This window comes from Xanthobacteraceae bacterium (assembly GCA_019454205.1).
GTDB lineage: Bacteria > Pseudomonadota > Alphaproteobacteria > Rhizobiales > Xanthobacteraceae.
Genome location: CP075369.1, coordinates 2541678 through 2599348, shown reverse-complemented (window position 1 = coordinate 2599348; position 57671 = coordinate 2541678). Strand labels below are relative to the sequence as shown.

51 protein-coding genes and 1 pseudogene (2 of these 52 cut by a window edge) are annotated in these 57671 nt (G+C 62.6%); 34 read left to right on the top strand and 18 right to left on the bottom strand.

Features of this window, described 5'->3' with window-relative positions; all coding sequences use genetic code 11:
- The 3 genes in view from KF794_13115 to KF794_13105 are tightly spaced (each overlapping or abutting the next) and all read left to right on the top strand, a layout consistent with a single transcriptional unit that may run on beyond the window.
- Window positions 1-191, top strand: partial view of a dihydroxy-acid dehydratase family protein gene (locus KF794_13115; protein ID QYK44690.1) — the 3' portion only. Its footprint begins 1615 nt before the window's first position; only the last 191 of its 1806 coding nucleotides appear in the window; the start codon falls outside the window, past its left edge; its stop codon occupies window positions 189-191.
- Window positions 188-1033 carry an isocitrate lyase/phosphoenolpyruvate mutase family protein gene (locus KF794_13110; GenBank protein QYK44689.1) on the top strand — a complete coding sequence of 282 codons (846 nt, stop codon included), beginning with the start codon at window positions 188-190 and terminating at the stop codon, window positions 1031-1033. The genes KF794_13115 and KF794_13110 overlap by 4 nt, the downstream gene beginning before the upstream one ends.
- Window positions 1033-1704 (top strand): GNAT family N-acetyltransferase, encoded by a 672-nt coding sequence (locus KF794_13105; GenBank protein ID QYK46707.1) that lies wholly within the window; start codon window positions 1033-1035, stop codon window positions 1702-1704. Before KF794_13110 ends, KF794_13105 begins: the two co-directional genes overlap by 1 nt.
- Window position 1705: 1 nt before the next feature.
- Here the strand turns inward: KF794_13105 and KF794_13100 are convergent, their stop codons facing one another.
- The gene (locus KF794_13100; protein QYK44688.1) at window positions 1706-2824 is read right to left on the bottom strand and encodes a DSD1 family PLP-dependent enzyme; all 1119 of its coding nucleotides are present in this window, start codon (window positions 2822-2824) and stop codon (window positions 1706-1708) included.
- A 112-nt stretch (window positions 2825-2936) separates the two neighbouring features.
- On the opposite strand from KF794_13100, the gene KF794_13095 reads away from it, so the two are divergent.
- From KF794_13095 to radC, 4 genes are read left to right on the top strand one after another with little or no spacing between them, the layout of a single operon-like run.
- Window positions 2937-3914 (top strand): SDR family oxidoreductase, encoded by a 978-nt coding sequence (locus KF794_13095; GenBank protein QYK46706.1) that lies wholly within the window; start codon window positions 2937-2939, stop codon window positions 3912-3914.
- Between the two features lie 3 nt (window positions 3915-3917).
- Complete coding sequence (gene sfsA / locus KF794_13090) at window positions 3918-4631, top strand: DNA/RNA nuclease SfsA (GenBank protein ID QYK44687.1); 714 nt, start codon at window positions 3918-3920, stop codon at window positions 4629-4631.
- Window positions 4632-4682: 51 nt separating this feature from the next.
- Window positions 4683-5513 (top strand): type I methionyl aminopeptidase, encoded by an 831-nt coding sequence (gene map, locus KF794_13085; protein ID QYK44686.1) that lies wholly within the window; start codon window positions 4683-4685, stop codon window positions 5511-5513.
- Between the two features lie 6 nt (window positions 5514-5519).
- The gene (radC, locus tag KF794_13080) at window positions 5520-6227 is read left to right on the top strand and encodes a DNA repair protein RadC (GenBank protein QYK44685.1); all 708 of its coding nucleotides are present in this window, start codon (window positions 5520-5522) and stop codon (window positions 6225-6227) included.
- 2 nt (window positions 6228-6229) lie between these two features.
- Here radC and KF794_13075 read toward each other — a convergent pair whose 3' ends face one another.
- The 3 genes from KF794_13075 to KF794_13065 are packed head-to-tail and all read right to left on the bottom strand — an operon-like array spanning window position 6230 to window position 8324.
- Window positions 6230-6937, bottom strand: coding sequence for an AprI/Inh family metalloprotease inhibitor (locus KF794_13075; GenBank protein QYK44684.1), 708 nt, complete (start codon window positions 6935-6937; stop codon window positions 6230-6232).
- Window positions 6934-7347 carry an AprI/Inh family metalloprotease inhibitor gene (locus tag KF794_13070; protein ID QYK44683.1) on the bottom strand — a complete coding sequence of 138 codons (414 nt, stop codon included), beginning with the start codon at window positions 7345-7347 and terminating at the stop codon, window positions 6934-6936. Before KF794_13070 ends, KF794_13075 begins: the two co-directional genes overlap by 4 nt.
- 8 nt (window positions 7348-7355) lie before the next feature.
- Window positions 7356-8324, bottom strand: coding sequence for a 2-hydroxyacid dehydrogenase (locus tag KF794_13065; GenBank protein QYK44682.1), 969 nt, complete (start codon window positions 8322-8324; stop codon window positions 7356-7358).
- A gap of 100 nt (window positions 8325-8424) precedes the next feature.
- Between KF794_13065 and KF794_13060 the strand changes: the two genes are divergently transcribed.
- The gene (locus KF794_13060) at window positions 8425-9057 is read left to right on the top strand and encodes an isoprenylcysteine carboxylmethyltransferase family protein (GenBank protein QYK44681.1); all 633 of its coding nucleotides are present in this window, start codon (window positions 8425-8427) and stop codon (window positions 9055-9057) included.
- Here the strand turns inward: KF794_13060 and KF794_13055 are convergent, their stop codons facing one another.
- The 4 genes from KF794_13055 to KF794_13040 all read right to left on the bottom strand — a co-directional run bounded on the left by KF794_13055 (window position 9058) and on the right by KF794_13040 (window position 12663).
- Complete coding sequence (locus KF794_13055; GenBank protein QYK44680.1) at window positions 9058-9996, bottom strand: DMT family transporter; 939 nt, start codon at window positions 9994-9996, stop codon at window positions 9058-9060.
- Between the two features lie 104 nt (window positions 9997-10100).
- The gene (locus KF794_13050) at window positions 10101-10877 is read right to left on the bottom strand and encodes an ABC transporter permease subunit (protein QYK44679.1); all 777 of its coding nucleotides are present in this window, start codon (window positions 10875-10877) and stop codon (window positions 10101-10103) included.
- Window positions 10874-11653 carry an ABC transporter ATP-binding protein gene (locus tag KF794_13045; GenBank protein QYK44678.1) on the bottom strand — a complete coding sequence of 260 codons (780 nt, stop codon included), beginning with the start codon at window positions 11651-11653 and terminating at the stop codon, window positions 10874-10876. The genes KF794_13050 and KF794_13045 overlap by 4 nt, the downstream gene beginning before the upstream one ends.
- Window positions 11650-12663, bottom strand: a complete 1014-nt coding sequence (locus tag KF794_13040; protein QYK44677.1) for an ABC transporter substrate-binding protein — start codon at window positions 12661-12663, stop codon at window positions 11650-11652. Before KF794_13040 ends, KF794_13045 begins: the two co-directional genes overlap by 4 nt.
- 127 nt (window positions 12664-12790) lie before the next feature.
- Here KF794_13040 and KF794_13035 point away from each other — a divergent pair, with 127 nt between their 5' ends.
- Complete coding sequence (locus KF794_13035) at window positions 12791-13597, top strand: creatininase family protein (protein ID QYK44676.1); 807 nt, start codon at window positions 12791-12793, stop codon at window positions 13595-13597.
- Between the two features lie 12 nt (window positions 13598-13609).
- Here KF794_13035 and KF794_13030 read toward each other — a convergent pair whose 3' ends face one another.
- The 3 genes and pseudogenes from KF794_13030 to KF794_13020 form a co-directional block, all read right to left on the bottom strand.
- Window positions 13610-13975, bottom strand: coding sequence for a DUF1850 domain-containing protein (locus KF794_13030; GenBank protein ID QYK44675.1), 366 nt, complete (start codon window positions 13973-13975; stop codon window positions 13610-13612).
- 1166 nt (window positions 13976-15141) lie between these two features.
- Window positions 15142-16626: pseudogene (locus tag KF794_13025) on the bottom strand (TRAP transporter fused permease subunit).
- A 96-nt stretch (window positions 16627-16722) separates the two neighbouring features.
- Window positions 16723-17685, bottom strand: a complete 963-nt coding sequence (locus tag KF794_13020; protein QYK44674.1) for a TAXI family TRAP transporter solute-binding subunit — start codon at window positions 17683-17685, stop codon at window positions 16723-16725.
- A gap of 200 nt (window positions 17686-17885) precedes the next feature.
- On the opposite strand from KF794_13020, the gene KF794_13015 reads away from it, so the two are divergent.
- The 6 genes from KF794_13015 to KF794_12990 are packed head-to-tail and all read left to right on the top strand — an operon-like array spanning window position 17886 to window position 21877.
- Window positions 17886-18035, top strand: a complete 150-nt coding sequence (locus KF794_13015; GenBank protein QYK44673.1) for a hypothetical protein — start codon at window positions 17886-17888, stop codon at window positions 18033-18035.
- Window positions 18036-18047: 12 nt separating this feature from the next.
- Window positions 18048-18788, top strand: coding sequence for an ABC transporter ATP-binding protein (locus KF794_13010; protein ID QYK44672.1), 741 nt, complete (start codon window positions 18048-18050; stop codon window positions 18786-18788).
- Window positions 18789-18806: 18 nt separating this feature from the next.
- Entirely contained in the window at window positions 18807-19673 is an 867-nt protein-coding gene (locus KF794_13005; protein ID QYK44671.1) for a metal ABC transporter permease, read from the top strand.
- Window positions 19674-19719: 46 nt separating this feature from the next.
- Window positions 19720-20682, top strand: a complete 963-nt coding sequence (locus KF794_13000; GenBank protein QYK44670.1) for a GTP-binding protein — start codon at window positions 19720-19722, stop codon at window positions 20680-20682.
- A 37-nt stretch (window positions 20683-20719) separates the two neighbouring features.
- Entirely contained in the window at window positions 20720-20857 is a 138-nt protein-coding gene (locus KF794_12995; GenBank protein QYK44669.1) for a hypothetical protein, read from the top strand.
- A gap of 27 nt (window positions 20858-20884) precedes the next feature.
- Window positions 20885-21877, top strand: a complete 993-nt coding sequence (locus tag KF794_12990; GenBank protein QYK44668.1) for a WD40 repeat domain-containing protein — start codon at window positions 20885-20887, stop codon at window positions 21875-21877.
- A gap of 39 nt (window positions 21878-21916) precedes the next feature.
- On the opposite strand, the gene KF794_12985 is transcribed toward KF794_12990, so the two are convergent.
- The 3 genes from KF794_12985 to KF794_12975 form a co-directional block, all read right to left on the bottom strand.
- A complete protein-coding gene (locus KF794_12985) occupies window positions 21917-23347 on the bottom strand; it encodes a homospermidine synthase (protein ID QYK44667.1) in 1431 nt (476 codons plus the stop codon).
- Between the two features lie 185 nt (window positions 23348-23532).
- Complete coding sequence (locus tag KF794_12980; protein QYK44666.1) at window positions 23533-24663, bottom strand: type III PLP-dependent enzyme; 1131 nt, start codon at window positions 24661-24663, stop codon at window positions 23533-23535.
- A gap of 531 nt (window positions 24664-25194) precedes the next feature.
- Window positions 25195-25446, bottom strand: a complete 252-nt coding sequence (locus KF794_12975; protein ID QYK44665.1) for a hypothetical protein — start codon at window positions 25444-25446, stop codon at window positions 25195-25197.
- Window positions 25447-25593: 147 nt separating this feature from the next.
- On the opposite strand from KF794_12975, the gene KF794_12970 reads away from it, so the two are divergent.
- The 13 genes from KF794_12970 (at window position 25594) to KF794_12910 (ending at window position 42617) form a co-directional block, all read left to right on the top strand.
- The gene (locus tag KF794_12970) at window positions 25594-27183 is read left to right on the top strand and encodes a gamma-glutamyltransferase (GenBank protein ID QYK44664.1); all 1590 of its coding nucleotides are present in this window, start codon (window positions 25594-25596) and stop codon (window positions 27181-27183) included.
- Window positions 27184-27237: 54 nt separating this feature from the next.
- Window positions 27238-27813, top strand: a complete 576-nt coding sequence (locus tag KF794_12965) for a L,D-transpeptidase (GenBank protein ID QYK44663.1) — start codon at window positions 27238-27240, stop codon at window positions 27811-27813.
- Between the two features lie 75 nt (window positions 27814-27888).
- The gene (locus tag KF794_12960) at window positions 27889-28530 is read left to right on the top strand and encodes a DUF1007 family protein (GenBank protein ID QYK44662.1); all 642 of its coding nucleotides are present in this window, start codon (window positions 27889-27891) and stop codon (window positions 28528-28530) included.
- Between the two features lie 64 nt (window positions 28531-28594).
- Window positions 28595-29584, top strand: coding sequence for a nickel transporter (locus KF794_12955; GenBank protein ID QYK46705.1), 990 nt, complete (start codon window positions 28595-28597; stop codon window positions 29582-29584).
- A gap of 196 nt (window positions 29585-29780) precedes the next feature.
- A complete protein-coding gene (locus KF794_12950) occupies window positions 29781-33266 on the top strand; it encodes an indolepyruvate ferredoxin oxidoreductase family protein (protein ID QYK44661.1) in 3486 nt (1161 codons plus the stop codon).
- A 14-nt stretch (window positions 33267-33280) separates the two neighbouring features.
- Complete coding sequence (locus KF794_12945) at window positions 33281-33955, top strand: Crp/Fnr family transcriptional regulator (protein ID QYK44660.1); 675 nt, start codon at window positions 33281-33283, stop codon at window positions 33953-33955.
- A gap of 209 nt (window positions 33956-34164) precedes the next feature.
- Window positions 34165-36138 carry an AMP-binding protein gene (locus tag KF794_12940; protein QYK44659.1) on the top strand — a complete coding sequence of 658 codons (1974 nt, stop codon included), beginning with the start codon at window positions 34165-34167 and terminating at the stop codon, window positions 36136-36138.
- Window positions 36135-36935 (top strand): ABC transporter ATP-binding protein, encoded by an 801-nt coding sequence (locus tag KF794_12935; protein QYK44658.1) that lies wholly within the window; start codon window positions 36135-36137, stop codon window positions 36933-36935. The genes KF794_12940 and KF794_12935 overlap by 4 nt, the downstream gene beginning before the upstream one ends.
- 37 nt (window positions 36936-36972) lie before the next feature.
- A complete protein-coding gene (locus KF794_12930; GenBank protein QYK46704.1) occupies window positions 36973-37923 on the top strand; it encodes a branched-chain amino acid ABC transporter permease in 951 nt (316 codons plus the stop codon).
- Window positions 37924-37932: 9 nt separating this feature from the next.
- Window positions 37933-39009 (top strand): branched-chain amino acid ABC transporter permease, encoded by a 1077-nt coding sequence (locus KF794_12925; GenBank protein QYK44657.1) that lies wholly within the window; start codon window positions 37933-37935, stop codon window positions 39007-39009.
- Between the two features lie 142 nt (window positions 39010-39151).
- On the top strand, window positions 39152-40486 hold the full coding sequence (locus tag KF794_12920) for an ABC transporter substrate-binding protein (protein ID QYK44656.1): 1335 nt from the start codon (window positions 39152-39154) through the stop codon (window positions 40484-40486).
- A gap of 65 nt (window positions 40487-40551) precedes the next feature.
- Window positions 40552-41382, top strand: coding sequence for an ABC transporter ATP-binding protein (locus tag KF794_12915; protein ID QYK44655.1), 831 nt, complete (start codon window positions 40552-40554; stop codon window positions 41380-41382).
- An 8-nt stretch (window positions 41383-41390) separates the two neighbouring features.
- Window positions 41391-42617, top strand: coding sequence for an AMP-binding protein (locus KF794_12910; protein ID QYK44654.1), 1227 nt, complete (start codon window positions 41391-41393; stop codon window positions 42615-42617).
- Here KF794_12910 and KF794_12905 read toward each other — a convergent pair.
- Window positions 42614-44149 carry a bifunctional metallophosphatase/5'-nucleotidase gene (locus tag KF794_12905; protein ID QYK46703.1) on the bottom strand — a complete coding sequence of 512 codons (1536 nt, stop codon included), beginning with the start codon at window positions 44147-44149 and terminating at the stop codon, window positions 42614-42616. The two genes, KF794_12910 and KF794_12905, sit on opposite strands and share 4 nt — an antisense overlap.
- A gap of 79 nt (window positions 44150-44228) precedes the next feature.
- Here KF794_12905 and hemH point away from each other — a divergent pair, with 79 nt between their 5' ends.
- The 3 genes from hemH to KF794_12890 all read left to right on the top strand — a co-directional run bounded on the left by hemH (window position 44229) and on the right by KF794_12890 (window position 46796).
- Window positions 44229-45284: a ferrochelatase gene (hemH, locus tag KF794_12900; protein QYK44653.1), complete on the top strand. Its 1056-nt coding sequence runs from the start codon at window positions 44229-44231 to the stop codon at window positions 45282-45284.
- A gap of 90 nt (window positions 45285-45374) precedes the next feature.
- The gene (locus KF794_12895) at window positions 45375-46343 is read left to right on the top strand and encodes an SPFH/Band 7/PHB domain protein (GenBank protein ID QYK44652.1); all 969 of its coding nucleotides are present in this window, start codon (window positions 45375-45377) and stop codon (window positions 46341-46343) included.
- A gap of 12 nt (window positions 46344-46355) precedes the next feature.
- The gene (locus tag KF794_12890) at window positions 46356-46796 is read left to right on the top strand and encodes an NfeD family protein (GenBank protein ID QYK44651.1); all 441 of its coding nucleotides are present in this window, start codon (window positions 46356-46358) and stop codon (window positions 46794-46796) included.
- 3 nt (window positions 46797-46799) lie between these two features.
- On the opposite strand, the gene KF794_12885 is transcribed toward KF794_12890, so the two are convergent.
- On the bottom strand, window positions 46800-47822 hold the full coding sequence (locus KF794_12885; GenBank protein QYK44650.1) for a KpsF/GutQ family sugar-phosphate isomerase: 1023 nt from the start codon (window positions 47820-47822) through the stop codon (window positions 46800-46802).
- A gap of 168 nt (window positions 47823-47990) precedes the next feature.
- Between KF794_12885 and KF794_12880 the strand changes: the two genes are divergently transcribed.
- The 3 genes from KF794_12880 to KF794_12870 are packed head-to-tail and all read left to right on the top strand — an operon-like array spanning window position 47991 to window position 52077.
- The gene (locus tag KF794_12880; GenBank protein QYK44649.1) at window positions 47991-49526 is read left to right on the top strand and encodes an outer membrane beta-barrel protein; all 1536 of its coding nucleotides are present in this window, start codon (window positions 47991-47993) and stop codon (window positions 49524-49526) included.
- 50 nt (window positions 49527-49576) lie between these two features.
- Entirely contained in the window at window positions 49577-50893 is a 1317-nt protein-coding gene (locus KF794_12875) for a lytic murein transglycosylase (GenBank protein QYK44648.1), read from the top strand.
- 59 nt (window positions 50894-50952) lie between these two features.
- Entirely contained in the window at window positions 50953-52077 is a 1125-nt protein-coding gene (locus KF794_12870) for a DUF459 domain-containing protein (GenBank protein ID QYK44647.1), read from the top strand.
- A gap of 61 nt (window positions 52078-52138) precedes the next feature.
- On the opposite strand, the gene KF794_12865 is transcribed toward KF794_12870, so the two are convergent.
- Both KF794_12865 and gltB read right to left on the bottom strand, forming a co-directional pair.
- Window positions 52139-53557 (bottom strand): glutamate synthase subunit beta, encoded by a 1419-nt coding sequence (locus KF794_12865; GenBank protein QYK44646.1) that lies wholly within the window; start codon window positions 53555-53557, stop codon window positions 52139-52141.
- Window positions 53558-53562: 5 nt separating this feature from the next.
- Window positions 53563-57671, bottom strand: the 3' portion of a protein-coding gene (gltB, locus tag KF794_12860; protein QYK44645.1) for a glutamate synthase large subunit. The gene runs 577 nt beyond the window's last position; 4109 of the gene's 4686 nt are visible here — the last part of the coding sequence; its start codon lies off the right edge, out of view — the gene reads right to left on this strand; the stop codon is at window positions 53563-53565.

Below are 57671 nucleotides of genomic sequence, written 5' to 3'. Positions count from 1 at the left end.
AAGCGGAGCTGAGCGCGCGCCGCGCGAAGCTCGCGGCGGACGGCGGCTACAAATATCCGGCCAGCCAGACGCCGTGGCAGGAAATCCAGCGCCAAATGGTAGACCAGCTATGCGAAGGCATGGTGCTGAAACCCGCGGTTAAGTTCCAGAATGTCGCCGAGACATTCGGAATTCCGCGGGAGAATCATTGATGCCGACGATTGCCGAGAAACGCGCGACTTTTCACGCCCTTCACAAAAGCGGATGCTTCGTCATTCCCAATCCATGGGATGTGCCGAGCGCGCGCTGGCTGCAGGCCATGGGCTTCAAGGCGCTGGCTTCCACCAGCGCGGGGTTTGCCTGGTCGAAGGGCGTCCCCGACAACGGCGTGACGCGCGGGATGCTGCTCGAGCATCTCGCGGAACTCGTGGACGCAACCGACCTTCCGATCAACGCGGATTTCGAGGGAGGCTTCGCCGACGATCCGGCGGGAGTCGCGGAAAGCGTCTCGCTCGCATGCGATACCGGCGTAGCCGGCTTGTCGATCGAGGATACGACCAAGCAGAAAGACAAGCCGGTTTACGACCTCGACCACGCGGTTGCGCGCATGAAGGCCGCGCGTGCGGCAATCGACCGGAAGGGTGGCGACACATTGCTGGTCGGACGTGCCGATGGCCTCAATATCGGTGCAAGCGGATTCGACGACGTAATCGTCCGCCTCAAGGCTTATGCCAGCGCCGGGGCCGATTGCCTGTTTGCGCCGGGCCTTGCAAAGCCGGATCAGATCAAGGCGGCGGTCGAAGCGGTCGCGCCGAAGCCGTTCAACCTCCTGATCGGAACGCCGAACGGGTTGACCGTGAAAGACGTGGAGGCACTCGGTGTTCGCCGTATCAGCGTTGGCGGCGCGCTTGCGCGCGGGGTGTGGGGTGCGTTCCTGCGCATGACGAAGCAGATCATGGAAGAAGGCCGCTTCGATGCGCTGGGTGAAGGCGCGCCGGGTGCGGAGATCAACAAGTTCTTCTCCGGCGATTCGAAGTTGCGGGGCGGCACATGATGCGGCCGGTTGGGCCGGAAACCGATGCAATGCCATCGCCGCGTCCTGCGCCGGTGGCGCTGCAGGGGCGCTATGGCCGCACCGAGAAGCTGGATGCGGAGAAACATGCAAGCCAGCTTTGGGAGGCGGTGAAAGGCCACGATCAGGTCTGGGATTATCTGTTTCACGGTCCCTTCGCCGCGCGGGACGCATTCGACGATTACATTCGGCTGTTCGCCTCGCGGGAAGATCCGTACGCCTATGCGATCATCGACGCGAAAGGACAGGCGGTCGGCTTCGCGACCTTGATGGAGATTCGTCCGCAACATCGCGTTATCGAAGTAGGCAACATTCTCTATTCGCCGCAGTTGCAGCGGACGCCGCTGGCGACCGAAGCGCAGTATCTGCTCGCGCGCTATGCGTTCGAGGATTTGCGCAATCGCCGCTACGAATGGAAGTGCAATGCGCTGAACGAGCCGTCACGCCGCGCGGCGTTGCGCTACGGCTTCACGTTCGAGGGTATTTTTCATCAGCACATGATCGTGAAAGGCCGCAACCGCGACACGGCATGGTACGCGATGATGGATCACGAATGGCCGTCGCGGAAAGCCGCGTTCGAGGCGTGGCTGGCGCCCGCCAATTTCGACGCGCGCGGCAGGCAGAAAAAGAGCCTCGAAGCGTTTCGCAGCTAACTCAGTTGCGACCCGCGACCGGCCATTTCTCGATTTTGCCTGACTCCGTCACCGCATGCATGACGCTGAAGAGGTTCACTGTCGGGTCGCAGTGGGTCACGCTCATCAGGATACGGCTACCGAGTTTCGGCGGCGTGCTTCCTTCGCGAAACGAAAGGATGCCGTGTTCGTCGCCGGCGAACTGGTATGCCGTGCCGTCCGGCGCTCCAAGGATAAGATGGGGGAAGGGGCCGTTGACCGCGAGTGATTTCGTGCCGGCGTCCACCGTGACCTGTCCGGGCCTGTTGGCGGAGGTGACGGTCGTCAGCATGAACAACGAACATTCGAACGGAAGCCTTTCGCCGTTCCGGTCCAGGATGCGCGCGTAGTCCGCATCCATGAAGACATAGGAGCCGGCCTGAATTTCAGTGAAAGGCTGATGCGCAAGGTCGAAGTCATGGGTGCCGGTGCCGCCGCCGCTAACGATGGGGACCTCGAATCCGGCTTGACGCAAACCGGAGATATGTTCTTCCACGAGTTTGGAAACCAGTGCGGCCTCTCGGGCGCGTTCCGCAAATGCGGGAATGTGTTGCACATGCCCGGCGTAAGCCTGAAGTCCACTGAATTTCAACCGCTTGTCTTTTGCAACAAGCGCCGCGAGCGCAACCGTATCGCTGACATCGCAAACGCCGGTTCGCTTCTGGCCGACATCCACGTCGACGACGATGCCAACCGGGGCTGCGTTTGCCGGGAGTTTTGCCGCGAGGGTTTCGATCTGGCTCGGATGATCGACCGCAAGCATGATCGGGGTCTTGCTGGCGACTCCTAGCAAGGCTTCGGTCTTCGCCGGGTCCTGAATGGGCGCGGTCAACAGCAGCCCGCCGATTCCGGCATCCGCCATCGCTTGCAGTTCGGGCAGGGTTGCGCAGCAAATCCCGATCGCGCCTGCTGCGATCTGCTTCCGCGCAATCGCGACCGACTTATGCGTTTTTGCGTGAGGGCGGAGCGAACGGTTTGCGCGCCGCGCGAAGTCCGCCATCGCCGCGATATTGCGCTCGAGTGCCGCCTCGTCGATTGCGAGGGCGGGGGTTGGCACGTCTTCCAGCGCGCGAAACAGACGATCTGCCAGCGGATTGTTCATTGCGATTTCTTCCAGGCTTTTCCTTGGCCAGCCTCTCGTGCAGGATGGCTTTTCTCAATAGCAGGCGGCGAAGTTCCAAAAGAAATAAAAAGAGAAAGACATGAGCGATAATCTGCATGTGCTGGTGACCGGCGCGGCCGGCATGATCGGGCGCAAGCTGGTCGAGCGGCTGGCGCGCGAGCCGCGCATCGGCGGCAAGCCCATTGCGCGCATGACGCTGATCGACGTCGAGGAGCCCGCCGCGCCGAAGAACACGCAGTTCAAGACCACGTTGCGCAAGGGCGATATTTCTCTACCCGGCGAGGCGTCGGCCGCGATTGCCGACAGCCCGGATTATATTTTCCATCTCGCGGGGGTGGTGTCGGGGGAAGCGGAAACCGATTTCGAGAAAGGCTATCGCGTCAACCTCGACGGCACGCGCTTCATGTTCGATGCAATCCGCCTTCGCGAATACAAGCCACGCGTGGTGTTCACGAGTTCGATGGCGGTGTTCGGCGGACCGTTCGACGGGCCGGTGACCGACGACTTCCACCTCACGCCGCACACTTCTTACGGGGTGGCGAAAGCGATCGGCGAGCAGTTGCTGGCCGATTATTCGCGGCGCGGTTTTTTCGACGGTGTCGGCATCCGGTTGCCCGCGATCACGGTGCGGCCGGGAAAACCGAACAAGGCCGCGTCCGGATTTTTCTCCGGCATCATCCGCGAGCCGCTGGCAGGGCATGTCGCGATGCTGCCGGTGCCGGAAGATCTTCTGCATTCCCACGCCAGCCCGCGCGCCGCGGTCGGCTATCTGCTGCACGCGGCGACGCTGGATACGGACCTCCTCGATCTTCGTCCCAACATCACTATGCCGAGTGTCGCCTGCACCATCGCGCAACAGATCGAGTCGCTGCGCAAAGTGGGCGGGGACAAGGCGGTTGCGCGCATCCAGCGCGTGAAGGATACGCTGATCGAGCGCATCGTCGCTGGCTGGCCGCATACGTTCGACGCGAAACGCGCGCTCGACCTCGGCTTCGTGCCGGACAAGGACTTCGATGAGATCGTCGCGATCCATGTCGAGGACGAACTGGGCGGCAAGGTTGCTGCATAAGAAATGAAGTTCGCGGCGCCGCTGATCGAGGCGCGGCTCGTGCGCCGCTACAAGCGTTTCCTTGCCGATGTCATCCTGCCGAATGGCAGCGAGACCACGGTGCATGTCGCCAATCCGGGGGCGATGACCGGACTCGCCACGCCGGGCGCGCGCGTGTTTCTCTCGAAATCATCCGATCCCAAACGCAAGCTCGCTTACTCATGGGAACTGGTGGAGGCGGATTTCGGCGCGGTACCGGAGCTTGTAGGCGTCAACACCGCGCACCCCAATCGTCTGGTCGCGGAGGCGCTGGCGGAGAATAAAATTCCGCAGCTCGCCGGTTACGAAACGATCCGCCGCGAGGTGAAATACGGCCGCCGCTCGCGGATCGATTTCCTGCTGGAAGCGCCTGATCGCCCGGCCTGTTATCTTGAAATCAAGAACGTCCACCTGATGCGCTTGCCGGGGCTGGCGGAGTTTCCGGATTGCGTGACCGCGCGCGGCGCGCGGCATCTCGACGAACTGGCGGACATCCGTGAACAAGGATTCCGGGCGGTCTTGCTCTATCTGGTGCAGATCGGGTCGGCGCGCGAGGTTGCGGTGGCCGGCGATATCGACCCTGCCTATGCCGCGGCCTTCGCGCGGGCGCGGGCGGCAGGCGTCGAGATGCTGGCGCGGGTCTGCCGTTTGACGCATGACGAAATTAGGGTTGACCGCGAAGTGCCGGTGGCGGACTAGTTTCTTGCGCGCCCGCAGCCAATGCCTACATTCGGGCGTGAGAGGCCGGAAATGACCTACATCGACGCCGCCGCCGCACCGCTACGGAAAACCGGGCAGATTCGCCTGCACGGACCGGAGGATTTTGCGGGTATGCGCAAGGCCGGGAAGCTGGTCGCGGAAGCGCTCGATATGCTCGATGGGGAAGTCCACCCCGGCGTCACCACCGAGCGGCTGGACAATCTGGTCTACGAGTTCGCGATGGATCACGGTGCGCTGCCCGCGACGCTGATGTATCGCGGCTACCGCAAGTCTTCCTGCACCTCGATCAATCATGTGGTCTGTCACGGCATCCCGAACGACAAGCCGATGCGCGAGGGCGACATCGTCAATATCGACGTCACGCTCATCCTCGACGGCTGGCATGGCGACTCCAGCCGCATGTACGCGGTCGGTGAAATCCCGCGCCGCGCGGAGCGGCTGATCGACGTTACCTATGAAGCCATGATGCGCGGCATCGCTGCGATCCGTCCCGGTGCGACGACCGGCGACATCGGCGCGGCGATTCAGGCGATGGTGGAGCCGAACCACATGAGCGTGGTACGCGATTTCTGCGGTCACGGCCTCGGCCGCCTGTTCCACGACGAGCCGAACATCGTGCATATCGGCGTGCCCGGCGAAGGCGCCGTGTTGCGGCCCGGCATGTTCTTCACGGTCGAGCCGATGATCAATCTCGGCCGTCCACATGTGAAAGTGCTGTCCGACGGCTGGACCGCGGTGACGCGCGACCGCTCGCTCTCGGCGCAGTTCGAACATTCGGTCGGCGTTACCGAAACCGGCGTCGAGATTTTCACGCTCTCGCCGAAGGGCCTGCACAAGCCGCTGTTTTCTCAGGCTGCGTAATCGACCATGTCGAAGGTGCGCGGTTCCGGTTTCAAGGAAGCGCCGCATTATCACGGTCATCGCGAACGGCTGCGTTCGCGTTTTCGCGAATCCGGCGCGGCTTCGCTAGCGGACTACGAATTGCTCGAACTGGTGCTGTTTCGCGCGGTGCCACAGCGCGACGTGAAGCCGCTCGCGAAGCGACTGATCGAACGCTTCGGTTCCTTCGCGGAAGCCATCGCGGCGCCGCCCGCGCTTCTGAAAGAGATCGAGGGGGTAGGCGACGCCATCGTCACCGAACTGAAGGTGGTCGAGGCGGCGGCGCAGCATCTCGCCAAGGGGAAGCTAAAAAACAAGAAAGTGCTCTCGTCGTGGAGCGCGGTAGTCGATTATTGCCGGACCTCGATGGCCTTCGCGGACAAGGAGCAATTCCGCATCCTGTTCCTAGACAAGCGCAATCAGCTGATCGCCGACGAAGTGCAGCAGAAAGGCACGGTCGATCATACGCCGGTCTATCCGCGCGAGGTGGTGAAACGTGCGCTCGAACTTTCCGCGACCGCGATCATCCTCGTCCATAATCATCCGTCCGGCGACCCGACGCCGTCGCGCGCCGACATCCAGATGACGAAGACCATCATCGAAGTCGCGCGGCCGCTCGGCATCGAGGTGCACGATCACATCATCGTCGGGAAAGACGGCCACGCGAGCCTGAAGGGACTGCGGCTGATCTCCTGAAATCAGGGCCGCGTCATTTGCAGCGGACGGGGCTTCGCCTGGTTGCGGTCGGGCATGCGCATCCACACGCCTTCGTCGTTGCGGCCGAGCCGGATCTGTTCGCCCTTTTCGGAGAACAGCAGCACGTCGCCGTTATTGATCTGCCATGCAACCGGACCGAACGAGGTGATGGCGTTGTCGCATTTTGGCGCGACAGCGAGCTTGAGCCGTTGTTCGGCGGCGGCTTCCAGCGTCAGGGTAATGCGGCACAATACCGGCCCGTTCGGGCGCGACAGGTTCCATTCACCCGCGAGGTCGGAAGGCTGCAAGGCGGCGTTATCTGCGACGCGAAGGTTGGTCAGGAAATAGACGCCGTCGCGTTCGCGCAGCGCCTCATAGACGCCGCCCACGCCTTCCGTGAACTCGGCGATCAGCACGCCCTTGGCGTTGATGAGATAGATGCCATTGCCCGGTGCGGGCTTCCACGCCGCGGTGTCGGCGAGGTAGCCGAACAGGGGCAGGCACTCGGCGCGGTCGAAGATCAGCGCGAAACCGGGCGCGGAAGTCTTCGCTTCCAGCGTGACCGCGCATTTGCGTTCGCCGTTCGCATCGGAGAGCTGGTAGTTCGAGGCCAGCGTGCGCGCTGCTTCAAGTTCGTTCTGCTGCGCCTGCGCGATGCTTATGGCGGCGAACGCAAGCAGAAATGGTACGGCGAAGCAGAGGCGGTTCATTTCTTTTTCTTCGTCTTCGGCTGCACCAGCGCGTCGATGCCGTCGACTTCGGGAATCGCGACATAACGCTCGTCCGGTGTCTGGAAGCGGACGCGGACCTTTCGCGTGGCGTCGATCAGGTCGATCGTCCAGTTCTGCATGAGCCGCCAGCCCGTAATTTCGTCCATGACCGGAAACAGTTTGGCGCAGTTCGGAGCGATGTCGATGCCGAAGCCGCCGATCACCGCGTCTTTCTTCAAGACAATCCGGCAGCGTTTCTTGCCGGATTGATCGACGATTTCCCACGGGCCGAAGGTGTCGCCGATCAGCGCGGGATCGACTTCCTTCAAGTCGAGTGGTTGCAACGGTTCGAACTGCGCGAACGCCGCCGTGGTCGAGAGCGCCAGCGCGGCGGCGATTTTGCGGACCATGCTTTCCGTCACTTCTTCTTTGGCGGCCAGGGCGTTTCCGCGACCGGGGTAAGCGGCGCTTTGCCGTTCGCCCAGGCGATCAGGTTGTCTACCACGAGTTGCCCCATCAGGCGGCGGCAATGCACGGAAGCCGAGCCGACATGGGGCAGCAGAACGACATGCGGCATGTCGATCAGCGCCTGCGGCACCTTCGGTTCGTCTTCGAACACGTCGAGGCCGGCGGATAGAATTTTCTTGTCGCGTAGTGCGTCGATCAGCGCGTTCTCGTCGATCACCGAACCGCGCGCGACGTTGATGACGATGCCATTCGGTCCGAGCGCTTCCAGCACCTGCTTGTTGACGATGTGCTTCGTCGCCGCGCCGCCGGGCGTAATCACGATGATGACGTCCACATCGCGCGCCATCGAGACCAGATCGGGATAATGTTTGTAGCTGACGCCGGCCGCCGGATTGCGGCTGTGATAAACGATCGGCGTGTTGAAGGCTTCCAGCCGCTTCGCAATGGCCTTGCCGATGCGGCCCATGCCGAGCACGCCGACGGTACGGTCCTGCAACGTGGCGGTGAGCGGAAAAGCTTTCTCCAGCCATTTGCCCGCGCGCACATATTGGTCCGCCTGCGGGAACTGGCGGATGGTCGCGAGTAGGAGACCGATGGCGGTGTCGGCGACTTCCTCGTTCAATACATCCGGCGTGTTGGTGACGACGACGCCGTGCTCGCCCGCCCATTTCGCGTCGATGGAATCGTAACCGACGCCGAAGGCGCCCACGATTTCGAGGTTCGGCAATTTGCCCATCAGCGCCGCGTCAACGCGCGCGCCGGGGGTAGATGCGATGGCGCGCACCTTCGGTGCGACTTCCGCGATCAGCGCGTCACGATCCTTGGCGGCGCTCAGGCGGTGAACGGTGAAGGCTTTGTCGAGCTGTTCCTCGATCATAGGCATCATCGGCGTAACCATCAGGAGGTCGGGCTTTGACATTTCTCTCCGCTTTCTTTTTGTTCTCTCGAGTTTTTTGGCCGCCCAAAAGAAACCTTAAACGAGGCGGCAAAGCCTTGGGCGGAATAATCGAGGGGCGATCATGAATTCCCGGCAAAGCGTCTCCGTAAACCTAACCGCGGTGCAGGCGGTCCGTAAAGCGGTTCTGCTGGTTGCGATCCTGCTCGGTGCGGCTTTTGTCGTGGTTGGCGACTCGCGCTGGGCGAGCGGTACACTTGCGCACGAATCCATCGAGTGGTTCGGACTGATCCTGATCGTCGTTTGCATTCTCGGAAGGACGCTTTGCACGCTCTATATCGGCGGACGAAAGATCGAGTCCCTCGTGCAGATCGGGCCGTATTCGGTTTCGCGCAACCCGCTCTACTTTTTCTCCATCCTCGGTGCGATTGGCGCGGGCGCGCAACTCGGCAGTCTGGTGCTGGCGTTCGCGACCGGTTTCGTGGTGTGGCTGATTTTCCTGATTGTCATTTTCAAGGAAGAGCAGGTTTTGACGGAGCGCTTCGGGGCGGCCTACGCGGACTATCTGGCGCAGGTGCCGCGGTTGTTCCCGCGCATGACGCTCTGGAAGGATGTCGAGAAGATCGAGGTCAACCCGCGGCTGGTGCGCATGACGGCGCTCGATGCCAGCGTGTTCCTGCTTTCCGTTCCGCTCGCCGAAGGCTTCGAATATCTGCACGATGCCGGCATTCTGCCGACATGGTTCATTTTGCCCTGATTATTTCTCGACGTTCGCTTCCAGCGATTCTTCCGCCTTCATCTTCTTCTCGCGGTAGAGCAGGTAGAGGCCCGACGCGATCACGATCAGCGCGCCCGCGACGGTCCATGTCGTCGGCAGATGGCCGAATACGGCGAAGCTCGTGATCGAAACCCAGATGATCTGGAAATAGATGAATGGCGCCAGCACGCCTGCGGGCGCGAAGCGGTGCGCGATGATGAGAAAAGTATGGCCGACGAGGCCGAACAGGCCGACCAGCACCATGCCGCCGATGACGAGCGGCTCGGTCGGTGTTTGCCAGATCCACGGTAGCGGGATTGACGCCACGATCACGCCGACCAGTGCCGAGTAGGTGATGGTGGTCTGCGTCGAGTCGTAGGGCGCGAGCGAGCGCGTCGATATGTTGTAGAGCGCATAGCAGCACGCGCCTGCGAGCGAGAGGAACGCGGTCGGATGCAGCGCGCCGGTGCCGGGGCGGATCACGACCAGCGCGCCCGCGAAGCCGACCAGAATCGCGAGCCAGCGCCGCCAGCCGATCCACTCGCCGAGCAGTGGCCCCGCAAACAATGCGATGAAGAACGGCGTCGTGAACATGATCGCCGTGGTTTCGTCGAGTTGCAGGTAGTTCAGCGCGATGAAGTTGATCGCGGTCGAAAGAAACAGAAGCGCGGAGCGCCCGATTTGCAGCCACGGGCGTTGCGTCGCGAACAAGCCCTTCACCGTCCACGGATTGACGAAGATGAAGCCGATCACGAAATGGCTCATGTAGCGCGCCCACACGCCTTGCAGCGTCGGAATGTGGTTGTTCAGCCACTTCGCCGTGGTGTCGAGCAGCGCGAAACAGAACAGCGCCGCGCACATCATCGCAATGCCGATCAGCCGCGCGCGCGCATCGCCTTGCGCGGGTAGTTCGCGCAACGGGCGCGACGGGGGTTTCATGAGGTCTTCCCTGAAATCGGCGCGACTGTAGCGAAGCTGCCTGTCACGAACGAGGGCGGCTTTTGCATGGCTCATGGCGCAGGCTTGTGCGGCCCGCAACCCGGTCAGGTGGTTTCGCGCGACTCCGAAGGATGCCAGCGGCGCAACGCCAGATTTTGCAGCCATGAGAACAGCGCGAAGATCGCAACACCCGCAAGCGCCAGCAGAAGCAGGGCGGCGTACATCCGCGGGATGTTCACGCGGTGGCCTGCTTCCATGATCCGCCAGGCGAGACCGGAACCGGCTCCCGCGCTGCCCGCCGCGATCTCGCCGACTACGGCGCCAACCAGCGCCAGCCCGCCCGCAATGCGCAGGCTGCCGAAGATATGCGGGAGCGCGGCCGGCAGCCGAAGCCAGAGTATTTCTTTCCATGACGGTGCGTCATAGAGCGCGAACAGATCGCGTAATTGCCTGTCGGCAGAGGCGAGGCCGAGCGCGGTATTCGAGAGCACCGGAAAGAAAGCGACCAGCGCGGCGCAGGCGAGCACAGCGTTGTCCGGCTCCATGTAAACGATGAGCAGCGGGGCAATCGCAATCACCGGGGTCACTTGCAGGATCACCGCCAGCGGAAACAGCGCAAGCTCCGCACAGCGCGACAGCGAGAACAGGATCGCGAGTGCGATTCCGGCAGCGGCTGCAATCGCGAGCGCAAGGAAAGCGATGCGCAATGTGACCAGCAGGGAATTGAAAAGCAGCGACGCGTCATCGGCCATCGTGCGCAGGATCAGCGATGGCGAGGGCAAGGCCTGCGGCGGAATGCCGAAGGCGCGCACCGAGATTTCCCACAGCACCAGCAGGGCCAGCAGCGTACCGAGCGGGATCGCGATGTTGCGCGCGCTCATGCGGCGCTCCGCATGGCTTTTGCGAGCGAAGCGGAAAGCTTGCGCGCGCGCGCGGTGAATTCGGGGGAAGCGCGGAAGTCGCCTCGCGCTTTAGGCGGAGCGAACTCGTATTCGTCCGTCACCCGCCCAGGACGAGGCGAGAACACCAGCGTGCGGGTGGAGAGGAAAGCCGCTTCGTAGACTGAATGGGTCACGAAGACGATGGTACATTCCAGTTTCCGCCACAGCGCCAGCAGTTCGTCGTTGAAGCGAAAGCGCGTCACTTCGTCGAGGGCGGCGAATGGTTCGTCCATCAATAGCAACCTTGGCCGGACGATCAGCGCGCGGGCGATGGAGGCGCGCATCTTCATGCCGCCGGAAAGTTCGTGCGGATATGCGTTCTCGAAGCCGCGAAGCCCGGCGAGATGCAAGGCTTCCTGCACGCGCGCATCGCGTTCCTGCGTGTCGTCGAGCAGGCGGAGCGGCAGCGCTGCGTTCTCGGCGACGGTCGCCCATGGCATCAGCGCCGCTTCCTGAAACACGAAGCCGGTTTCGCGCGGGCGCTCGCCGCCGCGCCAGACAATTTCTCCGGCAGATGGCGGAATAATCCCTGCGATCAGGCGAAGCAGCGTGGTCTTTCCGCAGCCGGACGCGCCGAGTAGCGAGAGGAGCTCGCCCCCGTGCAATTCGAGATCGACGCCTTTAAGCGCCGCGGTGCCGTTTTCGTAGATCTTGGAAAGATTGCGAAGTGCCGCGAGCGGCGCAGGCGTCGCGCGAGCTTTTTTTCTTGCGGTCATTTTGCGCGGTAGAAATCGACGCCGAACTTGCGGTTCACGAAAGTCGTGTCGAAGCTCCTGCGCCAGTCGATGCCGGGCTTCACCACGCCGGCCTTGACCATTTTCTCGAAGAAACTTTTTACCCGCGCCTCGTTGATCGCGCCGATGCCGAGGTTCAGCGAGTCGCCGGAATCGACGATGCCGTATTCCTTCATCTTCTGCGTCGAGAACTCGATGATGGCGTCGGTCATTTCCGGGTTGTGCTTCTTGATCAGCGCGTTCGCGGCGCGGTTGTCGCTGTAGAGGTAATTATACCATCCGGCGATGGAGGCTTCCACGAAGCGGGCGATAACGTCGGGCTTGTCGCGCAGCAGCTCGCGGCGTGTTTCCAGCGTGGTGGCGTAGCCGTCGAAGCCGTGGTCGGCGAGCAGGAAAACCTTCGGCTTAAAGCCGCCCGCCTGCTCGATCACGAACGGCTCGGACGTGACGTAGCCTTGCAGCGCGAAGTTCTTGTTGGCGAGAAAGGGCTGCGGATTGAAAGTATAGGGACGGGCCTGTTCGTCGCGGAAGCCATGCTCGGATTTCAGCCAACGGAACGAGGTCACCATCGCGTTCGCGCCGAGCAGCAGGTTCACTTTGCGTAGGTCCTCGAACTTCTCGATGCCGGTGCCGGGATGCGCGAGAATCGCAATCGGATCGCGCTGCATGATCGCGGCGACCATCACGGTCGGAATATTCTGGTCTACCGCGTCGAATGCCTGCAGCATGTTCGCGGAGATGTAGAAGTCGAGACGGCCGGTCGTCAGCAGGATGCGGTTGTTGATCTGCGGGCCGCCCGGAACGATCTCGACGTCGAGGCCGTACTTCGCGTAGGTGCCGTCGGCGAGCGCCTGATAGAAGCCGCCGTGCTCGGCTTCGGCGACCCAGTTGGTGCCGAAGCGAATCTTGTCGGCCGCCGTGGCAGGCGTGGAGAGAGCGGTGGCGGCCAGCGCAGCGGCCAGCAGAATCTTCTTCACAAATAGGCCCCTCATGTCCGCTTCCGCATAGGCGATCGTAACGTTAATGCCAACGTCAAGAATTGAGCGCTCGCCCGCGTGCCTTGCCTCCGCCTTCGGCGCTCAATAGGTTGCGGCGAACCAACGCGGACCTCGCCATATTATGAATCCGAAACGCTTCTGGGCCGACATGGCATGGCCGGATTTCCGGAATGGAAACCCGGCGTCGTGGATTGCCGTGGTGCCGGTCGCGGCGATCGAGCAGCACGGACCGCACCTGCCGGTCAACGTCGATACGGCCATCGCGGAAGGCTACCTCGCGCGCGTCTACGGGCTGCTTCCCGCAAGCCTGCCGGTGACGTTCCTGCCGGTGCAGCAGATCGGCAAATCCGACGAGCATCGCGATTTCCCCGGCACGCTGACGTTCAGCTGGGAGACGATCACGCGCGCGTGGATTGAGCTTGGCGAAAGCATCCATCGCGCAGGCGTGCGCAAGGTGGTGTTCGTCAATTCGCACGGCGGCAATTCTTCGGTGCTGAATCTCGTGATCGGGGAATTGCGCGAGAAGTTCGGGATGATGGCGGTGACGACGCACTGGCACCGCTTCGGCTATCCCGCCGGGCTGTTCGACGAACAGGAGCGCATCCACGGCATCCACGGCGGCGAGATCGAGACTTCGCTGATGCTCGCCTTTGCGCCGGAGGCGGTGCGTATGGATCAGCTCGACAACTTCGTGCCCGCGACGGTCGCGATGGAGAAAGAGTTCAAATACCTGCGCGCGGTTACCCCGGCCGGCTTCGGCTGGATGACACAGGATTTGCAGGAAGCAGGCGCGCTCGGCAACGCGAAGGCCGCGACCAGAGAAAAGGGCGAGAAAGCCGCCGATCACGGCGCGAAGGCTTTCATTGCCCTGCTCGAAGACGTGCATCGCTTCGATCTGGCACGGCTGAAGAAAGGCCCGCTCGGTTAAGCTAGGTACGCCTTAATCGCACAACGAGAGCGTTACCGGGTCGGCGTTCGCGGGCAGCAGTTCGCTCATCGGCTTGCAGGTTCCATACTGACAGACGTTCCAGTCCGCAGTCGCGCCGGAGCGGCGCAACACAACCTGCTTCTGCGGGGCGAGGTGCGGGCGATAGCGGTAGAACTTGCCTTTCAGCTTCGCTCCTTCGGGGATTTCCATTCCCGCGCCAGTGCCCTGCACGCGCGATTCAATGATCGCGATGCCGGCGGGATGCACGCGCCAGTCTTCTTCCCATCGCACTTTCTCGACGGAATGCGTCCAGGACAAAGTAATGGCGGCGGCGAGTTTTACGGCTACGCCGCCGCCAGCAATGCAGATCGAACTCATGCGGTCTTCGTTTGTGGCGCGGGCGTACGCATATATTTCCAGTAATGATAGACGACGAAGGCGATGCCGAGTGCCCACCCGATCTCGTCGGTCAGGGGGATCGCCGCGGCGAGTAATGCCGCCGCAACGAACGTCCACGCCCGTTCAAGGATTGAAACCGGCCCGCGCAGATAGCCGACCGCGGTTACGCACCATAGCAACATCGCGAACACGGCTTTGGTCGTGATGTAAGCGACGCCGATCCAGTACGGCCAGCCTGTTACCAGATTGCCCGCGGAATCCATGACCGGTTGCAGCATCAGCGACGGATCGTAAACCGCCATGTAGGGCACGATGAAGCCGGGCAACGCGATCAACACGGCTTTATAAGCGACCTGAAAGCCACTGACGCGCGCCATCGGTGCCGCGGCGAATGCGGCGAGTGCGACCGGCGGCGTGAGGTCCGCCATGATGCCGAAATAGAACACGAACATATGCGAGACGATCAGCGGTATGCCGAGCTTGAGCAAAATCGGCGCGGCCAGCGACGACGTGATGATGTAGTTCGGGATCGTCGGGATGCCCATGCCGAGCAGCAGGCTGAACAGCATGGTCAGCACCAGTGCGAGGAACAGGCTGTCCTTGCCGATTCCGATAACGTGCGTGCCGACAATGGTGCCGAGGCCAGTCAGCGTCATGGTGCCGACCACGATGCCGACGATGGCGCAGGCCAGACCGACGGATAGTGCTTGCCGTGCGCCGTCCGCGAGCGCGTCGCGGCATTCCAGCAAGGCCTGACGGCCTCTCGCGTAGAACGCGCTCCAGATGGCGACCACGACCACGATGGCGAGCGCAAACACGACTTCGCGTTCGAGTGCGATGGCGGTTAGCAGGCCAAGCGCGATCCAGTAGACGATACGCGCCGCGTTGTCGTTACGCTGGTTCGCGCGTGACAGACCGCGAAGCACGAACAGGAACAGCGCTATCGCAAGGCCGGTGCGCAATACCTCGACGATCGTGCGCCAGACCGGGCTTTCGCGCAGGAACTGAAGCGGCGCAAAAACGCCATCGGCGCCGGTCGCGAAGCTGCCGCTCGTCCACAGCGCATGCGCGCATACGGCTGTGCCGATGATCAGGACGCCGAGCTTGATCGGAATATTCCACGACTCTTCCGCCACGGGCTTCGCGAGAATAAGGAGTGCCGTCAGCGCAAGGCCTACAGCGCCGGCAAACAGCGGCGTGTAACCGGTGAACAACAATACGACGAGGACGACGAGCGGCAGGATCAGGAACCAGCTCTTTTTCGTTTCCTCCCACGCATTCGGAAGTTCGTTGCCGGGAAGGCCTTTCAACCCGCGCTTTCCAGACTCGAGGTGCACCGAGAGGTAGCTCGCCCCGAAATAGAGAAGCGCGGGAATGATCGCCGCCTGCACGATGTCCGCATAGGGACGGTCGATGGTCTCGGCCATGATGAAGGCGACCGCGCCCATCACCGGCGGCATGATCTGGCCGCCCATCGAGGAGGTCGCTTCGACGCCGCCCGCATAGGCTGCGGGAAAACCGAAGCGCTTCATCAGCGGAATCGTGAATTGTCCGGAGGCGACGACGTTCGCGATGCCGGAGCCGGATACGGTGCCCATCAGCGCCGACGACGCGATGCAAACCTTGCCCGGACCGCCTTGCGAGCGGCCGAACGCAGCCATCGAGATGTCGTTGAAATAATTGATGACGCCGGCGCGCTCCATGAAGGAGCCGAACAGAATGAACAAGAAAATGTAGGTCGCCGAGATGCCGGTCGGCGTGCCGTAAATGCCGCCGACGCCGAACGACATATGTTCGATGACGTCGTGGACGGAGTAGCCGCGATGGTTGAGGGGTGCCGGCAGCCAGTGGCCGAGCAGGGTATAGAGGAGGAACACGCCGGTGACGATGACGATCGCCGTTCCCATCACGCGCTGCACGAGGATGAACAGGATCGCCAGCGCGGCGATGCCGACGGCCACGTCGATCTCGGTGAGGAAGCCGGAGCGCTGCACCAGATCGTAATAAAGGCGCCAGTGATACAGGCCGATCAGGAAGGCGGCGATGCCCATTGCCCAGACCGCGAGCTTCATCGCCTTGTTCTGGATCGGGTTCGCGATCATCGCCGCGGCGAGTAGCGAGAGAAATCCGACGTGAACGGCGCGGACTACCTCGGTCGGTAGTCCTCCGGGATAGCGCGCGACCAGTTCGACCGCGCCAAACACGGCCAGAAAACCTGCGGCGAGTCCGAAGCTGAGCTGCTGTTTGATGGCGTACGACAGCAGCCATCCGAGCCATATCAACAGGCAGACACGGATCAGGAACAGGATGTCCACTGAGAGTGTCGCGAATCCGAAGTTTATTTTCGCAAGGGAGGGCAACAGGGGCTTGTCGAGTGGAATTCCGAAAGAGGTGACGATCTGAAACACCGAGAAGGCAATCGCAATACAGAACACGATGATGCCGGTGCGGCCATTGCCCCAGGAAAGATCGAGATGTCCTGCAACGTCGTCGACGACCGTTGTCGTCGTGGGTACGTTCGCTGAGGAGTATTTCGGCGCTGCGCCAGCAACGGCAGCGGCCGGCTCGTCATCTTTCCGGCTTTTTCGGCGTTTTGCCGTAGAGGCAGTTGTTTTTTTCTGCTTGGCCATTTCGTCCCCCAACGCAGCGCTTTATTCGCAAAATTTACGCGCGCTCCAAAAAGCAAAACGGCCCGCGTTTTCACGCGGGCCGCATCGCTTGGCTCGTTACGAGCCTACGCCTTTTTCCTTGTAGTACTTGAGCGCACCCGGATGGATCGGCACCGGCGGCGCCTTCGGCGCGTTCTGCAGCGAAATCGCCTTTGCTGCTGCATGTGCGGCGACGAGTTCCGGCAGGTTGTCGAAGATCGCCTTCGTCATTTCGTAGACGGTCTGCTCGGAGAGATCGGCACGGGTGACCAGATAGTTCTGGACCAGCGCGGCGTTCACGTTCGCGGTCTGGCCCTGATAGGTGCCTGCCGGAATGATGCCGACCTGGAACGGCGATCCGGCTTTCTTGACCACGTCTTCCGGGATTTCGACGATCACGATTTCGACCGAGTTCGCGAGATCCTTGATCGAGGCGACGCCGAGGCCCGCCGACTGCAAGGTCGCATCGAGCTGGCGGTTCTTGATGAGTTCGACCGACTCGGCGAACGGCAAGTATTCGACCTTCGCGAGGTTTTCATACTTGATGCCGGCCGCCGCGAGGATTGCGCGTGCGTTCAACTCGGTGCCCGACTTCGGTGCACCGACCGAGAGACGCTTGCCCTTGAGATCGGCGAGCGTCTTGATGCCGCTTTCCTTGGACGCGACGATCTGGATGTAGTTCGGATAGATCGCGCCGATCACGCGAAGCTTGTCGAGCTTCTGGCGGAAGCCGGCGTCGGCATTTCCTTCCCATCCCTGCGCCAGCGAGTCGCCGAGCGTGAAAGCGATTTCGCCCTTGTTGGCCTGCAGAAGATTCAGATTTTCGACCGAAGCCTTGGTGGCCTGCACCGACGGGCGCGAACTCTTCATTTTGTCAGTGAGAATTTTGGAGATCGCCACACCGAGCGGGTAATAAACGCCCGCCGTGCCGCCGGTGAGTACGTTGATGAATTCCTGCGCGCGCACCGATGCCGGTGCCGCGGCTACCGAGAGCGCTGCGGCGGCAACCGCAATGCGCGCAAATTTCCGTCCGAAAATCATTCCGAAATCTCCCGTAGGGTTATATTTCCCGGCCGCTTGCGACCGCCGGGTTCGAGGTTTCCATTACCGGGAATGCCCCGGAATGGCGAGCAAAAATATACCCGAACGCATCGTGCAAACTACTCCGATGCAGCGTCCGCGCTGTTTGCGGCAACGCATGAAAGCGATATAGTATAACAATATCGCCGGGTCAGGTTCCGATGCACACGCCGCATATTCATGTCCATGAGGCGCGGAAATCCGCGGCTGCCGGTGCTTCTCTCCTGCGGATGTCGGCGCTGGGCCGTATCGCGATTGCAGCGGGACTGTCGGCGATTATCTGGCTGCTCGTTTATTTTGCAGCGACCTGAACGGAAGCATCCATGGCAGCAGCTCTCATCTTCAAGGATCTGACCCTCGGCTACGACCGGCATCCCGCGGTGCATCATCTGCGCGGCGAAGTCGCGGAGGGATCGCTGCTCGCCATCGTCGGTCCGAACGGTGCAGGCAAATCCACGCTGCTCAAAGGAATTGCAGGTGTGTTGCATCCCATCGGCGGCGGCATCGCACGTAACGGATTTTCCGCGCAGGAGATCGCTTATCTTCCGCAGATCGCGGAGATCGACCGCAGCTTTCCGATCTCGGTTTACGATCTGGTCGCGATGGGGTTGTGGCATCGCGCGGGATTGCTCGGCGGCATCGGGCGCGCAGACCGCGAGCGCATCGCGGCCGCGATTGCGGCGGTCGGTCTCGAAGGTTTCGAGGCGCGTCCTATCGGTACGCTTTCAGGCGGGCAGATGCAGCGCGCTTTGTTTGCGCGGCTTTTGTTGCAGGATGCGCGCGTGGTACTGCTCGACGAACCGTTCTCTTCGCTGGACGCAAAGACGGTTTCCGACCTGCTCGAAATCGTCCGGCACTGGCATGAAGAGAAACGCACGGTGATCGCGGTGCTGCACGATCTCGATCTCGTGCGCGCGAACTTTCCGGAGTCGCTGCTGCTCGCGCGCGAGCCGGTCGCGTGGGGCAAAACCGGAGAAGTGCTGTCGCAGGACAATCTCCTGAAGGCGCGTCATATGTCGGAGGCTTTCGACGATCACGCGGACATCTGCCGCGACGCGGCCTGAGCGAAGGCCTGATTACGCATGTACGAATTTCTGATTGCGCCCTTCGCCGACAACGAGTTCATGCGGCGCGCGCTCACCGGCATCGTCATTCTTTCTTTCGGCGCGGCGCCGATCGGCATTTTCCTGATGCTGCGGCGGATGTCGCTCGCAGGCGACGTGATGGCGCACGCCATTCTTCCCGGCGCGGCGCTCGGATTTCTCGCAGCCGGTCTCGATTTGTTTGCGATGACGGCTGGCGGTCTGGCTGCCGGTGTTGCGGTGGCAATCGGCGCGGGCGTGGTCGCGCGCTTCACGCTGCTGAAAGAGGACGCTTCGCTCGCGGCGTTCTATCTGATCTCGCTCGCGCTCGGCGTCACGCTGATTTCGCTGAAAGGATCGAACGTCGATCTGTTCCGTTTCCTGTTCGGCTCCGTGCTGGCGCTGGACAATCGTACGTTGGTGACGATCGCAGCGTTCACGACGGTCACGCTGTTCGCGCTGGCGCTGATATGGCGGCCGCTGGTGCTGGAATGTGTCGATCCCGGTTTCCTGCGCTCGGTCAGCGGGGCGGGCGGGTTCGTACACATTCTCTTTCTCATTCTGGTCGTGCTGAATCTGGTCGCGGCATTCCATGCGCTCGGCACGCTGCTTGCGGTCGGCATCATGATGCTGCCCGCCGCGGCCGCACGGTTCTGGACCAACGACATCACGCGCATGACCCTTCTTTCGGTTACGGCGGGTATTGTGTCCGGCGCGGCGGGACTGCTGCTTTCGTATCACTCGTCAATTCCGGCTGGGCCTGCCGTGATTTTATGCGCTGGCCTGCTGTACGCGATTTCCGTGCTGTTCGGGCCGTCCGGCGGCTTGCGCAAGCGGCTTTCGCCGGGGCGGCATCTCGAGGCTTGAGCGGGCTGACCGCGCGACCTATATCCGGCGCAACCCCGGAGTTCCCATGTCCGATAAAATCCCCGTCACGGTGCTGACCGGCTATCTCGGCGCCGGCAAGACCACGCTTCTCAACCGCATCCTGTCCGAACCGCACGGCAAGAAATACGCGGTGATCGTCAATGAGTTCGGCGAGATCGGAATCGACAACGATCTCGTGGTCGGCGCGGACGAGGAAGTGTTCGAGATGAACAACGGCTGCGTGTGCTGCACCGTGCGCGGCGATCTCATCCGCATCATCGACGGGCTGCTCCGGCGCAAAGGGCAGTTCGACGGAATCCTGGTCGAGACCACGGGCCTCGCCGATCCGGCGCCGGTCGCGCAGACTTTCTTCGCGGACGAAACGGTCGGCAAGAAAACCTCGCTCGACGCGGTGGTGACGGTGGCCGATGCGAAGTGGCTCAAAGACCGCCTGAAAGATGCGCCGGAAGCCAAGAACCAGATCGCGTTCGCCGACGTCATCGTGCTGAACAAGATCGATCTGGTGACGTCGGAAGAACTGAAAGACGTGGAATTGCGCATCCGTGCCATCAACCCGTTCGCGAAGGTCCACAAGACCTCGCGCAGCGCCGTGCCGCTGGATGCGGTGCTGTCGCAGGGCGCGTTCGATCTCGACCGCATTCTCGCGATCGAACCGCAGTTTCTGGAGGCAGGACATCATCATCATCACGACGAGGACGTGCAGTCTTTCTCGTTCGCGACCGACAAACCGCTCGACCCCGACAAGTTCTTCCGCTGGATCGATCTCGTCAGCCAGCGCGACGGCCTCAACCTCCTGCGCGCGAAGGGCATCCTGTCGTTCAAGGACGACGACGAGCGCTATGTGATGCAGGGCGTACACATGATGTTCGAGGGCGATCACCAGCGTGATTGGCGCGCGGACGAAAAGCGCGAGAGCCGCATGGTGTTCATCGGCCGCGAGTTGAACGAGAAAGCGCTGCGCGAGGGCTTCGAGGCCTGCATTGCCTGAGATTGGCGCGCTATCGGCGAAGGGTTATAAGTGCGGTATGAAAAAGCGTCTCTCGATCCTGCTCGCGATCTGCGGCCTCGGCCTCGCGGTTTCCGCCTGCGACAAGTGCGGCAACTGGTGGAAGCCGGGCTTCAGCGGCCCGAATATCTGCCAGCCCGACCAGCCGGTGCGCTGACGCGCGCCCGCGTTACGTTTCCTTCCAATGGACTCCGTCGAAATCAAATCCGTCGCCGAACTGGTGAAGCCGGTCGAAATCGGCGCGCATGTGGTTGCGGCCGTTTTTCTCCGCGGCGAGGCGGCGTTCGCGACCGGCACGGGCGAAATCGTATTCGCGAACGGCAAGCGGGTTAAGGCGCATGAGAACGGCGGCATCCTCGAAGCGGTGAGCGACGGCGAGCGCATCGTCACCGCAGGAGATGACGGGCGTCTCGTTGAAACCTTCGCCAACGGCGTTACGCACACGATTGCCGAAGTCCAGAACAAGTGGATCGACCATGTCGCGCTCGGACCGGACGACGCGGTGGCGTGGTCCGCGGGCAAGATCGCGTTCGTTCGCACGAAGAAAGGAGAACGTTCTGTCGAAGTAGCGAATACGGTCGGCGGGCTTGCCTTCGCGCCGAAAGGATTTCGCCTCGCGATCTCGCACTACAATGGCGTGTCACTCTGGTTTCCCAATTCCGAAGCGAAGCCGGATTTCCTCGAATGGAAAGGCTCGCACCTTTGCGTGCGCTGGAGCGCTGACGGCAATTTCCTCGTCACCACGATGCAGGAACCGGCGCTGCACGGCTGGCGGCTGCCCGACAAGAAGCACATGCGCATGACCGGCTATCCGTCGCGCATCCGTTCGACGTCGTTCAGCCACGACGGCAAGTGGCTTGCCACTTCCGGCGCGGACACGGTGGTGATGTGGCCGTTCGGATCGAAGGACGGCCCGATGGGCAAGAATCCCCACATGCTCGCCGCCGCGCGCCGCGAACAGCGCGTGAGCTGCGTTGCGTGCAATCCGGGCGGGCCGGTGGTTGCGATTGGTTACACGGACGGTTCGGTGAAGATCGCGCGCATCGAGGATGGTGCGGAAATCGTGGTGCGCGGGCCGGAAGGCGGCGAGGTGACGACGCTCGCATGGTCGCCGGGGCCGAAGGGCAACCTCGCGTTCGGCACGGATGAAGGCAAAGCGGGCATTCTCGTCCTCTGAAACAAATCGCCCCGCTGTTTTTCAGCGGGGCGATGTTCTTTAGCGCACCAGAATATTCCGGAACTGCCAGGGATCGGACTCGTCGATGTCTTCCTTGAAGAGGACATTTCGGTTGTCGAGCGGTGTCCACTCCGTATAGGTGCCGATCACCGGGCCGAGATACTGCGACTGCACTTCAAGGCAGCGCTTGAAGTCCATTTCGTCGGCTTCGACGATACCGCGATCCGGATTCTCGATGGCCCAGACCATGCCGGCAAGCACGGCAGACGATACCTGCAAGCCGGTCGCGTTCTGGTAGGGCGCAATCTCGCGCGTCTCCTCGATCGAGAGCTGCGAACCGTACCAGTAGGCGTTGTTCTTGTGGCCGTAGAGCAGCACGCCGAGTTCGTCGATGCCGTCCTCGATCTCGTTCTCGTCGAGGATCATCCAGTCTTCCTGGAATTTGCCGCCCGCGCCGAACATTTCGTGCAACGAGAGCACGGCGTCGTTCGCCGGGTGATAGGCATAATGGCAGGTCGGGCGATAGGTGACCTTACCGCCGTCGCGCACGGTGAAGTAGTCGGCAATCGAGATCGCCTCGTTGTGCGTGACAAGGAAACCGTATTGCGGTCCCGGCGTCGGGCACCATGAGCGCACGCGCGTGTTCGCGCCCGGCTGCTTCAGATAAACCGCCGCGCCGCAACCCTTCGTGTGCTTGCCGATATTGTCCGGTTCCCATTTCTCGTGCGTGCCCCAGCCAAGTTCGGCGGGTTGCAGGCCTTCCGAGACGAAGCCTTCCACCGACCAGGTGTTGACGAATTTGTTCATCGGCTTCGGTTTCTTCGAGCGCTGCGTATCGCGCTCGGCGATATGGATGCCTTTGATGCCGGCCTTCTGCATCAGGCGCGCCCAGCCGTCCTTGTCCTTCGGCACGTCGCTGCCGAGGCCGAGGTCGGCGGCGATGTTCAAAAGCGCCTGCTTCACGAACCACGACACCATGCCGGGGTTCGCGCCGCAGCAGTTCACCGCCGTGACGCCGGGACCAAGCTTGCGGCGCGCGTCAAGGACGGCTTCGCGCAGCGCATAGTTGGTGCGGTCGGAAGTCGCCATCTTGTCGTCGAAGTAGAAGCCCTTCCACGGCTCGGCGACCGTATCGACATAGTGAGCGTTCAACTCGCGGCAGAGCTCCATGATCGCGACCGACGACACATCGACCGAGAGGTTCACGCAGAAGCCGCGGCCACCGCCCGCGGTGAGCAGGGGCGTCAGCAATGTCTTGTGGTTTTCGCGCGTGACCGCTTCCTTGATGAAGCGGATGCCGCGGTCGTCCAGCAGCTTGCGGTCGTCATCGACCGGGTCGATCACGACGAGGCGCTTCTTGTCGAATTCGAAGTGGCGTTCGAGTAGCGGCAGCATACCGCGCCCGATCGAGCCGAAGCCGATCATCACGATGGGTCCGTCGATCTTGTGGTAGACTTGCCACTTGCTCATTCACACCTCCGTCTTTCTTCTCTGGAATTCTGTTTAGCGGCTTGATCCGGCGCTGACGAATCCGCGCCGGTATTTTGGTCGGGAACTTTCCACAGCCTGTGAAGCACGAGCCATGCTCTGCCCAAAACGATCCGGGGCCCGCTTTCGCGAGCCCCGGAGGTACTTCTTAGCGGTTTAGGCGAAGATCAGATGACGTAGGACTTCAGCGGCGGGAAGCCGTTGAAGGCGACCGACGAATACGTCGTCGTGTACGCACCGCACGCCTCGATCAGTACCTTGTCGCCGATCTCGAGCGAGAGCGGCAGCAGGTACGGCGTCTTCTCGTAGAGCACGTCCGCCGAGTCGCAGGTCGGGCCGGCGATGACGCAAGGCGCCATCGTGTCCGCGTCCTTCTCGGTGCGGATCGGGTAGCGGATCGCCTCTTCCATCGTCTCGGCGAGACCGCCGAACTTGCCGATGTCGAGGTACACCCAGCGCACCGCGTCGGTGTCCGACTTCTTCGAAATCAGGACGACCTCGGCTTCGATCAGGCCGGCATTGCCGACCATGCCGCGGCCCGGCTCGATGATGGTTTCCGGAATGCGGTTGCCGAAATGCTTGCGCAGCGCGCGGAAGATCGCCTGGCCGTATTCCTGAACCTTCGGCACGTCGCGCAGGTACTGCGCCGGGAAGCCGCCGCCCAGGTTGACCATGGACAGGTTGATGCCGCGCTCGGCCATGTCGCGGAAGATCGCGCCCGAGGTCTTCAGTGCGCGGTCCCACGCTTTGATGTTGTTCTGCTGCGAACCGACATGGAACGAGATGCCGTGCGCGACGAGGCCCAGACGATGGGCGTGCTCAAGCACCCGCGGCGCCATTTCGGGCGCGCAGCCGAATTTGCGCGACAGCGGCCACTCGGCGCCGGAGCCGTCGCAGAGGATGCGGCAGAACACCTTCGAGCCGGGCGCGACGCGGGCGATCTTCTCGACCTCGGCTTCGCTGTCCACGGCGAAGAGACGCACGCCGAGCTTGTAGGCGGCGGCGATGTCCTTCTCTTTCTTGATGGTGTTGCCGAAGGAGATGCGCTCGGCGGTCGCGCCGGCCTGCATGACCAGGTCGATCTCGCCCATCGACGCGGTGTCGAAGCACGAGCCGAGGTCGGCCAGCAATTTCAGGATCTCCGGGGCAGGGTTCGCCTTCACCGCGTAGAAGACACGGGTGTCCGGCAACGCCTTGGCGAAGGCATTGTAGTTCTCGCGCACGACGTCGATGTCCACGACGAGGCGGGGTCCGTCCTCGCGGTTGCGTCGGAGAAACTGGCGGATGCGGTCGGTCATTTCGGTGTCCCCTTCCAGAAGACATTCGTTAACGACTGGACAGCGTGCTTCCCGCGGTGTCTTCGCGCTGGATGCGCGACTACGCCACGAGCGGCTTGCTGCCCGCTCGAACACCCGGCTGAGCCGGTAGTAGCGCCGTTGATTGGAAGGGGTTTCCCCATCCGCACGTCAGGCAAGGAGGTAGTGCCTCTTCGGTTTTTCGTGGCCACCTTCGGGGCGCCGCGAGAGACCAAAAAAGCCCTTACGTCGTTGCTTTAAGTCGCGTCCCTCGCGGAGAGCGGGGTTCGCCGGTTCCCTCCGGCTACTGGTTTGCCCGACGTCTTTCCGGCCTCTTGTCCGGGTTCTCCGTCAACCAGCACACGACCACAGGCACGTGCGAAATTGGGCAACTGCGCAAATAAGAGAAATGGACTTTCGATGCAATAGAGAATCTTCGCGCGTGCGCAGTTTTTTCGCGCGCGAAGTCGTGCTCGGCGTCGCCGGGAGTCGTTCGTAAACGCGCGTTAAGAGTCGGAAGCGCGAGCGGCGCGCTCAGCGCTCGATGATCGGCTCGATGCGAGCCGCGTTGCGCACGAAGTACCAGGTGAAGACCAGCGCGCTAAGGCCGAACAGAGCCATCAGTGTGTACTCGATGGTCGTGCCAAGGCCGAAAAGTGTCGCGAGCGCCCAGCCCGTGGCGATGCCGATGCCGATCACCTCGACGCCGATCAGGATCGCGGCGCTGATGATGGTGATGAGGTTGGCCCAGTTGAACTTGCCGGGCTTGTTCACGGCGTCGGTCATCGTCTTGCGTCCTCGGAATGCGGCGTTGGCGTGGCGGCGGGTAGTAGTTCCACCATAAGTCCTTAAGATGGCGGGCAATCTGGCGGCAAAGACCGTGCAAAGCAAGCGCGGCCGCGCCTCCTACGCCTCGTCCAATCCGGAGCTGAAATGACCGAACTACGCGCTGAAGGCCACCGTGGCGTCGTCGCCGCGCCCCATACTCTCGCTGCCGAAGCGGGCCGCGACGTGCTCGCCGAGGGTGGCAACGCCATCGAGGCGGCGCTCGCCGCCGCGAGCGCCATCGTCTCGGCCTATCCCCACATGAACCACATCGGCGGCGACGGTTTCTGGCTCATCCGGGAGCCGTCCGGCCTCGTCCGCTACATCGAGGCGTGCGGTTTCGCCGGAGCCAACGCGACCATCGCGCGCTACCGCGCCGCCGGGCACGACATGGTGCCGGAACGCGGGCCGCTCGCCGCGTGTACCGTGCCGGGCGCGATCGGCGGCTGGATGCTGGCGCTGGAAGCTGCGAAGCAGGCGGGCGGCAAGATGCCATTGAAGCGGCTCCTGGAGCGCGCCATCGCCATCGCCCGCGAGGGCTACCCGGTGTCGTCGTCGCTGGCGTGGCGCTTCCTGCAAGACCGCACGCTCGCCATCGCCGCTCCGGGCTTCTCGGAGACCTTCACGCCGGGCGGGAAGGCGCAGCCGAAGGGCGCGCGGCTGAACTCAGGCAAGCTGCCGGACACGTTCGAGCAGCTCGGCCGCGCCGGGCTGGACGATTTCTACCGCGGCGACATCGGCCGCGAGATCGCGGCCGACCTTGAGGCCATCGGCTCGCCGGTGACGCGCGAGGATCTCCAGAAATATCGGGCGGAACTGCGCGAGCCGTTGTCGCTGCGCGTGCGCGACGCGACCGTGTTCGGTTGCCAGCCGCCGACGCCGGGCCTCCCGACCCTGATGATCCTCGGTCTCTACGAGCGGCTCGGCGCGCCGAAGGCGGAGACCTTCGAGTACGTCCACGCGCTGGTGGAAGCGACCAAGCGGGCGTTCAGGGTGCGCGACAAGGTTTCGACCGCCTTCGAGAAGCTGACCGACAACCCGGCCGACTGGCTGACCGACGAGGCGCTCCAGCGCGAAGCGGCGGCGGTGAAGAAAGACCGCGCCGCGCCGTGGCCGATGCCGGCCGGCGAGGGCGACACCATCTGGCTGGGTGCTGCGGATTCCAACGGCTATGTCGTCTCTTATATCCAGTCGATCTTCTGGGAATTCGGCTCCGGCTGCGTGCTGCCGAAAACCGGCGTGCTGATGCAGAACCGTGGTGCCAGCTTCTCGCTCGATCCGAAGGCGAAGAATCCGCTGGAGCCGGGCCGCAAGCCGCTCCACACGCTGACCCCGATGATGGCGAACTTCGACGACGGCCGCGCGCTGGGCTTCGGCACCATGGGCGGCGACGGCCAGCCGCAGACCATCGGCGCGATCTTCTCGCGCTTCGCCTTCAACGGCGTGCCGCTCGCGGAGGCCATCGACCGGCCGCGCTGGATCCTCGGCAAGACGTGGGGTTCCAAGATCATGAACCTTCGCCTTGAATCGCGCTTCGCCCCGGAAGTCGTGGAACGGTTAATGAAGGCCGGGCACGACGTGGCGGTGCTGGAGGACTATTCCGAGTACCTCGGCCATGCCGGAGGGGTGCTGTTCGACGGCAAGAAGGTCGAAGGGGCGCACGATCCCCGCTCGGACGGTGGCGCGGCGGCCACATAACTCCCGATTCATCACGGGATTGTAGGTTGGCCCGTTGCCGGGGCCGGTTACTCTATGATTCAGTGTCCGGACGGGGACAGATCGAAGGCTGGGAATATGCTGCGCTGGGTTTTCGGGGCTATCGCCCTCTCTCTTCTTGTTACCGCCGCGCCCGCGGAGGCTCGCACCAAGCAGGTCGCGCTGCCGAAATCGCAGGCCACGGGTCCGGTCGAGGGCGAACTCGACGGCGACTATCCGATGGGCGCCATCGTCATCAAGACCAGCGAGCGCAAGCTCTACTACTCGCTCGGCAACGGCCGCGCGCTGATCTACCGCATCGCGACCGGCAAGGTCGGTTTCGGCTGGACCGGGCAGAGCTGGGTCAGCATGAAGACCAAAAATCCCGGCTGGTACCCGACCGCGCGCATGCGTGCCGCCGGCGCGCCGCGTTATGTCGGTCCCGGTCCGAGCAATCCGCTCGGCGTGCGCGCGATCTATCTCGGCTGGAGCGAATACCGCATCCACGGCACCAACGCGCCGGGTTCGATCGGATCGGCGTCGTCCAGCGGATGTTTCCGCATGCTGAACGCGGACGTCACCGACCTGTTCGAGCGGGTCGCGGTCGGCGCGCCGGTTTACGTGATTCAATAGCCAGCGAGCGCTGACGCGCCGCCTTTTCGCCCGACTTCACGCGCCTTGTCCGGTGCGAACGAACGCGAGGCCGGAATGGCTCTGAGACGCTTTCTTTACGCCGCCTTGATTGCCGCTGCGCTCGGCATGGCCGCTGCGCCTGCGTCCGCGCATCCGCATTTGCAGGTGACGTCGCAGAGCGAACTGATCTTCGCGCCCGACGGCACGCTCAAGGCCATTCGCCACACCTGGACGTTCGACGAGGTGTTCTCCGAGTTTGCGACGCAGGGCCTCGACACCAACAAGGACGGCGTATTCTCGCGCGAGGAACTGGCGGAGCTTGCCAAGGTGAACATGGAGTCGCTGAAAGAGTTCGGCTACTTCACCTTCCCCAAAGTGGGCGAGGCCGACCTCACGCTCGGCGAGCCGGTCGACTACTACATGGAATACAAGGACAAGCTGCTCACCGTGCGCTTCACGCTGCCGGTGAAGGCGGTGAAGGGAAAGGGCGACCTCTCGCTCGGTATCTACGATCCAACCTACTTCATCGCGTTTGCGCTTGCCGAGAACGACCCCGCGAAGCTGACCGGCGCGGCCAGCAACTGCACGACCGAGATCAAGCGCCCCGACACGAATCCTGCGCAGGCGCCGCTATCGGAATCGTTCTTCAATCAGCTGAACTCCGCGAGCCAGTTCGGCGCGCAGTTCGCGAACCGCATCACCGTGAAGTGCCGGTAGGCCGCCCTTGAATCCTGTGCGTCATCACTGGAAGGCGGCCTGTGCGTTGGCGTTGCTGGCGTTGTTGTGTGCCGCGGGGCTTTCGGATGTGCTCGCGCAATCCGCGTTCGGACCGCCGCGCGCGGCCCCGCCGTCGGCGAGCGGTTTCTTCGGCTGGATCTTCGCGCAGCAGGCGGCGTTCTATCAGCAACTCACCAGCGCCATTAAAGCGGCGAAGGCCGACGGCTCGGCGGCGTGGGGGCTGATCACGATTTCCTTTCTCTACGGCATCTTCCATGCCGCCGGCCCGGGTCACGGCAAAGCGGTGATCGCTTCTTACATGCTGGCGGACAACGCGACGTGGAAACGTGGCGCGCTGCTCGCCGCCGTTTCCGCCTTCGTGCAGGCGACCGTCGCGGTGGTGTTCGTCGGGATCGCGGTGCTGGTCCTCGGCACCACGGCGCGGCGTATGAGTCAGGCCGCGACGGTGATCGAGATCGTCGCCTATTCGCTGATCGTGCTGCTGGGGCTTTATCTACTCTGGAAAAAGGGTTCGGCATTCGTGGCCGCGTGGCGGGGTGAAGGCGGCCATGACCATGGGCATCATCATGGTCATGCGCACGATCACGGTCATGCCCACGCTCATGCACATGATCATCATCATCACGATCACTCCCACGATCACGCGCATCACGACCATTCCCACGGGCCGGAGCCGAAGGAACTGGAAGGCAAGGACTGGTTCCGGCGCGGGATGATTGCGGCCGTCGCCGCGGGCCTGCGTCCGTGTTCCGGCGCGATCCTCGTTCTGGTGTTCGCGCTGGCGCAGGGGATTTTCCTGATCGGCGTCGCCGCGACCTTCGCGATGGGTGCTGGTGTCGCCATCACGGTCACGGCGATTGCGCTGCTCGCGGTGTTTGGCAAGGGGATTGCAGTCCACCTTGCCGGGGCGATGGGCGGTCGCGGCGAACTGATGCTGCGCGCCATCGAGGTGTTCGGGGCGCTGATCGTGATTGCGCTCGGACTGCTGCTCCTGTTCGGCTTCCTCGCCTACGAGCGCCTGCTGCCGTTCTGATGCCTCTTGCGAGTGCCTCCTTCTGCTGCGTTGCGCCAAGTTGCGAGCAGCGCATGTTGGCGGCAATTTCGTTGCAGCCCCTGCATGGATAACGAAATTGCGCGGGGTCTGGCGCTATGCGAGCCTTGGACTACTTAAAAAGTAGGGTTCGCACCCGAATCAGCCCCGTTTGACCGCCGGGAGGCGGTTCCCGCGCATGGCGAAGAACCAGAACGTCTCGCTCGACGACAAATACGACCTCTCGAAACCGCTGGTTTTCCTCTCCGGCACGCAGGCCATCGTGCGGTTGACGCTCATGCAGAAAGAGCGCGACCGCCTCGGCGGCAAGAACACCGCCGGTTATGTCACCGGCTATCGCGGCTCGCCGCTTGGCGGCCTCGACCAGCAATTCATGCGCGCGAAGCGTACGCTTGAAAAAAGCGACGTGAAGTTTCAGGCGGGTCTGAACGAAGACCTCGCCGCCACCGCGCTCTGGGGTTCGCAGCAGGCCGAGCTTACCGGCGAAGGCAAGTTCGATGGCGTGTTCGGCATCTGGTACGGCAAGGGTCCGGGCGTGGACCGCACCGGCGACGCCTTCCGCCACGCGAACTTCGCGGGCACGTCGAAGAACGGCGGCGTGCTCGCGCTGATGGGCGACGACCACACCTGCGAATCTTCCACCACCGCGCACCAGTCGGAATTCCATTTCGTCGACGTGATGATTCCGATTTTGAATCCGGCGGGCGTGCAGGAGCTGATCGACTACGGCCTGCATGGCTTCGCGATGTCGCGCTTCTGCGGCACCTGGGTCGGCATCAAGTGCGTGAAGGAAACGATCGAGTCGACCGCCGTGGTCGATGTCTCGCCCGACCGCGTGAAGATCAATATCCCCGATTTCAAGATGCCGCCGGGCGGCCTCAACATCCGCCGCATCGACGGCGCGTTGGCGCAGGAAGCGCGGCTGCACGAGAACAAGCGCGAGGCGATGCTCGCTTACATTCGCGCGAACGGCATCAACAAGATCATCATGTCCGGCGGTCCGAATGCGAAGATCGGCATTGTCACGACCGGCAAAAGCTATCTCGACGTGCGTCTCGCGCTCGACGAACTCGGCATCGACGAGGTGAAGGCCAACGAACTCGGCATCCGCCTGTTCAAGATCGGCTGTCCGTGGCCGATGGATCCGGGCGAACTGAAAGATTTCGCCAAAGGCCTCGACCTCATCATCGTGGTCGAGGAAAAGCGCTCGCTGCTCGAAGTGCAGGTGCGCGAGGAACTCTACGGCACAGCGAACCAGCCGGTTGTTGTGGGAAAAAAGAACGAGCAGGGCGAGTGGCTGTTCCCGGCGAAGGGTGCGCTCGATCCGAACGACATCGCAATCGCCATCGGCGAGCGCATTCTGCGCCGCGCGCACAACGATGCGATGGCGGAAAACGTCAGCCGTCTGAAGCAGGCACAGGAAGCGCTTTCGCAGACGAATGACGTTGCGACCCGCACGCCGTATTTCTGCTCCGGCTGTCCGCACAACACGTCGACCGTGGTGCCGGAAGGCATGCGCGCCTATGCGGGCATCGGCTGTCATACGATGGCGATCTGGATGAACCGCAACACCATGGGCTTCACGCACATGGGCGCGGAAGGCGCGAACTGGGTCGGCGAAGCGCCGTTCTCGAAGCGCAACCACGTTTTCCAGAATCTCGGCGACGGCACTTACAACCACTCCGGCATTCTCGCGATCCGCGCAGCCATCGCGTCGGGCGTGAACATCACCTACAAAATCCTGTTCAACGATGCGGTCGCGATGACCGGCGGCCAGCGCCACGAAGGCGGGCTGACGGTGGATGCGATTGCACGCCAGGTCGCGGCCGAAGGCGTCACCAAGCTTGTGCTGGTGACCGACGAGCCGCACAAGTATCCGCGCAGCATCGAATTCCCGAATGGAATGACGATCCATCACCGCGACGAACTGGATAAAATCCAGCGCATGCTCGCGGAGACGCCGGGCACGACCGCGATGATCTACGACCAGACCTGCGCGGCCGAGAAACGCCGCCGCAGGAAGCGTGGCGAATTCCCCGATCCCGACAAGCGCGTCATCATCAACGAACTGGTCTGCGAAGGCTGCGGCGACTGCGGCGTGCAGTCGAACTGCGTTTCGGTGCAGCCGGTGGAAACCGAATGGGGCCGCAAGCGCACCATCGACCAGACCAGTTGCAATAAAGACTTCTCCTGCGTGAAGGGCTTCTGCCCTTCGTTCGTCACCGTCTCCGGTGCGAAGCTGAAGAAAGCCGCCGGCGTCGCGGGCGCGATGGGAACGCAGACCGCGCTGCCCGAACCGAAACTGCCGGAAGTGAACGGCACCTTCGGCGTCATCATCACCGGCATTGGCGGCACCGGCATCGTGACGATCGCGCAGGTGCTCGGCACTGCCGCGCATATCGAAGGCAAGGCCGCCGGCATCATCGACATGGCGGGCCTCGCGCAGAAGGGTGGGGCGGTTGCCTCGCACCTTCGTCTCGCGCATCACCCCGACGACATCTATGCGATCCGCGTGCCCGCGCGCGGCGCGCATTTGATCCTTGGTGGCGACATCGTCACCGTCGGCTCGAAGAAAGTGCTGTCCTCGATGCGTTCGGGTGAGACGACCGTGGTCGTCAACACGCATGAAACGCTGCCGGGCGACTTCACCCGCAACGCCGACTTCTCGCTGCCGACCGAGCGTCTGAAGCGCGAAATCGCGAAAGCCGCAGACGCCGACCATGCGCATTTCGTCGATGCGACAAAACTCTCCGCCGCGCTGTTTGGCTCGTCGGTGACGCAGAACATGTTTCTTGTGGGCTACGCTTGGCAGCTCGGCGGCCTGCCGATCGGCCATGACGCGATCATGCGCGCGATCGAACTGAACGGCGAATCCGTCGAGATGAACAAGCAGGCGTTCGAATGGGGCCGCCGCGCTGCGGTCGACCCGCAGTCGGTCGCCAACCTTGCGAAGCCGGCGGAGGTTTCGACCGATGCGCGCCATCTTTCGGAGACGCTCGATGAAGTGATCGCGCGCCGCGAGAAGGTTCTCACCGCGTACCAGAACACGGCTTATGCCAAGCGCTACCGCGATCTCGTCGAGCAGACGCGCAATGCGGAAGCGAAAGCGATGCCGGGGCAAACCGCACTGACCGATGCGGTCGCGCGCTATCTGTTCAAGCTGATGGCGTACAAGGACGAATATGAAGTCGCGCGGCTTTATACGGACGGCGCTTTTGCCGAGCAGTTGAAGGCCAGCTTCGATGGCGACCTCAAGATGAAGGTCCACCTCGCGCCGCCGCTGCTGTCGCGCATCGACCCCAATTCGGGCCGCCCGCGCAAAATCGAGTTCGGCGGCTGGATGTTCAAGGCGTTCGGCGTACTGGCGAAGTTCAAGTTTCTGCGCGGTACGGCGTTCGACATCTTCGGCTATTCCGAAGAGCGCAAGACCGAGCGCAAACTGGTCGATGACTATCGCGCGCTTGTCGGACAACTCAACAACACGCTGAACGCCAGCAATCATGCGGTTGCCGTTGCGCTCGCGGCGTTGCCGGAGAAAATCCGCGGCTTCGGTCCGGTCAAGGCAGCCAGCCTCGTGAAGACAGAAGCGGAAAAGAAAGCGCTGCTGGCTCGCTACGAGGCCGCTACCGCGAAGGTTGCGCCTGTTCAGGCGGCGGCGGAGTAGTTTATTCTTCTCCTATGATTACGGCCGAACGTCTCCGCGAGATCGCTTTCTGGTCCGCGGAGCTGTCCGAGGAAGAGATCGAGCGCGCACGCCGCGGCGTCAGCGAAAAGTCTTTCGCGAAGGGTGCGTATATCTGTCACAAGGGCGACCGCATGGAGGCGTGGACCGGGGTGATCTCCGGTCTGGTCCGGCTCGGCACGGTTTCGCAGAAGGGCAAGGCCATCACGCTGGCGGGGATGCGGGCCGGCATCTGGTTCGGCGAAGGTTCGGTCCTGAAGAACGAGCCGCGCCAGTACGATCTGGTCGCGCTGCGGGAAGTGCGCCTTGCCATGATGAACATGGGCACGTTCTTCTGGCTGTTCGAGCACAGCGCCGGCTTCAATCGTTTTCTGGTGCGGCAATTCAACGAGCGGATTGGGCAATTCATCGCGCTGGTCGAGTTCGACCGCTCGCTGGATGCGACCGCCCGCGTCGCGCGCAACATCGCGTGGCTTTGCAATCCCGTACTTGTACCGAAGGCGGATAATCAGCTCGACATTACGCAGGAAGAAATCGGCCTGATTTCCGGGGTTTCGCGGCAGGCCGCGAACGGCGCGTTGCAAGCGCTGGAACAAAAGAAACTGCTGCGGGTCGGGCACGGCGGGATCACCGTTCTCAACCTCGATAAACTAAGCCGTTATGAAGATTAGATACGAAGAATAAACGCGCGCGTTTTTGCGGTGCAATATTTCACCTGACGCGGCACACATAACCAATCTCCTCCCTGTTTGTCTGTCAAGCGCAGCATTGTTCTGCGACGATTTTCGTCCACTCTGCTACGCTGAAATCGCATGGTGTGGCTCGATCCGCACCGGAAACAGGCGCGGTCAACGCGCCGGCGGTATTGGGAGTGAGAGATATGGCGCAATACACCGCGTCGAACGCCGATACGTTTCCGAAGTTTCTGCTGGTCAACGCCGAACTGCGCGGATCGCGTCCTGCCATTCGCGAAAAGGATTTCGGCATCTGGCAAACCTGGACCTGGGCGCAGGTCAAGGAAGAAGTGAAGGCGCTTGCGCTTGGCCTGAAAGAACTTGGCGTCGAACGCGGCGATAAAGTTGCCATCGTCGGCTCCAACAAACCGCGGCTTTACTGGTCGATGTGCGCCGCGCAGTCGATCGGCGCGATCCCGGTCCCGGTCTATCAGGATGCGGTCGCCGAAGAGATGACGTACGTGCTGCAGCACGCGGGCGCCAAGGTCGCGGTGGTCGAGAATCAGGAACAGGTCGACAAGGTGCTCTCGATTTCCGACCGCCTGCCGTCGATCTCGCATGTGATCTACGACGAGCCGCGCGGGCTTCGCGACTACGACCACACGCGCCTGAAATGGATCAACGAAGTTCAGGAAATCGGCCGCAAGGCGACGGCCACGAAATATTCCGGCGATGCCTGGGAAAAGATGATCGCGGAGGGCAAAGGCTCTGACATCGCGGTCATTCTTTATACGTCAGGCACGACCGGCAATCCGAAGGGTGTGATGCTGACCTACGACTCGGTCGTGGTCAGTTCCCGCAACGCCAATACCTTCGACAATCTGACCGAGAAAGAGGAAGTCATCGCTTATCTGCCGATGGCATGGGTGGGCGACCACATCTTCTCCTACGCGCAGTCGTATGTTGCGGGCTACACGGTGAATTGCCCCGAAAGCCCGGAAACGATCATCGAAGACCGCCGCGAGATCGGCACCAGCTACGCTTTCGCACCGCCGCGTGTGTACGAGAACCTGCTCACGCTCACCATGGTGCGCATGGAAGACGCGGGACGTTTCAAACGCGGGATGTTCCATTACTTCCTCAATCACGCACGCAAGTGGGGCGAGAAGATTCTCAACGGCGAAAGTGTGCCGCTCGGCGCGCGCCTGAAATACTGGCTCGGTGAAATTCTCGTCTACGGGCCGATGAAGAACCGTTACGGCTTCACCAACGTGCGCGTGGCGTATACGGCGGGCGAAGCGATCGGCCCGGAGATTTTCCGCTACTACCGCTCGCTCGGCGTGAACCTGAAGCAGCTTTACGGCCAGACCGAAGCGTCGGTGTACATCACCGCGCAGCCGGACGGCGAAATCTATGCCGATACGGTCGGCAAGCCGTCGCCGGATGTCGAAATCAAGATCGAGGATAACGGCGAAGTGTTGTTCCGTTCGCCGGGCGTGTTCGTCGGATATTACAAGGATCCTGAAAAGACAGCGGAAGCGAAAACGCCCGACGGATGGGTCAAGAGCGGCGACGCCGGGTTCTTCGATCCGAAGACCGGCCACCTGAAGATCATCGACCGCGCGAAAGACGTCGGCCGCCTTAACGACGGTACGCTGTTCGCGCCGAAATACATCGAGAACAAACTCAAGTTCTATCCGAACATCAAGGAAGCGGTCGCATTCGGCGACAAGCGCGATTACGTCACGGTCATGCTGAACATCGACCTCGTTTCGGTGGGTTCGTGGGCCGAGCGCAACAACGTGATTTACGGCTCGTATCAGGAACTGGCCGCGCATCCGCGCGTGTACGAAATGGTCCGCGAGCATGTCGACGAAGTGAACAAGTCGCTCTCGGAAGAAGGCCCGATGGCCGGCGCGCAGATCAAGCGCTTCCTGATTCTTCACAAGGAGCTTGATGCCGACGACGGCGAATTGACCCGCACGCAGAAGGTCCGCCGCGGCTTCATCGCCGAGCGCTACGGTCCGCTTGCGGAAGGCCTCTATAACGGCGCGACCGAAGTGCCGATCACGACCGAACTCACCTTCGAGGACGGGCGCAAGGGCAACATTTCCGCGCGCGTGAAGATCGAAGACATGAAAACCCATGCGCCCGCGGCGCCAATGGATAAAGCGGCATGAGAGCGCCCGATAAAAACGCCATTCAGGCCGGGCAGACGCTGCTTTCGGTCGAGAACGTGTCGCTGTCTTTCGGCGGCGTGAAGGCGATCCGGAACGTGTCGTTCGACATCAAGAAGGGCGAGATTCGCGCGATCATCGGCCCGAACGGTGCCGGCAAGACGTCGATGCTGAACGTCATCAACGGCTTCTATCATCCGCAGGAAGGGCAGATCACCTTCAAGGGCGAGAAGCGCAGGAAGATGCGCCCGCACGATGCCGCGACCGGCGGCATCGCGCGCACGTTCCAGAACGTCGCGCTGTTCAAGTCCATGACCACGCTCGACAACATCATGGCCGGCCGCTCGCTCAAGATGTACAGCAATTTCTTCTGGCAGCTTCTGCGCTTCGGCCCGGCCGAGAAGGAAGAGATCGAGCACCGCCGCTATGTCGAGGAAATCATCGACTTCCTCGAAATCCAGCATATCCGCCGCGTGCCGGTCGGCCGGCTGCCTTACGGTTTGCAGAAGCGCGTCGAACTGGGGCGCGCGCTTGCGATGGAGCCGGAACTCCTGCTGCTCGACGAGCCGATGGCCGGTATGAACCTCGAAGAGAAAGAGGACATGTGCCGCTACATCATCGACGTCAACAATCACTTCGGCACCACGATCGCGTTGATCGAGCATGACATGGGCGTGGTGATGGACCTCGCCAATCGCGTGGTCGTACTCGACTACGGCCAGAAGATTGCCGACGGCACGCCGGACGAAGTGAAGGCCAATCAGGCCGTGATCGACGCCTATCTCGGCGTCGCGCATTGATCGGATAGAGAAGATGCTGTGCGTTAAACCCTACAACATGGCCTGCAAGATCTTCGTGGTCCCGTTCATGGAGATGTGGGACCTGCCCGACATCTTCCTGCAAACGCTGTGGGAGGGGCTTGTCGGCGGCACGCTGTACGCGCTGATCGCACTCGGCTTTGTTCTCGTGTTCAAGGCCTCCGGCGTCTTCAATTTCGCGCAGGGCATCATGGTGGTGTTCGCGGCGCTTTCGCTCGTCGGGCTGCATGCAATCGGGGTGCCTGCGTTCCTAGCGCTCGCGCTCGCGGCGCTCATCATGCTGGTGCTGGCGATTTCGGTTGAGCGCGTGGTGCTGCGGCCGCTGGTGAACCAGCCCGATATCATCCTGTTTATGGCGACGTTCGGGCTGACCTATTTCCTGATCGGTTTCGGCGAACTGATCTTCGGCGGCGACCCGAAGGTGATGATCACGAAGCAGCTCTATATCCCGACCGGAACGCTCTCCATTCCGTTCGCGGGCGGCAGCATCGAACTGCAAAAGCTCGACATCACGGCGATGATCGTGGCGAGCACGATGGTCGCGGTGCTCGCGGTCTTCTTCTCGAAGACGCGTATCGGGCGCGCGCTGCGGGCGGTCGCCGACAGCCACAAGGCCGCGCTTTCGGTCGGCATCTCGCTGAACCAGATCTGGGTGATCGTGTGGTTCGCCGCCGGACTGGTCGCGCTCGTAACCGGCATTATGTGGGGCGCGCGTTCGGAAGTTTCGTTCGCGCTGGAAATCGTCGCGCTGAAGGCGCTGCCCGTCCTCATTCTCGGCGGCTTCACGTCGATCCCCGGCGCCATCGTCGGCGGCCTCATCATCGGGGTCGGCGAGAAGGTCGGCGAAATCTATTGGGGTCCGCTGTTCGGCCGCGGCATCGAAAGCTGGCTCGCTTACATGATCGCGCTCGTATTCCTGCTGTTCAGGCCGCAGGGCCTGTTCGGCGAAAAGATCATCGAGCGCGTGTAGGGGTTCGAAATGTTTTACCGCGAAGCCGGGCAATTCAAGACCGATTACTCGAAAGACATGGCCGTGTTTCCGATCCGGCAGGACCGGATTGGCATCCTGTTCATCCTGATCGTCGCGTTCGTGGTGATCCCGTATTTTGGCAGCAACTTCACGCTGCACGCGATCATGATTCCGTTCCTGATTTTCGCGCTCGCGACAATCGGATTGAACATTCTGACCGGATACACGGGCCTGCTTTCGCTCGGCACCGGCGGCTTCATGGGAGTCGGCGCTTACGCATGCTACAAGCTCGCGACCAGTTTTCCTGAAGTTCACATCCTGGTCTGGGTGATCTGTTCCGGCTTCTTTTCGGCGGCGGTCGGAATCCTGTTCGGCCTGCCTTCGCTGCGCATCAAGGGCTTCTATCTCGCGGTGGCGACGCTGGCTTCGCAGTTCTTCCTGTCGTGGTGCTTCATCCGCATCCCGTGGCTGGTGAACTACAATGTCTCGAACGCGATTGAGGTGCCGCGCCGCACGCTGTTCGGAATCCATGTCACCGGCCCGGAAGCGACACCGCAGGCACGCTATTTCGTGGTGCTGGTTATCGTCGTGGCGATGACGTGGCTGGCCTCGAATCTCGTGCGCGGGCGCATCGGGCGGATGTGGATGGCGGTGCGCGACATGGACATCGCCGCCGAACTCATGGGCATCCGTCTGCTCCGCGCCAAGTTGCTCGCGTTCGCGGTGTCGTCGTTCTATTGCGGCGTTGCCGGCGCGCTTCTCGTATTTCTTTACTACGGTAGTGCGGAAGCGACGGCGTTCTCGATCAACCAGAGCTTCGCCGTGCTTTCGATGGTGATCATCGGCGGACTGGGCAGCCTGGTCGGTTCGTTCATGGGCGCGGCGCTGATCTTCACGCTGCCGCTACTGCTGCCGCAACTCTTCTCCGCGATCGGTTTGCCGATTCAGTCGGCCACCGGCGAACACATTTCCTTCATGGTGATCGGCGCGCTGATCGTTTTCTTTCTGATCGTCGAACCGCACGGACTGGCGCGGCTCTGGCAAATCGCAAAACAGAAACTGAGGGTATGGCCATATCCGTACTAAAGGGTGCAGACTGTTTCCAATTCCCACGGGCGGAACGCGCCATGTTCCGGTTCTCGTGGAAATATTCCGGTTCCTTCGGAGCTGGATCAGCAAGACCGGACGCGAGCTTTCACGCCCGGACCAACGTCAAGGGAGGATAACAATGCGAATGAAAGGACTTCTGGTCGGTGCGGTGCTCGCCGCGACGGCGGTAACGCCCGCCCTCGTGTCGAACGCAGCGGCGCAGGACTCGATTTACGTGCCGCTGTTCACGTATCGCACCGGCCCGTTCGCGGGTTCGGGCATTCCGATTGCGAACGGCATGGCCGATTACCTGAACATGCTGAACGAGCGCGACGGCGGTATCGGCGGCGTTCGCCTCAGCATCGAAGAATGCGAAACCGGCTACAACACCGAGAAGGGCGTGGCCTGCTACGAATCCACCAAGCCCAAGAAGCCGGTCATTAATAACCCGTGGTCGACGGGCATCACGCTGCAGGTCATTCCGCGGGCGTCGGTCGACAAGATTCCTGTGCTCTCGATGGCGTACGGCCTTTCGGCAGCGGCGGTCGGTCAGCAGTTTCCGTGGGTGTTCAATCCGCCCGCGACCTACTGGGACGGCCTGTCGATGATTCTGAAGTACATCGCCGACAAGGAAGGCGGCTTGGACAAGCTGAAGGGCAAGACCATCGGCTACATCTTCTTCGACGGCGGTTATGGCCGCGAGCCGATCCCGCTGCTCGAGCAGTTCGCCAAGAAGTATGGCTTCGAAGTGAAGATGTATCCGGTGCCGCCGGCGGAAATGCAGAACCAGTCCGGTCAGTGGCTGAACGTCCGCAAGGACAAGCCGGACTGGATGGTGATGTGGGGCTGGGGTGCGATGAACCCGACCGCCGTCAAGGAAGCTGCGCGCATCAAGTACCCGATGGACAAGTTCATCGGCGTATGGTGGTCGGGCGGCGAAGACGACGCACGTCCCACCGGCGCCGATGCCAAGGGCTACACCACGCTCAACTTCACCGCGGTCGGCGCGAACTATCCGGCGATGCAGGACATCATCAAGCACGTCGTCCTGAAGGGTAAGAGCCAGGCGCAGCAGGATAAGGTCGGCGAGGCCCACTACAACAAGGGCGTCTACAACTCGGTGCTGATCGCGGAAGCGATCCGCAACGCGCAGAAGATCACCGGCAAGAAAGTCGTGACGGGCGAAGATGTTCGCCGCGGTCTCGAAACGCTGACCATCACGCAGGCCCGCTGGAAAGAACTGGGTCTCGAAGGCTTCGGCGCTCCGATCACCGGCATCAGCTGCACCGACCACAACGGTCACCAGGCTGCGTACATGCAGCAGTGGGACGGCACCAAGTGGGTGAAGATCTCCGACTGGATCTCGCCGCTCAAGGAAGAAGTCCGTCCGCTGCTCGAAGCGGCTGCGAACGACTACGTGAAGAAGAACGAAGGCTGGCCGAAGCGCACCGAAGGTTGCGACAAGCCGTCCTGATCCACGCTAACGATCCCCGCCCTTCGCGAACGAAGGGCGGGGATTTCTTCCTCCAGGGTTTCATCATGTCCGCGACCGCTCCGGCCACCGAAACGGATAACATCCTCTCGATCAATAATATCGAGGTGATCTACGATCACGTCATTCTGGTTTTGAAGGGCGTGTCGTTGAACGTGCCGAAGAAGGGCATCGTCGCCATTCTCGGTGCGAACGGCGCGGGCAAAACCACGACATTGAAGGCGATCTCGAACCTGCTCCATGCCGAGCGCGGCGAAGTGAGCAAGGGTTCGATCGTGTTCGACAACAACCAGATCCACGACCTGTCGCCGAACGAACTCGTGCGCAAGGGTTGCATTCAGGTGATGGAAGGCCGGCATTGCTTCGGCCATCTCACCATCGAGGAAAATCTGCTGACCGGCGCATTCACGCGCACCGACGGGCGCGCCGCCATCAAGCAGGACATGGAGCGCGTCTACGAATATTTCCCACGGCTTCGCGAGCGCAAGAATTCGATGGCCGGTTACACTTCCGGCGGCGAGCAGCAGATGTGCGCGATCGGACGCGCGCTGATGAGCCGCCCCAAGATGATCCTGCTCGACGAGCCGTCGATGGGTCTCGCACCGCAGATCGTCGAGGAAATCTTCGACATCGTGAAGGACCTCAACGACAAGGAAGGCGTGACCTTCCTGCTCGCCGAGCAGAACACCAACATGGCGCTGAAATACGCGCAGTACGGCTACATTCTAGAGAACGGCCGTATCGTGCTCGACGGCGACGCGGCGTCCTTGCGCGACAACGAGGACGTGAAGGAATTCTACCTCGGCGTTTCCGGAGCGGGCCGCAAGTCGTTCCGCGACGTGAAGCACTACAAGCGCCGCAAGCGCTGGCTGGCGTGAGTTCTTCCGTGTCCGGACATTACGACAAGCTAGAGACCCGCTCCGCCGATGAGCGTGAGAACGCGCTGATGCAACGGCTGCCGGCGCTGGTTGCTGCCGCGCTGAAAGCGCCGGGCTGGCGCGAGCACCTGAAGGGCATCGACGCGGCGGACGTGAACTCGCGGGAGGCGCTGGCGAAGCTCCCTGTGCTGCGCAAATCCGCGTTGCCCGCGATGCAGAAAGCGTCGCCGCCGTTTGCAGGCTTCGTCCCCGATCCCGTGGCGTCGTTCGGAAGGTTGTTCACTTCGCCGGGTCCGATCTTCGAGCCGGAAGGCACGGAGAAAGATTCGTGGCGTGCGGCGCGCTCGCTGTTTGCGGCGGGGTTTCGTCCCGGGGACATCGTGCTGAATACGTTTTCGTATCACATGACGCCGGGCGGGTTTATTCTCGACTCGGCAGCGCGTTCCCTCGGCTGTCCGGTTATTCCCGCGGGTCCGGGTCAGACCGAGATGCAGCTCGAGATGATCGCGCATCTGCAACCCGCCGGTTATACCGGTACGCCCGACTTCCTGAAAATTCTGCTGGATGCCGCGAAGACGGCGGGCCGCGACGTTTCCTGCATAAAGAAAGCGCTGGTCTCCGGCGCAGCGTTTCCACCGTCGCTGCAGGCGGAGGTGAAGTCGCGCGGTGTCGATGCGTATCAAACTTTCGCTACGGCCGATCTCGGTGTGATCGCTTATGAATCTTCTGCGCGCGAGGGGCTGATCGTCAACGAAGACGTGCTGGTCGAAATCGTGCGGCCGGGCACCGGCGATCCTGTCGCGGAAGGCGAAGTGGGCGAGATAGTCGTTACCTCTTTCAACGAGCATCATCCCTGGCTTCGCCTCGCGACCGGCGATCTCTCCGCCGTCATGAAGGGCGCTTCGCCCTGCGGGCGCACGAACGCGCGCATCAAGGGATGGATGGGCCGGGCCGATCAGACCGCCAAGGTAAAAGGGATGTTTATCCGTCCCGAACAGATCGCGGAACTGTCGAAGCAGTACCCCTCGCTGCAAAAGCTCCGTCTCGTCGTCACGCGCGAGAACGAACAGGATGCGATGACCCTGAAGGCAGAAAGCGCGAACGGCGGAGCGGATCTTTCGGAGAAAGTCGCGGCGGCGTTGCAGGCGGTGACGAAATTGAAGGGCCGCGTCGAGATCGTCGCGGTCGGTTCTTTGCCGAACGACGGCAAGGTCATTTCCGACGAGCGCGCCTAAAGCGGCGTCAGCCTGCCGTCGGTTTTCACGCGCACGGTGCCGAGCGAGCGAATATACGCGATCACTTCGTTGGCGAGCAGCGGCGCATCGGCGTCGGGCGTGATGCGTTTCGCTTCGCGCAGCATCGCGTAGCCGTCGCCGCCGCGTGCAAGGAAGTCGAGGATGGCGACGCGATAAATCTTTTCCGGGTCGAGCGCGCTGCCCGCGACCTCCATGGAGACGATGCGTTCGCCGAATTTCCGCTTCGGATCGAAGGTCACGCGTATTCCCGAAACCTGCGGGAAGCGGCCCGCGGCGACCGGCAGTTGCGAAAGGCCATTCTCGATGGCGCGGCGAAGTTCGGCGCCCTTAATCTCGATGACGACGACGCGGTTGTTGAAGGGCAGCTCCTTCAGCACGTCGAGTCGCGTGATGACCGAATTGGCCTCGTAGACTTTGCCCGCGCGGATGCCGCCGCCGTTGATGATCGCGGCGTCGGCCTTCATCGAAATCCGCATGGCGTCGGAGAACAGATTGCCGATGGCTGCCTCGCGGGTGCGCACCGTGGCGTTGCGGCTATCCAGCTCCACTTCGGTTTTCGCAATCGGAACCAGCGCTTCGCGGGTGAAATCGGCATCGAAGCGCGCGACCGCGGCTGCCACATTGGCGTCCGGCGTCACGTCGGCGGTGTCGATGGCGCGGAATTGCGGACGCCATGCAGTGACGCGGCGGCCTTCGATTTCGCGAACCGTAATATCGACGTCGATGGCGGTGACGTAATGCGCGTCGTAGCTCGACTCCACGATGCCGACATCGCCGTCATAGTTGATGAAGAGGTCGTGGGTGTGGCCCGTGAGCAGAAGATCAGCGCTGCGCGAGAACTGCAGCAGCAACGCATCGCCCCGATCACAGTGCAGCACCTCGACCACGAAGTCCGCGCCCAGTTTGCGCAACAGTTCCGCCTGCGCTTTCGCCGTTTCGATGGTCGGAAGAAATTTCAGGTCCTCGGGCGAGGAAAGCTTTGCGGAGTGCTCGTAGGCGATACCGGCAATGCCGACCTTGACGCCATCGAGTTCGAGCATGATGTTGTCGCGGTGTCCTGGCACGGGATTGCCGTCGGCAAGGCGCATGTTCGCGCCGTAAAGCGGAAACTTCGCCTCGCGCATCCGTTCGAAGAACGTCTCCTTGCCGAAGTCGAACTCGTGATTGCCGGCGACGAAAACATCCGGCGCGACCATGTTGGTCAGCGCGACGATATGCTTGCCGCGGTCAAAGCCCGACATCACGGACGGAGAAAGCGTGTCGCCGCCGTGCGCGAGAACCACGTTCTTATGCTTCGCGCGTTCCGCCTTCACCACGGTTGCGAGCCGCGCGAAACCACCCCGCACGCGCCCGTCCGGCATGGCCTGTTCGTTCATCAGATAAATATCGTTGACCAGCACGAAAGTGACGCGCGTGGCCTGCGTGCGCGGCTGCGCTTTCGCGGGCCGAAAGGATTTCAGCAGCGCCAGCGCGGCGGCGAAAGAGGCGAGAAAGAAGCGGCGGGTGATCATGATGTGCGGCTTTGCGCCTCCTCTAGCATGTGTGCAGCGCGCGCCGCCACGGGTATATTCGCGCACCACGAGGTCAGCCATGAACGACGCGACCATCCCTTCGGTATTGCGCGGCGCCGGATTGCCGCCGGACCATCCCGCGCTGCGCGGCCGGCAGATCGGCGTGCTGCTGGTCAACCTCGGCACGCCCGATGCGACCGATTACTGGTCCATGCGCCGATACCTCAAAGAGTTTCTGTCGGACCGCCGCGTGATCGAGGCGCCGCGCGCGTTGTGGTGGTTCGTGCTGAACGTCATCATCCTTTCGCGCCGCCCGCAGGCAAAGGGGCGCGACTACGACAAGATCTGGAACAAGGAAAAAGACGAAGGCCCGTTGAAGACGATCACGCGCGCGCAGGCGGAGAAGGTCGCGGCGTATTTCTCCGGGGCGGATAACCTTCATGTCGATTGGGCGATGCGCTACGGAAATCCGTCGATTGCATCGCGCCTGAAGCATCTGCAGGAGCAGGGCTGCGACCGCATCCTCGTCGTGCCGCTCTATCCACAATACGCGGCGGCGACGACCGCGACGGTCGCCGACAAGACGTTCGACGCGCTGAAAGAGATGCGCTGGCAGCCTGCGGTTCGTATCGCGCCGCCGTGGCATGACGATCCGGTCTATATCGAGGCGGTCGCGGAAGCGATGCAGGCCGAAATCGCGAAGCTCGCGTGGAAGCCGGATACGATCATCGCGTCGTTCCACGGCGTGCCGCTCGAATATCTGCTCAAGGGCGACCCTTATTATTGCCAGTGCGTGAAGACCGCACGGCTGTTGCGCGAGCATCTGGGAATGAGCGAGGAAAAACTGCGGCTCACCTTCCAGTCGCGCTTCGGGCGCGCGGAATGGCTCCAGCCCTATACCGACAAGACCGTGGAGGCGCTGGCCAAGGCCGGCGTGAAGAACCTTGCGGTGGTGACGCCGGGCTTCGTCGCGGATTGTCTCGAAACCATCGAGGAAATCGGCATGGAGAATGCGCATATCTTCCGGGAGCATGGCGGCGAGAATTTTGCGGCCATTCCATGCCTGAACGATTCGGAGGCGGGGATCAGGGTTCTGCGTCACGTCGTCGAGCGCGAGTTGTCCGGCTGGCGCTGACGGAATTGTGAAAACCGCCGCCTCTTGCGAGTGCGGCGCGCGCAAGCCATCCTTGGAGAAATCGGCGGAATCTCGCGCGGGAGGCGCTCCATGGAAGGCTTTAGTATTTTCGTCATCGTCGTACTGGTGATTGCCATTGCGACGGTATTTGCGGGCGTCAAGACGGTGCCGCAAGGCTATCACTATACGGTCGAGCGCTTCCGCCGTTACACGACTACGCTGACCTCCGGCCTCAACTTCATCGTCCCGTTCATCGACCGTATCGGCTCCAAGGTGAACATGATGGAGCAGGTGCTCGACGTGCCGACGCAGGAAGTCATCACCAAGGACAACGCGACCGTGGCGGTCGACGGCGTTGCCTTCTTCCAGGTGTTCGACGCCGCGCGCGCGAGCTACGAAATCACCAACCTGAACCGCGCGATCCAGAACCTCATCATGACGAATATCCGTACCGTGATGGGTTCGATGGATCTCGACATGCTGCTGTCGCATCGCGACGAGATCAACGACCGCCTGCTCAAAGTGGTCGATGCCGCGTCGTCGGTCTGGGGCGTGAAGATCACGCGCGTCGAGATCAAGGACATCGTGCCGCCGGCCGATCTGGTCGCGGCGATGGGTCGCCAGATGAAAGCCGAGCGCGACAAGCGCGCGGTGGTACTGGAAGCCGAGGGCCAGCGGCAGTCGGAAATCCTTCGCGCCGAGGGCGAAAAGCAGTCGCAGATCCTCGAAGCCGAAGGCCGCCGCGAAGCCGCATTCCGCGACGCCGAGGCGCGCGAGCGTCTCGCAGAAGCCGACGCGAAGGCCACTCAGGTTCTTTCAAGCGCCATTTCCAGCGGCCAGCCCGCCGCGCTGAATTACTACATCGCCGAAAAATACGTGAAGGCGATGGAGCAGTTTGCCATGTCGCCGAACCAGAAGGTGTTCATGCTGCCTTATGAAGCGACCGCGATTCTCGGCTCGCTTGGCGGCATCGCCGAGCTGTCGAAGTCGGTGTTCGGCGACAACCGTCCGGGTACGGGCGGCCCCGGCAGTTCGCCGACCGGCCCGCGCCGCACGTAACGGAGCGTTTCGATGAATTTCCTCGCGCAACTTGGCAACTGGAATTGGTTCATCGCCGGCGGCATCCTGCTGGCGCTGGAAGTAATGTTGCCCGGAACGTACATGCTGTGGCTCGGTCTCGCGGCAATCGCCACCGGCGTAATCGGCTGGATCGTGTCGCTGACCTGGCAGGTGCAGATCGTGATCTTCGCGATCCTGTCGGTGGTCTCGGTGCTGCTGGGGCGGCGTTTTTATCCGACCGTGGTGACGGCAACGGACAAGCCGTTTCTGAATCGCCGCGCCGATGCTTTCGTTGGCCGCATCTTCACGCTCGACGAGCCGATCGTATCCGGTTCGGGCCGCGTACGGATCGACGACTCGACATGGCGCGTCACCGGTCCGGACTGTCCCGCAGGCAGCAAGGTGCGCGTGACGCAGGCCGATGGCGCAAGTCTGATCGTCGAGAAGGCGTAAGGCTTACGCGACGCCGATCCGCAGCAGGTCGTGCAGGTGGATCAGGCCGGACGGCTTGCGGTCCTCCACCACGAACAGTGCTGTGATGTTCGACGTGTTGAGATGCTCCAGCACTTCCGCCGCTAACTGATCGGGGCGCGCGGTTTTCGGATTGCGGGTCATCACGCTTTCGACCGTCTTGCCGAGCAGGTCGCTGCTCATGTGGCGGCGCAGGTCGCCGTCGGTGACGATGCCGGCCAGTGCGCCGTTCGCATCGACGATGCCGACGCAGCCGAAGCCTTTCGCCGACATCTCGACAATCGCTTCCGACATCGGCGTGCCGAATTGCACAAGCGGCACGCGCTCGCCGGTATGCATGAGGTCGCGCACGAAGCGCAGGTTCGCGCCGAGCTTGCCGCCCGGATGCAGCGCCTTGAAATCGAGGGCGGTGAAGCCACGGCTTTCCAGCAGCGCGACCGCGAGCGCATCGCCGAGCGCAAGTTGCATCAGCGTCGAAGTCGTCGGCGCAAGTCCGTTCGGGCAGGCTTCCGGCGCGGCGGGCAGCAGCAGCACGATATCCGCCGCGCGCGCGAGCGCGGAGTCCGCGTTCGAGGTAACGGCGAGCAGCGTGACGCTGAAGCGGTTCGCATAATCGACGAGGTCGCGCAGTTCGGCGGTTTCGCCGGACCATGACAGCGCGAGGATCACGTCGTTCTTGTCGGAAATGACGCCGAGGTCGCCGTGGCTCGCTTCGCCGGGATGCACGAAATAGGCGGGCGTGCCCGTGGAGGAAAGTGTCGCCGCGATCTTGCGGCCGACATGGCCGCTCTTGCCCATGCCGGTGACGATGACGCGCCCGTTCTCGCCGCGCGGGCCGGACACGGCGCGGATTCTTTCGACCGCATCCGCGAAGCTCTGTCCCAGCACACCCGCGAAGGCCGCGGACAGCGCGCTCATGCCCTTTGCTTCCGTTTCCAGCGTGCGGAGGGCGGAGGCGGTATGGAGCGAGGCGGGCGTCTGCGCAGGGCTTTTGCCGGGCTTTTGCATTGGAACCTGAGGTTGGAAACGGGCCGATTCCCTAGCACGGGCCGAGGGTTCGAGGCCAATCCGGAGGATCGGACAACGAAGCATTAACCATGCCCGTTTTACCTTCGTTAACCATTCAAGCCATTGCGGGCGTTTGTTTTGCCGGGACCTATCTCGCCGCGACTGTGGATGAGCGGAAGCGCCCGCGCGTTTGCCGCGGTGCTTATGCTCGCGTGCTGTTCGGCTGCGTTCGCGCAGACCGCGACGGACGATCGCGACCGGCAGGACCGGCTCAACCTTTCCGGCAACCGGCAGAACATCGGCGAGATGAGCGTGGCGGCAGGACGCTTCGATCCGCCTTACGCAAGCCCGCCCGGCTCCGGTGCGGCGACGACCGGTTTCGTCTCGCAGAAAAAGAAAAACACGAAGGGCGCGAAGAAAAAGCAGGCGACGAAAAACACCGAGCCTGCAATTCCACCCGCGCAGGTGAACCGCAACCCCGGCTTGCTGCGCGTGCAGCAACAGAACGCGGCCGCCGATGTCACCGGCAGTATCGTCCAGCGCCCGCGCCGCCGTGCCGTGCCAGAAGACGAGCCGTTCGCGCCAATCGGGTTCCGCTCCGGCACGTTCATCCTGCGGCCGAGTATCGACGTAGACTACGGCTACGACACGAATGCCACGCGCGTCGCGAACGGGCAGGGTTCGAGCCTGAGTGTAGCGACCGCGCAATTGCTCGCGGCTTCCGACTGGTCGCGGCATCAGCTCACGCTGGATATGCGCGGCAGTTACACGCACTACTTCGACATCGAGGGCCTGAACCGTCCCGACTTGCAGGCAAACCTGCGTGGCCGCATCGACGTGACGCGCGACGGCCGCATCGAGGTGGACGGCAAGTTCGCACTGCGCACCGAGAATCCGGGCAGCCCTAACCTCACTGCCTCGGTCGCGGAACTGCCGAACATCTATACGTTCGGCGTGGGTGCGGCCTATGTGCAGCGCTTCAACCGGCTCGAACTCACTGCGGGCACGGCTTTCGAGCGCAATGTCTACGACAACGCGAAGCTGACCAACGGCACGGTCGCCGATCTTTCGGATCGCGACTACAACCAGTATTCGCTGCGGCTGCGCGCGGCCTATGAATGGTCGCCGGATGTGATGCCGTTCATCGAGACGGTGGTGGACAAGCGCGAGCGCGACCTCGCAGTCGATTTCACCGGCATCCAGCGCGACTCCGAGGGCGCGCTTGTGCGCGCGGGCTTCACCTTCGGCAGGAAGGAAGTGCTCTCCGGCGAGATTTCGGCCGGTTACGCGATCCGCACCTATGCCGATCCGTCGCTCAACGACATCCAGGGCGTGATCGTCGACTCCTCGCTGATCTGGCGCGCAACCGGGCTGACCACGGTGCGGCTGAACGCGACCTCGGCCATCGACGAAACCATCGTGCCGGGGGCGGCCGGCGTATTGCGCCGGGAAGCGCGGCTGGTCGTGGAGCACGCATTCCGCCGCTGGCTGATCGCTTCTGCCAGCCTCGGTTACACCATCGAGGATTACCGCGGTTCCGGGCTGGTTAACGATTATTTACGAACTTCCGTTGCATTGACGTATTTCCTGAACCGGTCGCTCGCGCTCAAGGCGGAGTATCGCCACGAGCAGCTTTTCTCGAACGTTCCCGGTTCCGACTACACGGCGAATATCGGGCTGATCGGCATTCGATTGCAGCGATAGGTCTGGAGCGCCGTTCTCGCGAAGTTTGTGCTGCGTAGTTGCGAGGACGAATGAAACGGTTGACGAACGTGGCGCGCGTCTGTGCGCTTGCGGGCATCTCTGCATCGCTGATGGCGTGTGCGAGCGACCCGGTTTCTACACAAAGTTTCAACGAGCCGGTTCGCACGCATAACAACCTGCCGGGTAAGCCCGCGAATGCGCAGCCCGCCACGCATCCTGCGATGACGCAGCAGGCGATTGCACAGGGCGCGGCCAACTTCAGGCAATGTATTGCCGGTATTGCGCCGCAGGCTGCGCAACGCGGCATTTCGCATGCGATCTACAATCGCGAGACGCGCGATCTCGAACCGGACCTGAAAATCCTCGAATTGATGGACCGCCAGCCGGAGTTCACAAAAGCGGTCTGGGATTACATCGACACGCTGGTCGCGGAGCGCCGCATCGAGAAGGGGCGCGAGATGTTCGCGCAGTACCGCAACGTATTCCAGCGCATCGAACAGACCTACGGTATCGACCCGTATGTGGTTGCGGCGATCTGGGGCATCGAATCGAACTTCGGCGCGAACCGCGGCGACCGTGACGTGATCCGCTCTACTGCGACGCTCGCCTGCATCGGCCGCAGGCAGGATTTTTTCCGCGCCGAGTTTCTCGCGGCAATGGAAATCGTAGCGCGCGGCGACATTGCGCGCGAGCGTTTCAAGGGATCGTGGGCGGGCGCATTCGGGCAGACGCAATTCATGCCGACCACCTTCCGGCGCCTCGCGGTCGATTTCGACGGCGATGGACGGCGCGATCTCGTGGACACCGTGCCCGATGCACTTGCTTCCACTGCGAACAATCTGAGTCGCAACGGCTGGCAGCGCGGTTTGAGCTGGGGTTATGAAGTGAAACTGCCGCGCGGCTTCAATTACAATCTCGCCAACAAGAACGTGAAGAAGTCCACGCGGGAATGGGCGTCGCTTGGCGTGCAGCGCGTGCGTGGCCAGCTTCCCGCTACGCAGGGCTATATCCTCGCGCCGGCTGGCGCGCGCGGGCCGGCGTTCCTGATGACGCAGAATTTCCAGACCATCCTTCGCTACAATCCGGCCGATGCCTATGCGCTCGCCATCGGCCATCTGGCGGATCGTATTCGCGGCGGCGGGCCATTCGAGGCCGGGTGGCCGCGCGGCGAGCAGGTGCTCTCGCGCGCGGAGCGGATCGAATTGCAGGAGCGGCTTTCCGCGCTGGGTCTCTATCAGGGTACGGCGGACGGGAAGTTCGACGACAGGACGCGCGAGGCGCTTGCCGCCTATCAGCGGCAAAATGGCATGACGCCGGATGCTTTCGCTACCGTCGCCGTGCTGGAACGGCTGCGCACAAGCCGCTAAGGCAAGTCTTGAAATGGCCGCCAAAAGCGGCCATCGATAGCGGGCGAGGAAAGCTGCCCGTGAAAAAGCTGCTTGTTTTTCTGCTGATGTTTGCCTGTGCCGGTGCGATTGCCGCCGACAGCGTGCGCGCGCAGAGCTTTCTCGAACAGCTGTTCGGCCGCTGGCCCGACCGCAACGAAAAGAAGGAAGAGAAGCCGCGCGAGGAAGTCACGCCGCTGATCGGCACTGTCTACAATTCCTCGAACGACGCCATCAACGACCCGAAGCGCCAGACCAAGCCCACCGAATTCGTGGTGGTCATCGGCGATACGATGGCGGACCAACTCGCGCAGGGCCTCGCGGAAGCGTTCTTCACCGAGCGCGCGGAAGTCGCGATCGTGAAGAAGGTGCGCGCGTCATCGGGCATGGTCCGCGCCGACTTCTATGACTGGATCGCGGAGGCCAACAAGATCATCGCTTCCGAACCGGCAACCGCATTCGTGATCATGCTGGGCGCGAACGACCGGCAACCGCTGCGCGATGCGCAGGGCGCGCACGAGTTTCGCTCCGACCGCTGGCGCGAAATCTATTCGCAGCGGATCGACCAGTTGCTTTCGGTCCTGAAGGAAAAGCGCGTCTCGATTTTCTTCATGGGACTGCCGCCGACTTCTTCGCCGCGCCTCACCAACGACATGGCTTACATCAACGAGATCATCCGCGAGCGTTCGGTGAAGGCGGAAGTGCGCTACGTCGATATCTGGGAAGCCTTTGTCGACGACAAGGGGCAATACGTTTCCACCGGCCCCGCGCTCGACGGCCAGACGCGGCGCCTGCGCCTCGGCGACGGCATCCACTTCACGCGCTTCGGCGCGCGCAAGCTCGCGCATTATCCGGAGCGTGATTTGATCCGGCTGTTCGATGCGCGCCAGCGCGGCCCTGTGATTCCGTTCGGCACCGATGGCGGGCCGCAGATCCCCGGCGTGAAGCCATTGGCGGGACCGATCCTGCCGCTCACCATGCCAATCGCGCCGCAGGGCGGGCTGCTGGGGGCGAAGCAGAATACGAATGCGGTGCCGGGTGCAATCGACCCCAATGCGGCGAAGACGCTGGTCGAAGGCGTACCGCAAGCGGCGGTACCGGGCCGCGCCGACGATTTCGGCTGGCCGAACCGCGCGCCGCTGGTACTGACGCCGACGCCGAATTGACGAAAGCAAAAAGCCCGCAGCGTGCCGCGGGCTTTTTTTATTTTAGCTTCTGGCGCAGACGTTAGCGCGGCAGGTTGGTCGCGCCCATCAGGAATTTGTCGACCGAATACGCGGCCTGACGGCCTTCGCGGATTGCCCAGACGACGAGCGATTGTCCGCGGCGCAGGTCGCCGCAAGCGAAAATCTTTTCCTTCGACGATTTGTAGTCCGCGACGTTCGCTTTCACATTGCCGCGCGCATCCAGTTCGACGCCCAAATCCTTGACCATGCCTTCGTGCACGGGATGCACGAAGCCCATCGCGAGCAGCACGAGTTCGGCATCGAGATCGAATTCGGTGCCGGCGACCGGCTTCATGTTGCCGTCCACGCGCACGCAACGAAGCTTTTTTACCTTGCCGCCTTCGCCGGTGAAGGCCTGCGTCATGACGGAGAATTCGCGCTCCGCGCCTTCTTCCTGCGAAGATGAGGTGCGCAGCTTGAGCGGCCAGTCCGGCCACACCATCAGCTTGTTTTCTTTTTCCGGCGGCATCGGCAGGATTTCGAGTTGCGTCACGGACTTCGCGCCCTGACGGATCGAAGTGCCGATGCAGTCGGAGCCGGTATCGCCGCCGCCGATCACGATGACATGCTTGCCGCCAGCGAGGATTTCCTTCACGCCGCCGAGCGGTTCGTTGCCGACGCGGCGGTTCTGCTGCGGCAGGAATTCCATCGCGTAGTGGATGCCGTCGAGTTCGCGGCCCGGAATCGGCAGGTCGCGGCCCTTTTCCGCGCCGCCTGCGAGCACGACCGCATCGTGCTTTGCGACGATGTCCGCAATCGGCGTATCCACGCCGACATGCTTGCCGTAATGGAAGGTAACGCCTTCCGCCTGCATCTGCACGACGCGGCGGTCGATGTAGTGCTTCTCCATCTTGAAGTCGGGAATGCCGTAGCGGAGCAGGCCACCAGCCTTCGCGTATTTCTCGAACACATGCACGTCGTGGCCCGCGCGCGCGAGCTGCTGCGCGCATGCAAGGCCGGCGGGACCGGAGCCGATCACGGCGACCTTTTTGCCGGTCTTGTGCGTGGGGACTTGCGGCTTCAGCCAGCCTTCCTCATGCGCGCGATCCGCGATTGCGGCTTCGATCGTTTTGATGTTGACCGGCACGTCTTCGAGGTTGAGCGTGCAGGACGCTTCGCACGGCGCCGGACAGACGCGGCCAGTCACTTCCGGAAAATTGTTGGTCGAGTGCAGGTTGCGCGCGGCTTCTTCCCAGTCGCCGCGATAGACCAGATCGTTCCAGTCGGGGATCTGGTTATTCACCGGGCAGCCGTTGTGACAGTACGGAATGCCGCAATCCATGCAGCGCGCCGCCTGATCGCGCGTCTCTTTCTCGGAGAGCGGCTCGACGAACTCGCGGTAATGCTTGATGCGCTCTTCAACCGGCCGATAGGGCCGGTCCTCGCGCTCGATTTCGAGGAACCCCGTGATCTTGCCCATTTTACTTAAGCCCCCGCAGCGAGACGCGGCTGTTCTTGCGCGATTTTCTGCATTTCGCCAAGCGCGCGGCGGAATTCATGCGGCATGACCTTGCGGAATTTGCCGACATAGTTGTTCCAGTCCGCGAGGATGGCGGCGGCTGTTTTCGAGCCGGCATACTTCGCGTGGTTTTCGATCAGGTGCTTGAGCCGTTCCGCGTCGTAGGCGCCGAGATGCTCCTTCACCAGAATGCGCTGCATGGCTTCCGGATCGCCCGATTCCACGACCTTCTCGAGCCCGACCATCGCCATGTTGCAGCGGCTCTCGAAGGTGCCGTCTTCGTCGAGCACGTAGGCGATGCCGCCCGACATGCCGGCCGCGAAGTTGCGCCCGGTCTTGCCAAGCACGACGACGATGCCGCCGGTCATGTATTCGCAGCCGTGATCGCCGGTGCCTTCGACAACCGCGATGGCGCCGGAGTTGCGCACCGCGAAGCGCTCGCCCGCGACGCCGCGGAAATAGCATTCGCCTTCGATTGCGCCGTAGAGCACGGTGTTGCCGACGATGATCGACTCTTCCGGTACGAACGCGCCGTCCTCGGACGGGCGAACGACGATCCTGCCGCCGGAAAGCCCCTTGCCGACATAGTCGTTGGCTTCGCCTTCGAGATCGAAGGTGACGCCGCGCGCGAGCCACGCACCAAAGGCCTGACCCGCGGTGCCCTTCAGGCGAACCTGAATGGTATCGGCGGGAAGGCCGGCGTGGCCGTAGCGCTTCGCGACTTCGCCGGAGAGCATCGCGCCCGCCGAGCGGTTCACGCTCTTGATCGGCATCTGGATGCGAACCGGCGCGCCGCGGTCGAGCGCGGCCTTCGCTTCCACGATCAGCTTGCGGTCGAGCACATCTTCGAGGTGATGGTTCTGCCGCTCGCTGTTGAAGATCGCGACGCCCCTGGCAGCGTTCGGCTTCGCGAACAGCTTCGAGAAGTCGAGGCCGCTGGCCTTGGCGTGGGCAATGACCTTGGTGCGGTCCAGCATCTGCATCTGGCCGACCATTTCGTTGAAGGTCTTATAGCCGAGAGCCGCCATGATCTCGCGGACTTCTTCCGCAACGAAGAAGAAGAAGTTGATGACGTGCTCCGGCGCGCCCTTGAAGCGCTTGCGCAACACCGGGTCCTGCGTCGCGACGCCGACCGGACAGGTGTTGAGGTGGCACTTGCGCATCATGATGCAGCCCGCCGCGATCAGCGGCGCGGTGGCGAAGCCAAACTCGTCCGCACCAAGCAGCGCGCCGATCACGACGTCGCGTCCGGTGCGGAAGCCTCCGTCCACCTGCACGCAGATGCGTCCGCGCAGACGGTTATGCACGAGCGTCTGGTGGGTTTCGGCGAGGCCGATTTCCCACGGGCTGCCTGCGTGCTTCAGCGAAGTGAGCGGAGACGCGCCGGTGCCGCCTTCGTAACCGGAGATCGTGACGTGATCCGCGCGCGCTTTGGAGACGCCCGCGGCAACCGTGCCGACACCGACTTCGGAAACGAGCTTCACCGAAACGTCGCCCGCCGGATTCACGTTCTTCAGGTCGTAGATGAGCTGCGCGAGGTCTTCGATCGAATAGATGTCGTGGTGCGGCGGCGGCGAAATCAGGCCGACGCCCGGCGTCGAGTGGCGCACCTTGGCAATGGTTGCGTCGACCTTATGGCCGGGAAGCTGGCCGCCTTCGCCGGGCTTCGCGCCCTGCGCCATCTTGATCTGCATCATGTCCGAGTTGACGAGATACTCGGTCGTGACGCCAAAACGCCCGGAAGCGACCTGCTTGATCGCGGAGCGCATGGAGTCGCCGTTCGGCATCGGCTTGAAGCGGTCCGCTTCCTCGCCGCCTTCGCCGGTGTTCGACTTGCCGCCGATGCGGTTCATCGCAATCGCAAGCGTAGTGTGCGCCTCGCGCGAGATCGAGCCGAAGCTCATCGCGCCGGTGGCGAAGCGCTTCACGATTTCCTTTGCGCTTTCGACTTCCGCGAGCGGGACCGGCGCGCGGCCGTCTTCCGCCGCGTCCTTGATGCGGAACAGGCCGCGGATGGTGAGGAGCTTCTCCGACTGCTCGTTCAGGATGCGCGCATATTCGCGGTACTGATCCTGCGAATTGCCGCGCACCGCGTGCTGAAGCAGCGAGACGGTCGGCGCGGTCCATGCGTGCGCTTCGCCGCGCGTGCGCACAGCATATTCTCCGCCGACGTCGAGCATCTCGCGAAGGATCTGCTCGTCGCCGAAGGCCTCGGTGTGACGCCGCGCGGTTTCGCGCGCGATGTCGTCGGTGCCCGCACCCTCGATCTTGGTCGCGGTGCCGGTGAAATACTTCGCGACGAACTCGGCCTTGAGGCCTACCGCATCGAAAATCTGCGCGCCGCAATAGGACTGATAGGTCGAGATGCCCATCTTGGACATCACCTTCATCAGGCCCTTGCCGATGGCCTTGATGTAGCGCTTGACGATTTCCTTCTCGTCCGGCTTGCCCGGAATGTCGTCGCGCATCGCGAGCAACGTCTCGAAGGCGAGATAGGGGTTGATCGCTTCCGCGCCGTAGCCCGCGAGGCAGGCGAAGTGATGCACTTCGCGCGGCTCGCCGGATTCCACGACAAGGCCCACGGACGTGCGCAGGCCCTTGCGGATCAGGTGGTGATGCACGGCCGCGCAGGCGAGCAGCATCGGCAGCGGGATGCGCTCGGCCGAAACCGCGCGATCGGAGAGGATGATGATGTTGCAGCCATCCTTCACCGCGCTCTCGGCGCGGTCGCAAAGACGGTCGAGCGCCGGTTCAAGACCGTTCGCGCCCTGCTCGGCGGGGTAGGTGACGTCGAGCGTCTTCGAATTGAAGTGCGAGTCGATGCCTTCGTTGATCTCGCGGATCTTTTCGAGGTCCTCGTTGGTCAGGATCGGCTGATGCGCCTCAAGCCGCTTGAGCTTCGACGCGCCCTGCATGTCGAGGATGTTCGGGCGCGGACCGATGAACGAGACGAGGCTCATCACGATCTCTTCGCGGATCGGATCGATCGGCGGATTCGTGACCTGCGCGAAGTTCTGCTTGAAATAAGTGTAGAGCGCCTTCGGCTTTTCCGAGAGCGCGGAAATGGGCGTGTCGTTGCCCATCGAGCCGGTCGCTTCTTCGCCGTTCGCCGCCATCGGCGACAGCAGCATCTTCAGGTCTTCTTCCGAATAGCCGAAGGCCTGCTGACGATCGAGCAAGGAAAGGTTCGAGCGCGGCACCGCGTTCTTCGGCGCGGGCAGCTTTTCGACGACGAGCTGCGTCTTCTCCAGCCACTCCTGATACGGATGGCTGGCCGCGATCTCGGCCTTGATCTCCTCGTCGGGGATGAGGCGGCCCTTTTCGAGATCGACCAGCAACATCTTGCCGGGCTGCAAGCGCCACTTCCGAACGATCTGGTCTTCCGGAACGGTCAGCACGCCCATTTCGGACGCCATGACGATGCGGTCGTCCTTGGTGATGAAGTAGCGCGCGGGACGCAGGCCGTTGCGGTCCAGCGTCGCGCCGATCTGGCGGCCATCGGTGAAGGCAACCGCTGCCGGGCCATCCCACGGTTCCATGAGTGCTGCATGGTATTCGTAGAACGCGCGGCGCTTCTCATCCATCATCGGATTGCCGGCCCAGGCTTCCGGGATCAGCATCATCATCGCGTGCGAAAGCGAGTAACCGCCCTGCGTCAGGAACTCGAGCGCGTTGTCGAAGCAAGCGGTGTCGGACTGGCCTTCATAGGAAATCGGCCAGAGCTTTGTGATGTCGCTGCCGAACAGAGGCGAAGACACGGAAGCCTGCCGCGCCGCCATCCAGTTCACGTTGCCGCGTAGCGTGTTGATTTCGCCGTTGTGCGCGACCATCCGGTAGGGATGCGCGAGCGACCATGTCGGGAAGGTATTGGTCGAGAAACGCTGGTGGACGAGCGCGAGCGCGCTTTCGAAGTCTGCGTCGTGCAGGTCCGGATAATAAGAGCCGAGCTGGTCGGCAAGGAACATGCCCTTGTAGACCACCGTGCGGCACGAAATCGAAACCGCGTAATAGTCCGCGAGGCGGCGTTCGCGCTTGTTGTAGATCTTGTTCGAGATGACCTTGCGCAGGATGTAGA

What these genes read in the sequence shown, in the direction of transcription:
- KF794_12915 (QYK44655.1), top strand. Translation starts at nt 40,552, where the DNA reads ATGTCCGCGACCGCTCCGGCCACCGAAACGGATAACATCCTCTCGATC.
- KF794_13010 (QYK44672.1), top strand. Translation starts at nt 18,048, where the DNA reads ATGGCAGCAGCTCTCATCTTCAAGGATCTGACCCTCGGCTACGACCGG.
- hemH (QYK44653.1), top strand. Translation starts at nt 44,229, where the DNA reads ATGAACGACGCGACCATCCCTTCGGTATTGCGCGGCGCCGGATTGCCG.
- KF794_12990 (QYK44668.1), top strand. Translation starts at nt 20,885, where the DNA reads ATGGACTCCGTCGAAATCAAATCCGTCGCCGAACTGGTGAAGCCGGTC.
- KF794_12945 (QYK44660.1), top strand. Translation starts at nt 33,281, where the DNA reads ATGATTACGGCCGAACGTCTCCGCGAGATCGCTTTCTGGTCCGCGGAG.
- KF794_12940 (QYK44659.1), top strand. Translation starts at nt 34,165, where the DNA reads ATGGCGCAATACACCGCGTCGAACGCCGATACGTTTCCGAAGTTTCTG.
- KF794_13050 (QYK44679.1), bottom strand. Translation starts at nt 10,877, where the DNA reads ATGAGCGCGCGCAACATCGCGATCCCGCTCGGTACGCTGCTGGCCCTG.
- KF794_13060 (QYK44681.1), top strand. Translation starts at nt 8,425, where the DNA reads ATGAATTCCCGGCAAAGCGTCTCCGTAAACCTAACCGCGGTGCAGGCG.
- KF794_13105 (QYK46707.1), top strand. Translation starts at nt 1,033, where the DNA reads ATGCGGCCGGTTGGGCCGGAAACCGATGCAATGCCATCGCCGCGTCCT.
- KF794_13045 (QYK44678.1), bottom strand. Translation starts at nt 11,653, where the DNA reads ATGACCGCAAGAAAAAAAGCTCGCGCGACGCCTGCGCCGCTCGCGGCA.
- KF794_13070 (QYK44683.1), bottom strand. Translation starts at nt 7,347, where the DNA reads ATGGTCCGCAAAATCGCCGCCGCGCTGGCGCTCTCGACCACGGCGGCG.
- KF794_12965 (QYK44663.1), top strand. Translation starts at nt 27,238, where the DNA reads ATGATTCAGTGTCCGGACGGGGACAGATCGAAGGCTGGGAATATGCTG.
- KF794_12875 (QYK44648.1), top strand. Translation starts at nt 49,577, where the DNA reads ATGAAACGGTTGACGAACGTGGCGCGCGTCTGTGCGCTTGCGGGCATC.
- KF794_12885 (QYK44650.1), bottom strand. Translation starts at nt 47,822, where the DNA reads ATGCAAAAGCCCGGCAAAAGCCCTGCGCAGACGCCCGCCTCGCTCCAT.
- KF794_13075 (QYK44684.1), bottom strand. Translation starts at nt 6,937, where the DNA reads ATGAACCGCCTCTGCTTCGCCGTACCATTTCTGCTTGCGTTCGCCGCC.
- KF794_12980 (QYK44666.1), bottom strand. Translation starts at nt 24,663, where the DNA reads ATGACCGACCGCATCCGCCAGTTTCTCCGACGCAACCGCGAGGACGGA.
- KF794_12960 (QYK44662.1), top strand. Translation starts at nt 27,889, where the DNA reads ATGGCTCTGAGACGCTTTCTTTACGCCGCCTTGATTGCCGCTGCGCTC.
- KF794_13100 (QYK44688.1), bottom strand. Translation starts at nt 2,824, where the DNA reads ATGAACAATCCGCTGGCAGATCGTCTGTTTCGCGCGCTGGAAGACGTG.
- KF794_12930 (QYK46704.1), top strand. Translation starts at nt 36,973, where the DNA reads ATGGCCTGCAAGATCTTCGTGGTCCCGTTCATGGAGATGTGGGACCTG.
- KF794_12890 (QYK44651.1), top strand. Translation starts at nt 46,356, where the DNA reads ATGAATTTCCTCGCGCAACTTGGCAACTGGAATTGGTTCATCGCCGGC.
- KF794_13055 (QYK44680.1), bottom strand. Translation starts at nt 9,996, where the DNA reads ATGAAACCCCCGTCGCGCCCGTTGCGCGAACTACCCGCGCAAGGCGAT.
- map (QYK44686.1), top strand. Translation starts at nt 4,683, where the DNA reads ATGACCTACATCGACGCCGCCGCCGCACCGCTACGGAAAACCGGGCAG.
- KF794_13015 (QYK44673.1), top strand. Translation starts at nt 17,886, where the DNA reads ATGCACACGCCGCATATTCATGTCCATGAGGCGCGGAAATCCGCGGCT.
- KF794_12950 (QYK44661.1), top strand. Translation starts at nt 29,781, where the DNA reads ATGGCGAAGAACCAGAACGTCTCGCTCGACGACAAATACGACCTCTCG.
- KF794_13020 (QYK44674.1), bottom strand. Translation starts at nt 17,685, where the DNA reads ATGATTTTCGGACGGAAATTTGCGCGCATTGCGGTTGCCGCCGCAGCG.
- sfsA (QYK44687.1), top strand. Translation starts at nt 3,918, where the DNA reads ATGAAGTTCGCGGCGCCGCTGATCGAGGCGCGGCTCGTGCGCCGCTAC.
- KF794_12895 (QYK44652.1), top strand. Translation starts at nt 45,375, where the DNA reads ATGGAAGGCTTTAGTATTTTCGTCATCGTCGTACTGGTGATTGCCATT.
- KF794_13030 (QYK44675.1), bottom strand. Translation starts at nt 13,975, where the DNA reads ATGAGTTCGATCTGCATTGCTGGCGGCGGCGTAGCCGTAAAACTCGCC.
- KF794_12935 (QYK44658.1), top strand. Translation starts at nt 36,135, where the DNA reads ATGAGAGCGCCCGATAAAAACGCCATTCAGGCCGGGCAGACGCTGCTT.
- KF794_12905 (QYK46703.1), bottom strand. Translation starts at nt 44,149, where the DNA reads ATGATCACCCGCCGCTTCTTTCTCGCCTCTTTCGCCGCCGCGCTGGCG.
- KF794_12970 (QYK44664.1), top strand. Translation starts at nt 25,594, where the DNA reads ATGACCGAACTACGCGCTGAAGGCCACCGTGGCGTCGTCGCCGCGCCC.
- KF794_13035 (QYK44676.1), top strand. Translation starts at nt 12,791, where the DNA reads ATGAATCCGAAACGCTTCTGGGCCGACATGGCATGGCCGGATTTCCGG.
- KF794_12925 (QYK44657.1), top strand. Translation starts at nt 37,933, where the DNA reads ATGTTTTACCGCGAAGCCGGGCAATTCAAGACCGATTACTCGAAAGAC.
- KF794_12880 (QYK44649.1), top strand. Translation starts at nt 47,991, where the DNA reads ATGAGCGGAAGCGCCCGCGCGTTTGCCGCGGTGCTTATGCTCGCGTGC.
- KF794_12975 (QYK44665.1), bottom strand. Translation starts at nt 25,446, where the DNA reads ATGACCGACGCCGTGAACAAGCCCGGCAAGTTCAACTGGGCCAACCTC.
- KF794_12995 (QYK44669.1), top strand. Translation starts at nt 20,720, where the DNA reads ATGAAAAAGCGTCTCTCGATCCTGCTCGCGATCTGCGGCCTCGGCCTC.
- KF794_13000 (QYK44670.1), top strand. Translation starts at nt 19,720, where the DNA reads ATGTCCGATAAAATCCCCGTCACGGTGCTGACCGGCTATCTCGGCGCC.
- KF794_13065 (QYK44682.1), bottom strand. Translation starts at nt 8,324, where the DNA reads ATGTCAAAGCCCGACCTCCTGATGGTTACGCCGATGATGCCTATGATC.
- KF794_13005 (QYK44671.1), top strand. Translation starts at nt 18,807, where the DNA reads ATGTACGAATTTCTGATTGCGCCCTTCGCCGACAACGAGTTCATGCGG.
- KF794_13040 (QYK44677.1), bottom strand. Translation starts at nt 12,663, where the DNA reads ATGAGGGGCCTATTTGTGAAGAAGATTCTGCTGGCCGCTGCGCTGGCC.
- KF794_12920 (QYK44656.1), top strand. Translation starts at nt 39,152, where the DNA reads ATGCGAATGAAAGGACTTCTGGTCGGTGCGGTGCTCGCCGCGACGGCG.
- KF794_12865 (QYK44646.1), bottom strand. Translation starts at nt 53,557, where the DNA reads ATGGGCAAGATCACGGGGTTCCTCGAAATCGAGCGCGAGGACCGGCCC.
- radC (QYK44685.1), top strand. Translation starts at nt 5,520, where the DNA reads ATGTCGAAGGTGCGCGGTTCCGGTTTCAAGGAAGCGCCGCATTATCAC.
- KF794_12985 (QYK44667.1), bottom strand. Translation starts at nt 23,347, where the DNA reads ATGAGCAAGTGGCAAGTCTACCACAAGATCGACGGACCCATCGTGATG.